Annotated in this window: 55 protein-coding genes and 3 pseudogenes (1 of these 58 cut by a window edge); 47 read left to right on the top strand and 11 right to left on the bottom strand. The window is 51.4% G+C overall.

Annotated features, from left to right (window positions below):
* Window positions 1-100 precede the first annotated feature (100 nt).
* The 11 genes and pseudogenes from NDK47_RS23125 (at window position 101) to NDK47_RS23080 (ending at window position 6,667) form a co-directional block, all read left to right on the top strand.
* Window positions 101-289 carry a hypothetical protein gene (locus NDK47_RS23125; protein ID WP_251872090.1) on the top strand — a complete coding sequence of 63 codons (189 nt, stop codon included), beginning with the start codon at window positions 101-103 and terminating at the stop codon, window positions 287-289.
* Window positions 290-504: 215 nt separating this feature from the next.
* Complete coding sequence (locus NDK47_RS23120) at window positions 505-2,097, top strand: methyl-accepting chemotaxis protein (protein WP_251872089.1); 1,593 nt, start codon at window positions 505-507, stop codon at window positions 2,095-2,097.
* Complete coding sequence (locus tag NDK47_RS23115; protein WP_251872088.1) at window positions 2,094-2,264, top strand: hypothetical protein; 171 nt, start codon at window positions 2,094-2,096, stop codon at window positions 2,262-2,264. The genes NDK47_RS23120 and NDK47_RS23115 overlap by 4 nt, the downstream gene beginning before the upstream one ends.
* A 110-nt stretch (window positions 2,265-2,374) precedes the next feature.
* Window positions 2,375-2,668, top strand: coding sequence for a helix-turn-helix domain-containing protein (locus NDK47_RS23110; protein ID WP_251872087.1), 294 nt, complete (start codon window positions 2,375-2,377; stop codon window positions 2,666-2,668).
* Window positions 2,669-2,878: 210 nt separating this feature from the next.
* Window positions 2,879-3,046 (top strand): annotated as a pseudogene (locus NDK47_RS27880) (hypothetical protein); the annotation flags it as partial.
* 36 nt (window positions 3,047-3,082) lie between these two features.
* Window positions 3,083-3,226 (top strand): IS3 family transposase, encoded by a 144-nt coding sequence (locus tag NDK47_RS23105; RefSeq protein WP_251872086.1) that lies wholly within the window; start codon window positions 3,083-3,085, stop codon window positions 3,224-3,226.
* Window positions 3,183-3,377 (top strand): annotated as a pseudogene (locus NDK47_RS23100) (DUF779 domain-containing protein); the annotation flags it as partial. The gene NDK47_RS23105 and the pseudogene NDK47_RS23100, both read left to right, overlap by 44 nt.
* Before the next feature lie 288 nt (window positions 3,378-3,665).
* Window positions 3,666-5,504 carry a CdiA C-terminal domain-containing protein gene (locus NDK47_RS23095; protein WP_251872085.1) on the top strand — a complete coding sequence of 613 codons (1,839 nt, stop codon included), beginning with the start codon at window positions 3,666-3,668 and terminating at the stop codon, window positions 5,502-5,504.
* Between the two features lie 14 nt (window positions 5,505-5,518).
* On the top strand, window positions 5,519-5,761 hold the full coding sequence (locus NDK47_RS23090; RefSeq protein WP_155609580.1) for a DUF8617 domain-containing protein: 243 nt from the start codon (window positions 5,519-5,521) through the stop codon (window positions 5,759-5,761).
* Between the two features lie 349 nt (window positions 5,762-6,110).
* Window positions 6,111-6,374, top strand: a complete 264-nt coding sequence (locus NDK47_RS23085) for a preprotein translocase subunit TatA (RefSeq protein WP_251872084.1) — start codon at window positions 6,111-6,113, stop codon at window positions 6,372-6,374.
* A complete protein-coding gene (locus NDK47_RS23080) occupies window positions 6,371-6,667 on the top strand; it encodes a hypothetical protein (protein WP_251872083.1) in 297 nt (98 codons plus the stop codon). The genes NDK47_RS23085 and NDK47_RS23080 overlap by 4 nt, the downstream gene beginning before the upstream one ends.
* A 356-nt stretch (window positions 6,668-7,023) precedes the next feature.
* Here NDK47_RS23080 and NDK47_RS23075 read toward each other — a convergent pair.
* Window positions 7,024-8,147, bottom strand: a protein-coding gene (locus NDK47_RS23075; protein WP_251872082.1) for an IS3 family transposase whose coding sequence is annotated in 2 segments (ribosomal slippage) — window positions 7,024-7,898 and window positions 7,898-8,147 — 1,125 coding nt in all. Because the reading frame shifts where the segments join, the coding sequence is not laid out codon by codon here.
* 830 nt (window positions 8,148-8,977) lie between these two features.
* Between NDK47_RS23075 and NDK47_RS23070 the strand changes: the two are divergent.
* The 7 genes and pseudogenes from NDK47_RS23070 to NDK47_RS23040 all read left to right on the top strand — a co-directional run bounded on the left by NDK47_RS23070 (window position 8,978) and on the right by NDK47_RS23040 (window position 13,971).
* A pseudogene (locus NDK47_RS23070) lies at window positions 8,978-9,763 on the top strand (recombinase family protein).
* Window positions 9,764-9,956: 193 nt separating this feature from the next.
* The gene (locus tag NDK47_RS23065; RefSeq protein ID WP_251872081.1) at window positions 9,957-11,195 is read left to right on the top strand and encodes an IS110 family RNA-guided transposase; all 1,239 of its coding nucleotides are present in this window, start codon (window positions 9,957-9,959) and stop codon (window positions 11,193-11,195) included.
* 113 nt (window positions 11,196-11,308) lie between these two features.
* On the top strand, window positions 11,309-11,554 hold the full coding sequence (locus tag NDK47_RS23060; RefSeq protein WP_251872080.1) for a hypothetical protein: 246 nt from the start codon (window positions 11,309-11,311) through the stop codon (window positions 11,552-11,554).
* Between the two features lies 1 nt (window position 11,555).
* Window positions 11,556-11,813, top strand: a complete 258-nt coding sequence (locus NDK47_RS23055) for an Imm32 family immunity protein (RefSeq protein WP_251872079.1) — start codon at window positions 11,556-11,558, stop codon at window positions 11,811-11,813.
* A 564-nt stretch (window positions 11,814-12,377) separates the two neighbouring features.
* Window positions 12,378-12,932: a sigma-70 family RNA polymerase sigma factor gene (locus NDK47_RS23050; protein WP_251872078.1), complete on the top strand. Its 555-nt coding sequence runs from the start codon at window positions 12,378-12,380 to the stop codon at window positions 12,930-12,932.
* A 40-nt stretch (window positions 12,933-12,972) separates the two neighbouring features.
* The gene (locus NDK47_RS23045) at window positions 12,973-13,089 is read left to right on the top strand and encodes a YvrJ family protein (protein WP_251876341.1); all 117 of its coding nucleotides are present in this window, start codon (window positions 12,973-12,975) and stop codon (window positions 13,087-13,089) included.
* Between the two features lie 393 nt (window positions 13,090-13,482).
* A complete protein-coding gene (locus tag NDK47_RS23040; protein ID WP_251872077.1) occupies window positions 13,483-13,971 on the top strand; it encodes a hypothetical protein in 489 nt (162 codons plus the stop codon).
* Between the two features lie 98 nt (window positions 13,972-14,069).
* On the opposite strand, the gene NDK47_RS23035 is transcribed toward NDK47_RS23040, so the two are convergent.
* Window positions 14,070-14,672, bottom strand: coding sequence for an N-acetylmuramoyl-L-alanine amidase (locus NDK47_RS23035; protein ID WP_251872076.1), 603 nt, complete (start codon window positions 14,670-14,672; stop codon window positions 14,070-14,072).
* A 268-nt stretch (window positions 14,673-14,940) separates the two neighbouring features.
* Between NDK47_RS23035 and NDK47_RS23030 the strand changes: the two genes are divergently transcribed.
* From NDK47_RS23030 to NDK47_RS23020, 3 genes are all read left to right on the top strand, one after another.
* Window positions 14,941-15,882, top strand: a complete 942-nt coding sequence (locus NDK47_RS23030; RefSeq protein ID WP_251872075.1) for a DUF2167 domain-containing protein — start codon at window positions 14,941-14,943, stop codon at window positions 15,880-15,882.
* Between the two features lie 232 nt (window positions 15,883-16,114).
* Window positions 16,115-18,397 (top strand): DEAD/DEAH box helicase, encoded by a 2,283-nt coding sequence (locus NDK47_RS23025; protein WP_251872074.1) that lies wholly within the window; start codon window positions 16,115-16,117, stop codon window positions 18,395-18,397.
* Window positions 18,387-19,796, top strand: a complete 1,410-nt coding sequence (locus NDK47_RS23020) for a ribonuclease H-like domain-containing protein (RefSeq protein WP_251872073.1) — start codon at window positions 18,387-18,389, stop codon at window positions 19,794-19,796. Before NDK47_RS23025 ends, NDK47_RS23020 begins: the two co-directional genes overlap by 11 nt.
* A gap of 184 nt (window positions 19,797-19,980) precedes the next feature.
* On the opposite strand, the gene NDK47_RS23015 is transcribed toward NDK47_RS23020, so the two are convergent.
* Window positions 19,981-20,562 (bottom strand): GNAT family N-acetyltransferase, encoded by a 582-nt coding sequence (locus NDK47_RS23015; RefSeq protein WP_251872072.1) that lies wholly within the window; start codon window positions 20,560-20,562, stop codon window positions 19,981-19,983.
* Window positions 20,563-20,662: 100 nt separating this feature from the next.
* On the opposite strand from NDK47_RS23015, the gene pdxR (NDK47_RS23010) reads away from it, so the two are divergent.
* From pdxR (NDK47_RS23010) to NDK47_RS23000, 3 genes are all read left to right on the top strand, one after another.
* Window positions 20,663-22,117: a MocR-like pyridoxine biosynthesis transcription factor PdxR gene (gene pdxR / locus NDK47_RS23010; RefSeq protein ID WP_251872071.1), complete on the top strand. Its 1,455-nt coding sequence runs from the start codon at window positions 20,663-20,665 to the stop codon at window positions 22,115-22,117.
* An 83-nt stretch (window positions 22,118-22,200) separates the two neighbouring features.
* Window positions 22,201-22,779: a TetR/AcrR family transcriptional regulator gene (locus tag NDK47_RS23005; RefSeq protein WP_251872070.1), complete on the top strand. Its 579-nt coding sequence runs from the start codon at window positions 22,201-22,203 to the stop codon at window positions 22,777-22,779.
* Window positions 22,780-22,782: 3 nt separating this feature from the next.
* Entirely contained in the window at window positions 22,783-23,166 is a 384-nt protein-coding gene (locus tag NDK47_RS23000) for a DMT family transporter (protein ID WP_251872069.1), read from the top strand.
* Between the two features lie 21 nt (window positions 23,167-23,187).
* Here the strand turns inward: NDK47_RS23000 and NDK47_RS22995 are convergent, their stop codons facing one another.
* Window positions 23,188-23,478 (bottom strand): hypothetical protein, encoded by a 291-nt coding sequence (locus NDK47_RS22995; protein WP_251872068.1) that lies wholly within the window; start codon window positions 23,476-23,478, stop codon window positions 23,188-23,190.
* 106 nt (window positions 23,479-23,584) lie between these two features.
* On the opposite strand from NDK47_RS22995, the gene NDK47_RS22990 reads away from it, so the two are divergent.
* A complete protein-coding gene (locus tag NDK47_RS22990) occupies window positions 23,585-24,283 on the top strand; it encodes a hypothetical protein (RefSeq protein WP_251872067.1) in 699 nt (232 codons plus the stop codon).
* Window positions 24,284-24,423: 140 nt separating this feature from the next.
* Here the strand turns inward: NDK47_RS22990 and larE are convergent, their stop codons facing one another.
* From larE to NDK47_RS22970, 4 genes are all read right to left on the bottom strand, one after another.
* Window positions 24,424-25,239 carry an ATP-dependent sacrificial sulfur transferase LarE gene (gene larE, locus NDK47_RS22985; protein ID WP_407653339.1) on the bottom strand — a complete coding sequence of 272 codons (816 nt, stop codon included), beginning with the start codon at window positions 25,237-25,239 and terminating at the stop codon, window positions 24,424-24,426.
* The gene (gene larA, locus NDK47_RS22980; protein ID WP_251872066.1) at window positions 25,236-26,516 is read right to left on the bottom strand and encodes a nickel-dependent lactate racemase; all 1,281 of its coding nucleotides are present in this window, start codon (window positions 26,514-26,516) and stop codon (window positions 25,236-25,238) included. Before larA ends, larE begins: the two co-directional genes overlap by 4 nt.
* Before the next feature lie 141 nt (window positions 26,517-26,657).
* Window positions 26,658-27,764: a 2-keto-3-deoxygluconate permease gene (locus NDK47_RS22975; protein WP_251872065.1), complete on the bottom strand. Its 1,107-nt coding sequence runs from the start codon at window positions 27,762-27,764 to the stop codon at window positions 26,658-26,660.
* A gap of 19 nt (window positions 27,765-27,783) precedes the next feature.
* Window positions 27,784-28,926 carry a glycerate kinase gene (locus NDK47_RS22970; protein ID WP_251872064.1) on the bottom strand — a complete coding sequence of 381 codons (1,143 nt, stop codon included), beginning with the start codon at window positions 28,924-28,926 and terminating at the stop codon, window positions 27,784-27,786.
* A 176-nt stretch (window positions 28,927-29,102) separates the two neighbouring features.
* Between NDK47_RS22970 and NDK47_RS22965 the strand changes: the two genes are divergently transcribed.
* Window positions 29,103-30,218: a CdaR family transcriptional regulator gene (locus tag NDK47_RS22965; RefSeq protein ID WP_251872063.1), complete on the top strand. Its 1,116-nt coding sequence runs from the start codon at window positions 29,103-29,105 to the stop codon at window positions 30,216-30,218.
* Between the two features lie 72 nt (window positions 30,219-30,290).
* On the opposite strand, the gene pdxR (NDK47_RS22960) is transcribed toward NDK47_RS22965, so the two are convergent.
* The gene (gene pdxR / locus NDK47_RS22960; protein WP_251872062.1) at window positions 30,291-31,730 is read right to left on the bottom strand and encodes a MocR-like pyridoxine biosynthesis transcription factor PdxR; all 1,440 of its coding nucleotides are present in this window, start codon (window positions 31,728-31,730) and stop codon (window positions 30,291-30,293) included.
* A gap of 53 nt (window positions 31,731-31,783) precedes the next feature.
* Here pdxR (NDK47_RS22960) and NDK47_RS22955 point away from each other — a divergent pair, with 53 nt between their 5' ends.
* The 17 genes from NDK47_RS22955 to NDK47_RS22875 all read left to right on the top strand — a co-directional run bounded on the left by NDK47_RS22955 (window position 31,784) and on the right by NDK47_RS22875 (window position 52,343).
* Window positions 31,784-31,939, top strand: coding sequence for a hypothetical protein (locus NDK47_RS22955; protein ID WP_251872061.1), 156 nt, complete (start codon window positions 31,784-31,786; stop codon window positions 31,937-31,939).
* A 121-nt stretch (window positions 31,940-32,060) separates the two neighbouring features.
* A complete protein-coding gene (locus NDK47_RS22950) occupies window positions 32,061-33,059 on the top strand; it encodes a proline dehydrogenase family protein (RefSeq protein WP_251872060.1) in 999 nt (332 codons plus the stop codon).
* 286 nt (window positions 33,060-33,345) lie between these two features.
* Complete coding sequence (locus tag NDK47_RS22945) at window positions 33,346-34,074, top strand: amino acid ABC transporter ATP-binding protein (protein ID WP_251872059.1); 729 nt, start codon at window positions 33,346-33,348, stop codon at window positions 34,072-34,074.
* Between the two features lie 29 nt (window positions 34,075-34,103).
* Window positions 34,104-34,961 carry a transporter substrate-binding domain-containing protein gene (locus NDK47_RS22940; protein WP_251872058.1) on the top strand — a complete coding sequence of 286 codons (858 nt, stop codon included), beginning with the start codon at window positions 34,104-34,106 and terminating at the stop codon, window positions 34,959-34,961.
* Window positions 34,962-35,046: 85 nt separating this feature from the next.
* Window positions 35,047-35,700, top strand: a complete 654-nt coding sequence (locus tag NDK47_RS22935; RefSeq protein WP_251872057.1) for an amino acid ABC transporter permease — start codon at window positions 35,047-35,049, stop codon at window positions 35,698-35,700.
* Between the two features lie 15 nt (window positions 35,701-35,715).
* Window positions 35,716-36,366: an amino acid ABC transporter permease gene (locus NDK47_RS22930; protein WP_251872056.1), complete on the top strand. Its 651-nt coding sequence runs from the start codon at window positions 35,716-35,718 to the stop codon at window positions 36,364-36,366.
* 78 nt (window positions 36,367-36,444) lie between these two features.
* Window positions 36,445-37,716, top strand: a complete 1,272-nt coding sequence (locus NDK47_RS22925; protein WP_251872055.1) for a sensor histidine kinase — start codon at window positions 36,445-36,447, stop codon at window positions 37,714-37,716.
* Entirely contained in the window at window positions 37,713-38,630 is a 918-nt protein-coding gene (locus NDK47_RS22920) for a response regulator (protein ID WP_251872054.1), read from the top strand. The genes NDK47_RS22925 and NDK47_RS22920 overlap by 4 nt, the downstream gene beginning before the upstream one ends.
* 144 nt (window positions 38,631-38,774) lie before the next feature.
* Complete coding sequence (locus NDK47_RS22915; protein ID WP_251872053.1) at window positions 38,775-41,153, top strand: DUF8725 domain-containing protein; 2,379 nt, start codon at window positions 38,775-38,777, stop codon at window positions 41,151-41,153.
* Complete coding sequence (locus NDK47_RS22910) at window positions 41,150-42,076, top strand: ABC transporter ATP-binding protein (RefSeq protein ID WP_251872052.1); 927 nt, start codon at window positions 41,150-41,152, stop codon at window positions 42,074-42,076. The genes NDK47_RS22915 and NDK47_RS22910 overlap by 4 nt, the downstream gene beginning before the upstream one ends.
* Window positions 42,073-42,957 carry an ABC transporter permease gene (locus NDK47_RS22905; protein WP_251872051.1) on the top strand — a complete coding sequence of 295 codons (885 nt, stop codon included), beginning with the start codon at window positions 42,073-42,075 and terminating at the stop codon, window positions 42,955-42,957. Before NDK47_RS22910 ends, NDK47_RS22905 begins: the two co-directional genes overlap by 4 nt.
* 5 nt (window positions 42,958-42,962) lie before the next feature.
* Window positions 42,963-44,702, top strand: coding sequence for a DUF8809 domain-containing protein (locus tag NDK47_RS22900; protein WP_251872050.1), 1,740 nt, complete (start codon window positions 42,963-42,965; stop codon window positions 44,700-44,702).
* A gap of 90 nt (window positions 44,703-44,792) precedes the next feature.
* On the top strand, window positions 44,793-45,776 hold the full coding sequence (locus NDK47_RS22895) for an AAA family ATPase (protein ID WP_251872049.1): 984 nt from the start codon (window positions 44,793-44,795) through the stop codon (window positions 45,774-45,776).
* A complete protein-coding gene (locus NDK47_RS22890; RefSeq protein WP_251872048.1) occupies window positions 45,773-46,654 on the top strand; it encodes a DUF58 domain-containing protein in 882 nt (293 codons plus the stop codon). Before NDK47_RS22895 ends, NDK47_RS22890 begins: the two co-directional genes overlap by 4 nt.
* Before the next feature lie 15 nt (window positions 46,655-46,669).
* On the top strand, window positions 46,670-48,589 hold the full coding sequence (locus NDK47_RS22885) for a vWA domain-containing protein (RefSeq protein WP_251872047.1): 1,920 nt from the start codon (window positions 46,670-46,672) through the stop codon (window positions 48,587-48,589).
* Window positions 48,579-51,560, top strand: coding sequence for a VWA domain-containing protein (locus NDK47_RS22880; RefSeq protein WP_251872046.1), 2,982 nt, complete (start codon window positions 48,579-48,581; stop codon window positions 51,558-51,560). The genes NDK47_RS22885 and NDK47_RS22880 overlap by 11 nt, the downstream gene beginning before the upstream one ends.
* A 21-nt stretch (window positions 51,561-51,581) precedes the next feature.
* Window positions 51,582-52,343, top strand: coding sequence for a class I SAM-dependent methyltransferase (locus NDK47_RS22875; protein ID WP_251872045.1), 762 nt, complete (start codon window positions 51,582-51,584; stop codon window positions 52,341-52,343).
* Between the two features lie 166 nt (window positions 52,344-52,509).
* On the opposite strand, the gene NDK47_RS22870 is transcribed toward NDK47_RS22875, so the two are convergent.
* Complete coding sequence (locus tag NDK47_RS22870) at window positions 52,510-53,367, bottom strand: DegV family protein (RefSeq protein ID WP_251872044.1); 858 nt, start codon at window positions 53,365-53,367, stop codon at window positions 52,510-52,512.
* 304 nt (window positions 53,368-53,671) lie between these two features.
* Here NDK47_RS22870 and NDK47_RS22865 point away from each other — a divergent pair, with 304 nt between their 5' ends.
* The 4 genes from NDK47_RS22865 (at window position 53,672) to NDK47_RS22850 (ending at window position 56,915) form a co-directional block, all read left to right on the top strand.
* Window positions 53,672-54,073: a hemolysin XhlA family protein gene (locus tag NDK47_RS22865; protein ID WP_251872043.1), complete on the top strand. Its 402-nt coding sequence runs from the start codon at window positions 53,672-53,674 to the stop codon at window positions 54,071-54,073.
* Window positions 54,074-54,186: 113 nt separating this feature from the next.
* Window positions 54,187-54,828: a SurA N-terminal domain-containing protein gene (locus NDK47_RS22860; RefSeq protein ID WP_251872042.1), complete on the top strand. Its 642-nt coding sequence runs from the start codon at window positions 54,187-54,189 to the stop codon at window positions 54,826-54,828.
* 172 nt (window positions 54,829-55,000) lie between these two features.
* Window positions 55,001-56,461 carry an MDR family MFS transporter gene (locus tag NDK47_RS22855; RefSeq protein ID WP_251872041.1) on the top strand — a complete coding sequence of 487 codons (1,461 nt, stop codon included), beginning with the start codon at window positions 55,001-55,003 and terminating at the stop codon, window positions 56,459-56,461.
* Window positions 56,462-56,564: 103 nt separating this feature from the next.
* Window positions 56,565-56,915 (top strand): DUF2512 family protein, encoded by a 351-nt coding sequence (locus NDK47_RS22850; protein WP_251872040.1) that lies wholly within the window; start codon window positions 56,565-56,567, stop codon window positions 56,913-56,915.
* Between the two features lie 47 nt (window positions 56,916-56,962).
* Here NDK47_RS22850 and NDK47_RS22845 read toward each other — a convergent pair whose 3' ends face one another.
* Window positions 56,963-57,503, bottom strand: partial view of an SDR family oxidoreductase gene (locus NDK47_RS22845; protein WP_251872039.1) — the 3' portion only. 329 nt of this gene lie beyond the right edge of the window; only the last 541 of its 870 coding nucleotides appear in the window; the start codon falls outside the window, past its right edge; its stop codon occupies window positions 56,963-56,965.

The raw sequence follows: 57,503 nt of genomic DNA, 5'->3' as shown, positions 1-57,503 counted from the left end.
GGTAAAATAAACCCGAATTGGATGGTGTTTTTGTGTCAAAGTACATGGATAATGAGAGTATGATATCGTAAAAGGAATTTGCGAAAGAAGTGAGGCAGAAATGGCGACATCGATCATTCTGGTGTTTGTTCTGATGGCTGTGGGATTAGTTGCAACGCTAATGGTCGGCTTTGGGAAGAAGGATAAACCATACGGCTCCATGGCTCTGCGGCATTGGAAACGGATGGGGATTTACTACAGTCTGTGTGCAGTGCTTTTGATTGGCATTTTTGTATATTTCTTTACCTGAGTTGGAAACCTGTACTGTTGACTGTGGATCTATGGACAATCACATATGATGTAGGGTAAGCTCGGCAAGGATTATGGCCGGGCTTTTTTTCGTGAATCGAGGGATTGATGTGGTGTATCGAAAAAATATCTCGGTGTAGATTATTTGTTTATGTCTCCAAAGAAGGGGGTATAGAACCGTGTAGAAAATACGGTTTGGAATGGGAGCGAGATAAATTGGAACAAAACAGGAAAAAGCGGTCGATGTCCTTGCGCAGCAGGCTCGTACTTGTCTGCATTTTGTTGTTGGGTATTCCGAGTTTATTGACGGGTTACATTGGGTACGATCGATCCAAAGCAGAACTGGATCAAGTCGGAAAAGAGCGTTTGATAGGTAACGTTCGTATGGTAATAGGAATGATCTCCCTGCTGCAAAAAGAAGTAGAGGCAGGGCACCTGAAGCTGGAAGAGGCCCAGGAAAAGCTGCGTCTGGAGATCTTGGGACCCAAAGGAAGCGACAACAAAAGACCCATTCAGGACAAATATTCCGTCGGGGAAACAGGCTATGCCTGGGCGATGGACCAAAGCGGCAACAGTGTGATGAATCCGATGAACGAAGGTCAAAACCTGAGGGAGGCTGTGTCCGTAGACGGCGTGGAAATCGGCAAGGAATTCATCGAAAAGGGGACCAGCGGCGGCGGATTTGTGACTTACAAATGGGAAATGGCAGGCACGTCAGAGCTGGAAACCAAAATATCGTACGTCGAGCAAGAACCGTACTGGGGCTGGATTGTCGGTGCGGGAGTTTATCTTCCCGAGTTTAATAAAGGGGCAAACACTGTCTTTTATTTCGTATTGGCTATTACGGGAGGCTCACTGCTGGTGGGGGCTGTGATCATCTGGAGGGTGGCCAGCCGGATTACCCGGCCGATCGTAGAGATTGCATCCCATGCGCGGCGCGTATCGTCGGGGGATTTGACGGTCGAGGCGGTGAAGATTGACCGTGTAGATGAAGTTGGGCAGCTTGCTCACGACTTTAATCAGATGACGAGACAACTGCAGGAATTAATACGGGAAGTCCGCATGAATACGCTGTCTGTCGTCTCTACGGCAGAGCAGTTGTCAGCCTCCGCCGAGCAGAGCACGAAGGCAGGCGAGCAGGTAGCCGTCGCGATTCAGGAAGTGGCAGCCGGTTCGCAAAAACAAGCAGAGCAGCTTGACGGTGCTACGGAGGTCGTCACTGAAATGGCGGAGGAAGTGAATCGCATCACCGATGCAGCGCATGCCGTTACGCAAACATCTCAGCAGGCGGCAGTCAGGTCGCAGGATGGAAACCGGGCGATTCAGACCGTGATTGACCAAATGAACTCGATCAATCACACGGTCGAAGATTTGTCCGTGAACATCGAAGGATTGGGGCAACGTTCTACACAGATCGGAGAAATCGTCGAGGTGATTACCGGTATTGCCCAGCAGACCAACCTGCTCTCTTTGAATGCCGCGATTGAAGCAGCGCGTGCCGGAGAGCATGGACGCGGCTTTGCGGTAGTTGCTGATGAAGTGCGGAAGCTGGCGGAACAGTCCTCCGGTTCCGCACAGCAAATCGCAGAATTGATCACAGCGATCCAAACGGAGACAGCGAAGGCTGTGACCTCGATGGAGTCGGCAATTCGCGAGGTGCGGGAAGGAATCCAACTGGTGCATGGCGCCGGTGAGTCATTCGCCCATATTCAGGGCTCCGTCAGCGAAGTGACGGACCAGATTGACAACGTGAACGTCGCTGCTGAAAAAATGAAGGCAGGGATGGACGGCGTGCTGGGCTGGAGATGATCCGGGAGATTAACCAGATCGCCAATGAGACTGCCTCCGGCTCGCAAAATGTTTCGGCGGCGACGGAAGAACAGCTCGCAGCTATGGAGGAAATCTCTTCATCGGCAGAGGCGCTCTCCCAGATGATGGATGAATTGAATGGATTGGTGCAAAAATTTCAGGTCTGATTCCAGTTTCGGAAATACGATGAGAATAAAAGGTGCCTCCCCATGATATGCTCCCCATACGGTAGACAGGTTAAATAATAAAACCTGTTTGCTGTAAGGGGAGCTTTTTCATGCGTAAAATTGGTGCTTCGGAGAAGCTGGCTATTCTTCAAGAAATTGAAAATGGTCAGCTTGGTGTCATGGCTGTAGCCAAAAAATACGGTCTTACCAAAACAACTTTGGCCAAATGGCGACGTCGTTATGAGGTTTACGGTTACGAGGGGGGAGAGATTCGAACCCACAATAACCGTCATTCCCCTGAACTTAAGCTTCAAGCTGTTCAAGATTATCTATCCGGTCAATACTCCCAGTATGAAATCATCTATAAATATAAAATCGCTAGCACCACCCAACTCAAAAACTAGTTGGACAAGTATAATGGTCACAGCAGCTTAAAATCGTATAACGAGGGAGCAAAAGCTATGACCAAGGGCCGGACTACAACATGGCAGGAGCGAATCGAGATTGTTCACTTCTGTCTAGCACAAAAAAATGACTACCTGAAGACAGCGAGCCATTTTCATGTGTCTTATCAACAAATATAGCAGTGGGTCAAGAAATACCAGGAGGGCGGGCAGGATGCCCTGCAGGACCGTCGCGGTCGAAAGAAGGCAACAGAAGAGCTAACCGAAGCAGATCAGCGAAAGCTGGAAATGAAGAAGTTGGCATATGAAAATGAGCGGCTACGAGCGGAGATTGCTTTCTTAAAAAAGTTACAGGAATTTCAAAGGAGGCGAAGCTAAGCGGACAAAGAGCCATCATCTATCGATGATGATGAGGTGGAACAAGCAATTATCCGTATTTTTGAAGAGAATCAGCGCGTTTATGGAGCAAAAATGATTCAAGCAAAACTTCACGAAGAAGGACTGAAGGTTTCCAGAAAGCGGAGGAAGCCCGTTTTATATCGGAGCAGCGCAGTATGAGTACTGGAAGCATACCCATTTGATCATCGATGTGGTTCCGGGGAGAGGAAGCGGCTTTTCTTTGGAAGCCCCGCATGGTGTAAGGTTTCTTACTCGCTCCCGATGTTTTACAGATGAAGATCGTATGGACAGCTTGGATGAAGGAAGATAAGGAAAGAGCAAGGACAGAGTAAAGCTCTGGGAATCCCGAAAAGAAGGGAATTTCCGGGGCTTTTTCTGATGGGCTCGGTTTCACAACACCAATTCTAGATGTCTCCTTCTTTTGTCATGAATGAAGTGGATAAGTAAGGAAAAAGGAAATATTCCAATAAAAGGGAAATGGTGATTTAATGATTAGTGACATGTAAAAAATCCTAGAAGATGATAAGTAGCATGCCTTTTCGTGATCGTTGGGAATCACCATCTAGCGATGAGTAGGTTACAAAGGAGATGTCTTTGATTGAGTGAGGTATTTCGTTTATGGGAGAGAATGAAGGGCTGCGGGGCTCTCATTTTGGTTTTCATATTGTCTCTCGCTGTGATTAGCGATGCAAATGTGGTAGTGGCATCCGGCATCAATGCTAGCGGAATTAACGCAGAGGGAATTCATGCGGAAGGCATTCGTGTAGAAGGGATTAATCCAACAGGGATAAATTCTAGCGAAAACGAGCAAAACGGAGGACTATACCGTGTGACAAAGCTAGGGGCGGCGGCAACCAACAGTAGTCAGGTAGGGAGTACCCCAAGTGTACAAGGAACTGGTCCAGTCGCAGGTTATTCACAGGGTAGTAATATACTCCCAGGTATGAATCAACAAAAAGCCTTCGGAGTATCTGATGCATTCACAAACAGTATGACCTTGAACAAGATCTACCAAGACGGGGGCCTGCACCGTGTATCAAAGCTGGGTGTGATGGCGAATTCTTCAACGAGTTTTGGAAGTATACCACCTAAGCTAGGAGCCTACCCACCAGCAGCGAAACCTCAGGCAAGTACACCTGTACCTTTTCCGAAAGGGAAAGCTCCTTTGCAGGGAGAAGGATATGGCACCCAGTCTTTCTGGACATCAGTAACGAATGCTACAAAAAAACACGGGCTCGAAATGTCGGCTGGAGCGGGGTTGCTTGGATTAGCGGCAGGAGGAGCACTAGCCGCCAAGGCAAGGGGAAGGGCGGGAAGCTCGGGAAGCTCGGGAAGCTTGCAACGGGTCCCACAGTGGCTTATCGCCAGCGGAGGCGCCTTATCGTTTGGAGCCCTTTCAAAAAAGCAATGGTCAGCACATAAAGGAAAGATCGCAGCCGCCTCTCTATCTATCGCTGTACTCGGCGGTGGAAGCGCGTACTTGTATAATGAAAATCAAAAAGCAGCGATGGATGCTGCGCAAGCCAAGGAAAGACATCAGTATTATCTGCTTAGTAAGATAGAGGACTCCGCCACGTACATGAAGGAAAGGTATGGAGACCAGCCGCGGGGTATCTATCGGGATGAGCAGGGCAAATTGCGTCACGCTAATGGTGACATTGCGTGGGATTTCATAGAACAGTATGCCTATAAAAATCCGGCCCTCTTTGAAGAGTTCGTATACCCGACGTATGAACATGGTGAACGCGTCATCTATTGGGGCGGGAAAGTGGCAGAATGGGCAATTGCGAACGGGATGGACGTTCATGAGGCAGAAAAGTTTATTACGTTTGTACCGGCAGAATTAAGGAAAGAAGCCTTTGAGAATGCTTATACGCATGTCAGTGTGAAAGCTTTTCAAGATGGGGGAGAGTTACCTAATTTTGGAGCTATCTTTCCAATTGCCGCAGCAGGTGCGATAAAAAATACGGGTAAGACGATTCCGAATGTGGAAGCGTCTACTGGATCAGGTGTTGTGAATGGAAGTAACAAAAGTCCGTTGCAGGGTGCTAAGGGTACGGGTAAGATTACTGGTTCTCTGAATGGCTTAACAGATGCAGAGAAAAAAGTTGTAAATGATCTGACTGCCCGTGGTAAAAATGTCGAAATTATTCCTAAAGACCCGAATTCTAAAGTTAAAACACCTGATTTTAAAGTTGATGGAGTTAAAACAGAACTCAAGACCTTAGAGAATCCCAATGTTAACACTGGTATAACAAGGATACAAAAGGGATTGAAGCAAGGAGCAGAAACGGTGATAATTGACGCTAGGGACGCAGGATTGACTGTAGACCAAGCAAAGCAGATTATTAACCGTGCATCTGGGACATATCCTAACAGAACAATTCCAGGTAAGGTTGAAATTTGGACGAATGAAGGAACTATCACATATCCTTAAGAGGAGGGGTGTCAATGGCAAGATTACAATGTAAATGCGGTGTAACACTTTCAAACTCAAATGCACCTAATGATGTTGAATTAAGGGTTTATACAGATAAAGAATGGGACGATATTATTAATTTAGGAGATTCAATTGACCCAGTTACAATACCGTTTCCCCAATATGATGTATGGAGATGTACCAATTGTGAGAGAATTTATGTGTTTGATGGCGATACAGTAATAAAAACCTATGTTTTAGAGAATGATGAATAATTTTGGCTCTTGGCTTGCGTGATACACAGTATCTGACGTAGTCTATGCACCGCGCACCGCCTAATTAGTGGGTGGGAGATAACGAAGCCAAGTATCTCGGCTTTTCATGCACTGCGAAGACTAAACCGATTCAGTAAATCATCTAAATAGTGCGGGGAGATACGGTAATCTAATCAAATACATTCGGGAGTTACCGATATTATTTAGGCTGGCTTGTTATTCATGGATTACTCCCGATGTGCCAAATTCAAGATTCAATAACGCCCTATGCTTCTGTATGTCTGGTGTGATTCCTGCCTGTAGAGTGTCTAACCTATAAGGGAAGACAACTTGAAAGGAGAAATCAATCATGATTCATCCAGTTAAGGAATGCATTCAGAAGCTAGGGCTAACACATCGGGCGTTTGTTGTCCTGTATGACATCTCATGGGAAAGGTTTCGTAGTTGCTTGTATGGCTACACCGCTTCCATCCCCTGCGCCATCCTGAATGTCATGGTACAGCATGGCTTTGATGAACAGGAAGCACAGCGGCAGTATCTCTTATGGAGGAAATGGAGCGTTCAGCAAAAGCTAGCCGCCCCCGCCACCACCGAGGGGAGGGTGAATCCATGAAACGACTACCGTTGGATAACGCCCTAACCCTAATGCGACGGGAGAACGTGCTAGGACATGGCTTTGATCTTGATGAACTTACTCAAATCTTCGTTAAGTATGTCATAGACCCGGTGTCACAGGAGCAAGTTGAACTGAGCCTCGCGCATTATCTTGCTAAATCAAAGTACGATGATGTCGTTCATCGGAATCAAGTCTTAGCCAAAGTTGCTCAGTTCCTTAATCAGTATGATTGGCGTCTATCCGACGATCATATAGATTACTACCGTAAATACTTGCCGTTGTTTGGCTAACCTATCCCCCGCCGTTGTGCGGGGTTTCTATTTGCTGTTTTCGTTGGGATATAAAAATGGGGGGCGGGGGAGTTCGAGGCTTTACAATCTCAATCATCTATATCTATTCATGATTCAATGGATTCTTGATTCGTGCTATCCGATGCTATCTATTCTGATACTATAGAGCTATCCTCTGAGCTTCTTCTCGTTCTGTTATTCTATCCTCTATTTCTAGCTTACTCATGTCCTTATTCCTATCTATTCTCTTACCAGTGTCAGCGTTCATTTCAGTCTCACCCCCCGCCCGCTTCGCAGGCGGGGAGTTCACCTGTGTGAAGGGAGGACAACAGAGCGTTTGGATTGTCAACACCAAACTAGACAGATTTCTTAAGTGCAACTTCTTTGTACGTTATAGGACTCAGATAACCTAATGTGGAATGAATCCTTGTTTCGTTAAACCATTTTATATAGATTCCCAGCTCCTTTTTTAACTGAGCTAACGATTCAAACTGACGATTTCTCACGAACTCCGCTTTGATCAGCTTAAAGGTTGCCTCTGCCACTGCATTATCATAGGGGCAGCCTTTCATACTTAGTGAGCGTTTGATATTGAACGTATTGATCACATCATCAATCGTAAGATTTTTAAACTCACTGCCACGATCCGAGTGAAAAAGCTGAATTTGGCGCAGATCTCCTTTTACGCTTGCAAATGCTTGATAGACGAGTGCGGCATCTTTGAATTTTCCGCAGCTGTGACCGATAATCTCCCGATTAAACAAGTCCACAAGCAAGCAAATATAGTGCCACTTGTTTGCGACTCGAACGTAGGTCAAGTCACTCACAACAGCTTCGAGAGGTGCTTCTTTCACAAACTCGCGATTCAGTTCGTTCTGAATTGGCGATTCGTTACATGACGACACATTCGGTTTATACTGTGCAACCGTGTAGACCGAAACCAGAGCGTTTTTCTTCATCAAACGTCCAATGCGCCGTCTGGAAACCGTCAGTCCCTCTTTGTGAAGTTTTGCTTTGATCTTTCTTGCTCCATAAACGCGCTGATTCTCTTCAAAAATACGGATAATTGCTTGTTCCACCTCATCATCGATAGATGATGGCTCTTTACTCTCGTAGTAGTAGGTACTCCGATTGACCTGGAGGATCTTGCACATGGCCAATACGGAATACTTATGAGCGTTTTGCTGGATTACCATTATTTTCGTCCGAAGATCAGCGCCGCTTGCTTTAAAATATCGTTCTCCATCTTCAGTCGTTGATTTTCCTTACGTAGCTGAAGTAGCTCGTTTTGTTCATCTGTACGGTTATCGCTTTCTTTGAAGGAACCGGTGGTTCTACTCTGTTTTACCCAACGATCAAATGCAGATGCACTCAGATCGTATTCTCTCAAAATATCTGCACGTGGTTTGCCGTTCTCATAAAGTTGAACCATTTGCTGCTTGAACTCATCTGTAAATACTCGACGCTCACGTTTAGCCATGACATTCTCTCCGTCCTTTTTCGATTTGTTTCTAATCTACTAGACCTTAAGAGAAGTGTCCAATTCAGTGTAGCCGATTCAGTTCCCCCTCTTGCGAGGGAGAACGACTAGGCTGTGTGAAGTTGAGGTATCCCGAGCCTACGAGACATCTGGCGCACCCAGGTGTAGCTTTACTGCGCGGATAGCCCGAAGCTATCACTCTGTCAAGGTTCCCTGTCCTTTCGGACACTACGACGGAAAATCTGGGGAAGTTGAAGTAAGTCATCACGTCTTACTTTGCCAAAGGCGAATCTTCCGCTTCTAACGCGACTTCGTTCATGTAATAGGAAGAATTACATGACCACATTCGGCTGATGAACGCCGAGGCATTTTTTAACGTGTTCTTCTGCGACCACGGATAGAGCTTCAATATTCAATTCAGTGTCTTGTTAGACCTGTTACTTTCTCTATACGGCTAGACTAGGACAGAGTTAAGGGAACCGCATCAAGTTTCTATAAAATATTCCCGTAGGAGTCACGCCGCCCCTGCGCTCGCGAGGGCGGTTTCTTCTTTTCCTAGACACTGGGGGGGTTCTTAGATTGCCCTGTTCTGATTCCACGAAACGATTAAAAATATATATTCATATTGCTCTTAACCCCCTTTACATGCCTTCCGTGATGTGGTTCTGTATTCCCCACAGCAAGTTGATTTCGCCCTTTGACAACCGCATATTGAAGCCTGTGAACTGCCCCGCCGCCTGCCCTATTTACGTATGCGGAATGCGCGGCGGCAGTAGCTGATTCCAAGGGCGTTACGAAAACTTGAATTATTGAAACGAGGTGATGATTGCATGAAAGATCGTGTAGTTGGTTATGTTCGCGTCTCTACGCAAGGACAGGTGAAGGATGGCTATTCGCTTGCCTATCAATCAGAAGAGATCGAGCGTTATTGCGCCCGCCACAACCTTGAATTGCTGGACATATACAAGGATGAAGGCATTTCAGGGGCGAAGGTGGATGAGGACGAGCTAACCATAGAACGCGAGGGGCTTCAAGAAATGCTATCCGACCTGAAATGGCGGGATGTGAAGCAGATCGTTGTCCTGAACACTAGCCGCCTATGGCGGGCGGACATCGTGAAAGTGCTGATTCAGCGGGAGCTAAAGCGGCATAAAGTCGATGTCAAAGCCGTTGAACGGCCGCAATACAGCATCTATGCTCATGACCCATCGGACTTTCTAGTCAACGGCATGATGGAACTGCTAGACCAATACCAGCGGCTAGAGATTGCCTTAAAGCTAAGCCGAGGGCGGCGCAAGAAGGCTCAGGAAGGTGGCTATGCTGGCGGTAGAGTAGCATATGGCTATTTAGCTGTCAAAGGACAAAAGTCGCTCTCCATCGACCCTGTGCAGGCTGAGACGGTGCGTAGATTGTTTGAGATCAAAAATGATCATCCGTCTTGGTCATTATCTCAAATCGCGGCAGAACTGAATTAGGCGGGCTATAGAACCGTTCAGGGCAAGCTCTTCACGAAGGTGCAGGTGAAGCGAATCCTAGACCGTGAGGACTTCTATCGGGGAATATACCGCTATGGACAAATAGAAGCCAAAGGCTTGCATCAGCCGATTATTATCTAATTTCCCCCATCGTACTTAACTATGGCGTAGCACTATCGTATAGAGCAAGTAGAAGCACCAACAAACAAGGTTAAACCAGAAAAGAATGGATAGGCTTGCGTCCCAATGCGGGTCATGCGAATGACTAACGCTCGAACTGAGGTTGCCGACTTTCTTTTCTATTCTTTAAATTCGTTGATCGAGGTGATGTCTTTTGAACCAACATTATAAACAAAAGCATATTTACGTAGGCGTAGATCTTCATAAGGCTACTCACACTGCCGTGATTGTAAACTGCTGGTATGAGAAGCTGGGCGAAATCCAATTCGAGAACAAGCCCGCCGCCTTCGAGGAACTGCTCACCTATGTAAAGAAGCTCTGCAAAAGAGGCATGACCCCGATCTATGGATTAGAGGACGTGGGTGGCTATGGGCGGTCATTAGCCGTGTTCCTCGTAGAGAATAAGCAGAAGGTGAAAGAAGTCAATTCAGCATTGTCCTTTGCTGAGCGCAAGAGCTACCCAACTACGCAGAAAAGCGATAGCTGGGATGCAGAATGTGTGGCGAAGATACTTGTCAGCAAGCTCGAAATTCTGCCCGATGCGAATCCGCAAGATATCTATTGGACAATCGGGCAACTCGTAGCGAGAAGAAATGCGCTGATTAAAGCGCATACCGCACTCAAGAACCAGCTTCACATGCAGTTGTCCCATCATTATCCGAGCTACAAGAAATTCTTTAGCGATATTGACGGGAAATGTACCTTGGAGTTCTGGCATACCTACCCCGCCCCGCATCATCTGAAAGGCGCGAGTTTGGAGGATTTGCGGGAGATGCTGTTGAAATCCAGTCACAACACCTGTTCGACTAAGAAAGCCGAGGAAATCATGGCATTGGTGGCGGCTGATGGCGAGACTAAGCGGGAGTATCAAGAATCTAGGGATTTCCTGATTCAAAGCCATGTCCGAGACATCCGTTTTAAGAAGGAAGAAGTTCAAAAGGTAGAAGATCAACTATGCCGCATGATGAAGAAACTGGGCTTTCAGCTAGAGACGATGCCAGGCATCGACCTTGTAACGGCATCGGCTTTAGTTGCTGAGATCGGAGACATTCACCGTTTTTCCTGTCCAGATAAGCTGGCTCTTTTTGCGGGGATAGCTCCTGTAAAGTTCAGTTCGGGTGGGAAGGGCAAGGAACAAAAGAGCAAGCAGGGAAACCGCACCTTGCACGGCATCTTCTATAACCTTGCTGTCCAGCAGGTGCAAGTCTCCAAAGGAAGCAAGCTCCCCCGCAATCCTGCTTTCCTAGCTTACTATGAACGAAAACAAGAGGAAGGTAAAACGAAAGGACAAGCGTTAGTCTGCATCATGCGGCGGCTGGTTAACATCATCTACGGCATGATGAAGAACAAGACCCCGTACATCGCCCCGCCCCTCGCTGAACAAGTTGCCTAATGATAGAATGGTGGTAGTTGGAAAATCTGACTGCCACCATCCTTTTAGCGGGATTTAGCTTTACCACATAGGGGACGGGTAAATCTCTCAGTGAGCTTGGGCTTAAAGATGGAATGAAAATAAAGACAAATGATGCCCTAAGTAAAGCGGAACAGTTTCTAGGTTCAGGATATAAGGATATGGGGAATGGACGGTTTGTATCTGCAGATGGAACTAGAGTTGTTAGAATGGGAGATAGTGATATACTTGGAAAACATGGAGGGGGACCACATATGAACTTTGAAACATTAGTTCCGAATCCAAGTAAACCAGGAAAGATGAAAGTGAATAAAAATCTGCATATTTATTTGGAGGATTAACATGGAAATAAAAATTCAAATCCCAACATATTCAAGGGATAATGGTATCGAATTTGTTTGGGAGGACAACTTTATCATCCAAGCAGATAATAATCTAAATTCATTAGTGATTAAAGCAAATAAGGAAGGACTTCAATCATTAGCGAAACACCTCCTTACTTTAGCACAGGATGAAGTGCCTGTTGATACCCATCTGCATTACGATGAATTTAATTCACTAGAAGAGGGCTCGTGTGAAATTGTAATTCAGAAGATATAAAGGCATTGTAATAGTGAGAACCTTGGAGGATTGAACTCTAAGGTTCTTTTAATTAAAGGGCTACCTAGTGTCGAATGAACCCATCCATTAAACAAATAACACATATAACCCACATAATACCTCTATGAAAATTTAATCAATTGGATTGTACGCACACATAAAGTCGAAAAGTATAACCTAAATATCGCAATAGAGTTACATTAAACAGGTCGATTTTGGTTAGATACCACCATCATTGACCTGTTTTTTATTAGCATCGTTTTCTACCTTGCCTATGAAAATATTTAAACCTAGATTCTGCGAACCTTAGAGGTTTATCCTTCTAAGGTTCTTTTTTGTGTTGGTTACGATTCCTTTCAAGTCGAGCCTTTTGCAGCGAAAGCCAACTCCAAAAAGACTCTATAAGGAATTTTTTTTGCAAATGGGAGAAGGGGAAATAGCAAAAAGGTTGTGATTTTCGGGAGAAAAACACCTTTATACTATAATCTCATTATTTACTAAATTTGTAATTTTTGTACAATCAAAACAAGGGGAACCTTCGTTCCCTTCGAGGAGGGAGAAAGAATGAATGAAAACGCAGGTATATTTGAAATTCCTATCGTGAAAGCTTTTGTGAAAAAAAGAAAGAATAGGAATCTAATCTACTCGTTTTTAACCAACCCTTCCCAGGAAACCGAAGTAGCCTTGGACAAAGCCTTTCGAGATTTTTATTTCAATGCGCGATTCCTCTCGTATATCTCCAAAACGCTGCATTTTCACGCCATCAATTTTGATAAGCGAGTCAGAAAACAACAGTGTCTCTCCCTGAATCAGACGGTTGAACACGCAGGCAGCGTCGAACTGATCGAATTGATCCCTGACCCCCGCTCCGTCTGCGCGTTTGAACGGGCACAAGGTGAGCAAATCGAATCCCATCTCGACAATCTTCACTTGGCACAGGCCGTGTCGCAATTGTCCATGAAACAAAAGCAGATCCTCTTTATGTACTACGTCAAAGGCTACAATGATTCAGAAATCGCCAAGGTACTGGGTGTGAGTCAACAAGCCGTTTCTAAAATGCATAAAAAATGCTTGCTGTTCCTAAAACACGCAATGAACGAGGTGAGAGAAAGTGGGTGATTTTGAAACGGTTCAATCATGGGCGTCCTTTATCGGGAACATGGGTTTTCCTATCGCGGTCACTGTCTATCTTTTCGTCAGGTTTGAACGGAAAATTGAGAGGCTGGAAAGAGTGATTGTCAATTTGGCCAACGTGATCAATAAAATGAATAAGTAGGGGAATGCCATGCATGACTTCCGCTATTTGATCCAGAAAGCAAAAATGGACGAAGAGGAACTGGTCACATTGCTCCGGATTTTTGAACCGAAAATCAGAAGTTGTCTGCGATACACGTCCCCATCGAATCAGCAGGACCTGGAACAGGAACTCAAGAAATCGCTTATGTCCATCATCAAAAATTATGACACCGAAATTCAACTCAGTATTTTTGATTTTCTTACGAGTGACAAAAAAAACTCATCCGGATAGTTTAGAGGGGGCGTCACATTTCGTGACGTCTTTTTTTGCGGCATAAGGATTAGGGCGTATCGTGGATAATTACATAATTTGGTAACTGTTTGCTGATCTTTATCGTCTGTTAAGTGACGAAAAGAAAGGCAGGGGATCGAAATGTACAGGAAAAAAGAGATGCTGCTGGCTGGAGTGATCTTTGCCACAATCGTTTTCTTGTCCGGCTGCATGGCGAATCCAATCGAAACCAGCGAGAGTGCCGTTTCCAAAAACAATCAAAAGATCCAGACCGAGCATGCAAAAGACCTTTTGGCTGACACGTACCGGGTGGATGAAGAAGCGAGGAAAATCTTTTACTACTTGAAGAAAGGGCAGCATGAAAAAATCTCGGTTGACTTCCAACTGGTCGATGGCCGCCTTCTATTTAAAGACGTTGCGCAGGGAATGGAGTTTCGTCCCGCGGTTCTGGAGAGTGAGAACCCGCTTGCATTAAATCTCATCCACTACACGGATGAAGAGGGGCGACAGATCGAAGTCTTTTATCAAGTTTACGATTTGGAAAAGCAATTGAGAAACCGTTTTGCATTGCAGTTTAACAAAGTTGAGGACCAATGGAAATTTGTGAGTATCTATGAGGTTGATGAATAAAGGGCGCGAGAAGCGGGGGATGGTCCCCCGCGTGATTCAACATGAAAAAGAAGAAGGGGCGTTCACCCACCCCCTTCTTCTGAATTCTTTTTCCCTGCTTATTCGATGGGCGGCAAGGTGTTTACAAAGCTGTTGATTCCATCCGCGATGGCATACCCGGCGTCTTTTAAAAATTGAGAGCTCTGGAGCTTTTCCTTGTCTGTAGCATGATCGATGAAGCCCACTTCCGCCAGGACTGCCCACGCTTTGTTGTTTGCCGGATCAATGACGTAAATGTTATCGCCGTTTCGTCCGCTGGGCGCCGACTTCACCTTGCGATCGGGCAGGCCCAGGCTGGCGACCATTCTTTTCTGCACGGCAGTCGCCAGATCGCCAGTATACCGGCTCGAATTGTCATGCTTCCAGGTTTCCAATCCGGTTCCGCCGCCAGAGTTGATATGAACGCTGACAAAGATGCTGGCGCCAAAGTTGTTCGAAGCCGTTGTCCGCGCCTTTAGGTCAGCAGCCTTGTCCGTACCCAGGGCGATGTCTGTTTCTCGGCTCATCTGGGTAGTGGCACCTAAAGCTTTGAGGCGATCCCGGACATGTTTGCCGATGACCAGTGTGAGATCTTTTTCCTTCAGCGTACCATTCGTCGCGCCCGGGTCCCAGCCGCCGTGACCAGGGTCGACAAATACTTTGAGATACTTGATGTCTGCCATGAAAACCACTCTCCTTTTTTGGGGGTTAGCTACTAAAGAAGAAGAGTGGATGAAAAAAACAACCTCTCTGAATTTTGGGTCTGGCATTTATGATTTTTAAGCTTCATAGGAGAAATGGCACGGTAAATAAGACTCATAAAAGTTAGTCAAATCTTCTCATTTGGGAAAGATGTATGATTTTCCCTGTATAAAAATGTATGGTACGATGGGGTGGTTATTTTTAAAAACACTTTTCAAAAAGAAGAGTAGAGAGAGAAAGGGATTAGAGATGAAAAGAAAACCGATCCTGTCATTCATTTTGAGCCTGGCCGTGGCACTTGGGGTTGTGAGTGGAGCAGGGGCAGAAACGCAATTGAACTGGGTAGAAGGTGGCAAGACTGTTGATGTAGGCTCTGGCCTGGCTGCTTTGGACTTGGGAGAGGATTTTGTTTTTCTAAACAGAGAAGACACGATCAAACTGCAGAAAGAAATCGGCAATGTCCCAAGTGAAAATGAACTCGGCAGTATTTTTCCTCGAAACGAAAATGAGGAATGGATTGTTGTACTGGAATATGAAGAAGTCGGCTACATCAAGGACGAGGAAAAGAACAAGATTGATGCCGATGCGATTCTGAAAAGCTACAAGGAAGGCACGGAAGCAGCGAACGAAAACAGAGATCCCGAGGATCAGTTGCATGTGCTGGGCTGGGATGTCGCACCGTCTTATGACGAAAAGACCCACATGCTGGAGTGGTCCATGCTTGGTGAGGATGCGCAAAAAAATAAACTGATCAACTACAATGTGCAGATGTTGACTCGGAAAGGATTTGTCTCCTTCCTGCTGATTACGGACCCAGCCAACCTGGCAAATGATAAAAAGACGTTGCAAGAAGCCATTATACCTACCTTTCATGTCAAAGAAGGAAACCGTTACGAGGATTTTGATGCCTCCACAGATAAAGTGGCCGAGTTTGGTTTGACCGGTCTCGTTCTGGGCGGACTGGGCGTCGCCCTGGCGAAGAAAGCGGGCTTGATCGGATTACTGCTGGTCTTCCTGAAAAAAGGATGGATCTTGATTTTGGCCGCGATCGGGGGCTTGTGGAAACTCCTTACCGGGCGGAGAAAGAAGCAACAGGATGAAGCGGCTGATGTGCAAGCGGCAGCCACGGTGGAGGAGTCGTCTCACGATGATGACCAAAAACCGCCGACGAGTCAAAATCCGTCGGTGTAAGTCATCGGCACTTCCGCCAAAACAATCAAGCGGCTGTGAACCATTGTGAAACGGACAGCGCTTCTCAGAGCACGGGGAAAAGTTCCGATCTTTTGAGGAGGCATATGATATCGCGAAAAGAGGCACCGACGGCAAAAGTCGTTTCGGTGCCTTTTTTGCATTCGTTGCGGATACGAAGGATTTACACCCGGAACATATATTCGTAGAATAGAAGGGAAGGTGGTGTAGAGCCGTGAAAAGAAAGCTGAACATAGCGAAAGTCCTGGAACAGCTTCGCCAGGAAAAACGCTTTTCCGATAACATTGTGCGCTGGGAGACGATTCCCCCACGGGAAGCCCGTACGGTGCCGTTTCCGGCCGAGATGGACACCCGCATCCGGGAGACGCTGATGCAGCGGGGAATCCCGGCTCTCTATACGCATCAGGAGACGGCTTTTCGCCATGCGCGGAGCGGGAAGCATATTGTGGCCGTCACGCCGACAGCTTCGGGAAAAAGTATGTGCTACCATCTCCCTGTCCTGCAGACGTTGACGGAGGACCCGGACGCCCGTGCTCTTTACCTGTTTCCGACCAAGGCATTGGCCCAGGACCAGAAAAGCGAGCTGCATGAGCTGATTGGCGAAATGGGACTGTCGATCAAGTCGGATACCTACGATGGCGACACGCCGGCGCAAATCCGGCAAACGATCCGCCAGGCCGGACATATCGTCATCACCAACCCCGATATGCTGCATTCCGCGATCCTGCCGCATCACACCAAATGGGTCTCCTTTTTTGAACATCTGAAATACGTCGTCATTGACGAATTGCATACATACCGCGGTGTCTTCGGCAGCCATGTCGCCAACGTGATTCGCCGCCTGAAGCGCATCTGCGCCTTTTACGGCAGCCGCCCCCAGTTCATCTGCACCTCGGCCACCATCGCCAATCCGCGAGAGCTGGCGGAGATGCTGACAGAGGAGCAGGTTGAGCTGGTGGACAACAACGGGGCGCCGACGGGCAAAAAGCATTTTCTTTTTTACAACCCGCCGGTCGTCAACAAGCAGCTCAATATCAGGCGCAGCGCCACACTGGAGGCCCGCGATATCACAGCCGCGTTTTTGACCCAGGGGATTCAGACGATCCTGTTTGCGCGCAGCCGGGTGCGGGTAGAGATTTTGCTCAAATACCTGCAGGAGCTGATCAAGCGAAAGCTGGGCGAAAAGACAATCCAGGGCTACCGCGGCGGTTATCTGCCCAGTCAGCGCAGGGCGATTGAGAGAGGGTTGCGCCAGGGGGACATCATCGGAGTCGTCAGCACCAATGCCTTGGAGCTGGGCGTCGATATCGGCCAGCTGCAGGTCTGTGTCATCACCGGCTATCCCGGATCAGTCGCCAGCACCTGGCAGCAGGCGGGCCGGGCAGGGCGGCGGCAGGATGAGTCTGTCGTCATCCTCGTCGGCAGCTCAACGCCGCTCGATCAGTACGTGATTATGCATCCGGAATACTTTTTTGAACGCAGTCCGGAGACGGCCCGGATCAATCCGGACAACCTGATCATTCTCGTGGATCACATCAAATGTGCGGCATATGAGCTTCCCTTTGCCAAAGGCGACCGCTTTGGCAGCGCAGAGATTTTGGAGATTCTGGAGTTTTTGACGGAGGAGCAGATTCTTCACCACGCCAAGGGCAAGTGGTTCTGGATGAACGACTCTTTCCCGGCTCACAATATCAGCCTGCGCTCCGCATCACAGGAGAACGTCGTGATCATCGACATCTCCGAGCGCGGCAATGAAAAGGTGATCGGGGAGATGGACCGCTTCAGCTCCATGACCTTGCTGCATGAGGAAGCCATCTATCTGCATCAGGGAGTCCAATACCAGGTGGAGAAGCTGGATTATGAGGAGAAAAAGGCGTACGTCCGGGAAGTGCAGGTCGATTACTACACAGACGCCAATCTGGCGGTGCAGCTGAAGGTGTTGGAGGAAGACCGGCTGCGGCAGGCTGCCCAGACCGAGTTTGCCTATGGTGAGGTAACCGTCAACGCCATGGCGACGATCTTCAAAAAGATCAAGTTCGAGACGCATGAAAACATCGGCTCCGGTCCGATTCATCTGCCGGAGGAGGAGCTGCATACGAATGCGGCGTGGCTCAGCTTTTCGGAGGCGGTGCTGGAGGCTGTGGGAAAAAGTGAAGTCGAGCGGGGACTGGTCGGGCTGGCACACGTCCTGCAGCACGTCGCGCCCTTGTTTGTCATGTGCGACCGGATGGACCTGCATGTGATCCCCCAGCGAAAAGCGGTTCATTCCGGAGCACCCACGATTTTTCTCTATGACCGCTATCCCGGCGGCATCGGCCTGAGTGAGCAGGTGTACAAAGAGATGGACACGATCTTGTCGCGAGCCGAGGAGCTGATTCTCTCCTGCCCTTGTGAATCGGGTTGTCCGTCCTGCGTCGGTGCTGCTGATGACGGTGCAAAGGAACTGGCGCTCTCGCTTTTGCGCGTGGCCCAAGGGGGCAGCATCCATGTCTCTTAAAGCCAAGCTGAACCGCTTCAAAGGGCATTTGACGCGGGAGGCTCCGGATCATGCAGCGTCTGCCACTGGGCAAGCGCCTTTCTCTCGCGCTGAGTCCTCCTCTGCTACAGAAACATCGCCAGCACCCGCGCCTGTACGAGCGTCCTCCGCGCCTCCTTCTCAGCACCTCTCCATTTCTTCCGGGGGTTATTCAGGGGACATTCCCTTTCTGCAAAAGTGGGAGCAGCTGGGGGCCGAGCCTTATGTCCTGGAAGACGAATACGTGATGGTGCGGGAGGTCCGCTACCCGATCTCGCAGCGCCACGGCCGCTACCCTTTTTCCGGCTTGCATGAGGCCATCGAGGCATGGGAGCGGGCTGGTTTGGAGCACCCTTTGTCCACTTCTGGCAGAACGGTGGAGGATCTGCTGTTTTTTGATACAGAGACGACCGGGCTGCATGGCGGTGCCGGAAACACGGTCTTTCTGCTGGGGCATAGCCGGATCGAGGGGGAGCATGTCGTCGTCCGGCAGCATTTTCTGGCCGCACCACAAGCGGAAGCGGCTCTCTACCACTCCTTCCTGGAGGATTCTCGAACCGCTACTCATCTGGTCACGTACAACGGCAAATCATTTGACTGGCCGCAGGTAACGACCCGGCATACGCTTTTGCGCGATCTGGTTCCCCGCCTGCCGACGTTCGGTCACTATGATTTGCTCCACGGGGCTCGCCGCCTGTGGCGAGAGGATTTGGAATCCTGCCGGCTTTCGCTGATTGAGCGGGAGAAGCTGGGTGTCGTAAGGGAAGATGACGTCCCCGGATACCTGGCTCCGATCCGCTATTTTGACTTTTTGACAGACCAGGACCCGGATACGGTAGCTGGTGTTCTCCGGCACAACGAAATCGACGTGCTTTCCTTGATTACACTCTACATCCATCTCTCATCCCTGCTGTTGTCCCGCGAGCGCACGAAAATCTCCGACGAGGAGCGTTTCAAAGTGGGGCAATGGTATGAGTCTTTGGGTGATCTGGAACGCGCAAATCAGTTTTATCAGCTGGTTGCTGCAAGTCAGGGCCCTCTGCATGAAAAAGCACAGATTGCAATGGGGCGCTGCTTTAAAAAGCAGAAGAATTGGCGTCAGGCGCTACAGCTCTGGGAGCGGGTCAACGAGTCTGGCGTTCCCCTCCCCGAGGATGTATGGATCGAGATGGCCAAGCTGTACGAGCATCAGGTAAAAGACTATGATCGGGCATTGCACTGCGCGAAAAGCGGATTTGAAAGCTGGAAGCAAAAAGCCGCCTTGCTGCGCCGCCGCTCCAAAGTAGAGGAAGCGGCGTACCGCAAACGGATCGAGCGGCTGGAACAGAAGGGCAAGCAGTGGACGGAGGAGGCTTTGGATTACGGAGGCGGCCTGGTGTAGCAGGTCAGCGTGATACGGTTACGGTTCGGTAACCAGATAGCAGGATAATGCAAAACCCGCGAAAGCCGTTCGCGGGTTTTGTTCTAATAGAGACAAGCGGGGTGTCAATAGAGACAAGTGGGGTTTCGAAGACCAAGCCAATCGGGGTTCCGAGTGTCGCCAAAACATTCGGCGCAAACAACACTCAGGCTTGCGGTGTCGGCGCTCCGTACTTGGCGCGGTATTCGCGGGCCAGTATGCTCATCAGGATGGAGTCATGGTATTCATGGTTGTAGTAGAGGGCTTCGCGCTGCACGCCTTCCTTCGTGAAGCCTACCTTTTCGTAAGCGCGGATTGCCTGCTGGTTGTAGGAAAAGACATTCAGCTCGATCCGGTGGAGATTCAAAATCCCGAATCCGTAGCCGAGCAGAAGTCGCATCGCTTCGCTGCCCAGTCCCTTGCTTTGGTACTGAGGCTCGTTGATAGCGATGCGGATATTGCAGTTGCGGTTCGTATGATCGATGGATTGAAGCGCGATATCGCCAATCACTTCATCGGTTTCACGCAAGGCGATCAGCAGCAGCAGACTGGATGAATCCTGCGATTTGGCATCGATGTAGCGGTGAATTTGTTCACGGGTAAAGCTGTTTTGGGTTCCCGTCAGGCGACGCGCTTCGGGATGGAACAGCGTGCGGAAGTACAGGTCTGTATCGGCCAATTCGATCGGCCGCAGATAGACGCGCTCTCCTTCGAGAAATCGGACCGGTCTGTTTACAGGTGTATGCATGGCAAATGCCTCCTTTTGATTACGTATAGGATACCGGAAAAGTGTATACTCAAAAATAGACAGATTTGAAAAAAATAAAAGGACAGATGGAGTAGTGGGCATGTTATATACACCGCAAATCGACTATTCAAGCAGAGAGCCGCATTATCTGCAAATCTACGAGCAGATCAAGCAGCAGATCATTTCGGGAACGTTTTCCGAACAGGTCAAGCTCCCTTCCATCCGCAAACTCGCAGATAGCCTGGGACTCAGCACCACACCGGTTGAAACAGCGTATCAGCAGCTTCTCGCAGAGGGGTTTATCGCCAGCAAACCAAAGAGCGGCTATTACGTTCAATCTCTGGCAGAGACCGATGGGGGCAATCACGGAGATCCTGCAACCAGAGACTTGACCGTGGCACGCCTGGAGCATCGGGACAACGCCACGTATCCGTACGATTTTCACCTCTCGAAAAATGATTTCTCCCTGTTTCCCTTTTCCCTGTGGCGCAGGCTGTTTCATCGGGTGCTCTGCTATGAACAGCGGCATCGTCTCTTTTACGGGGACCCGCAGGGAGAGCCTGGACTTCGCCAAGAGCTGGCCAGCTATCTGCGGCAGCTCAGGGGTGTCGTCTGTTCACCGGAGCAGATTGTGATCGGAGCGGATCAGTACGGCCTGCTGTCGCTGCTGACTCAATTGCTTCGGGGGCGGGTTACCCGTGTGGGGACTGAAAATCCCGGGTATCCGATGATGGCTTCGACGTTTCGCCGCAACGGATATGAGGTTGTGCCGATTTCCCTCGAAGCGGATGGTCTCAGCATCGAACAAGTGGAGAAAAGCGATGTCCAGCTTGTCTGTGTCACCCCGTCACACCAATACCCGTGCGGGATGATCATGCCCATCGCAAAGCGTTTGCGTCTGTTGGATTGGGCGATGCGGACAGACAGCTACATCATCGAGGATGACTACGATGGCGAGTTCCGCTATCACGGGCGTCCTGTTCCCTCTTTGCAGGGATTGAAGCCAGATGCCAACGTGATCTACATGGGCGGATTTTCACAAGTATTGGCCCCGGCCTTTTGTGTCTACTACATGGTTTTGCCAGAATCATTGCTGGAATCGTATGATTTGCTTTTAAGGGACCTGCTGCTGGAACAGCCGTCTTCCCCCTTGCACCAGCACACACTGCAGCTTTTTATGCAAGAAGGCCATTTTGAGCGGCATGTGCGACGGATGCGCAATACCTACCGCAAGAAACATGACGCAGTAGTCCTGGCTGTACAGAAGCATATGGGAGAGAAGGCGGAGCTGATCGGTGAAAACGCCGGTTTTCATCTGGTGCTGCGAGTAAAGCACCCGCAGGGGGAGTGCGAGCTGACCAGACGGGCCAAACAGGCGGGCATCAAACTAAGCTCCATGGCGTATACATGGATGACACCGCGGGATGAAAAGGCGCAAGCGGAGTTTATCTTGGGATTTGCCGGCATAGACCTGGACAAAATCGAGCCAGGAATCAAAAAGCTGGCGGAAGTCTGGTGGGGCGAGATGGATTTTTCTTCAAACCTTGACGGATGATTTGGCGGAGAGTACACTCAGAGTAGTTAGGAAAATGTAAAAAATATTATATTTTCCTAAATTCACAACGGGAGGTATCCGCTTTGCAGGACAGGATCATACAGGTGGCCGCTCGGGAAATCCAAACAAAAGGCCTGAAATTCACGATGGCGGAATTGGCCCGGCAAGCGGGTGTCAGCACAAAAACATTATACGGGTATTATACATCCAAAGAACAATTAATCGAAGAGATCATCGTGCAGACGTTAAAAGAGATGCAGGAGAAAGAAAAGGAGATCATGGGACAAGAGGAGATCGATCTGGCTGAAAAGCTAAGGCAAGTACTGGTCCATGTCCCCAACGGATTTGGCAATACCCACCCGCTGTTATGGCAGGAGTTGAAGCGATACTATCCGGAACAATGGAAGCTGGTCGAAGATTGTCTGGAGGAAGGCTGGGACAATGTCCGGAGCTTGTTGGAAAAAGGGATGGAGCAGGGACAGTTTGAACGGGTGTCGATCCCCGTTTTTCTTCAAATGTATATAGCCGCCATCAAGCAGTTGATGGATCGGCAATTCGTCGCAGCAATCAATATGACCGTATCCGATGCGCTTGATGCCATGGTAGAGATTCTGCTCCATGGCATTGTCCGACGTCACACGGCAACCAACGAGGAGGAATAAATCATGAGCTGGGTGTATCTGTTGGTCGCGATTGGATTAGAGGTAGCGGCCACTACCTGTATGAAACTGTCCGAGGGCCTGACCAAGCCCGTACCCTCGGTCATGATGTTCGTTTTGTATATCATCAGCTTTTCGTCACTCAGCTTGGCACTCAAGCAGCTTGAGGTAGGGACGGCCTATGCGATTTGGTCGGGCCTTGGGACAGCGGCGATTGCCGTCATTGGTGTCTATCTGTTTAAGGAATCCTTTTCCGCCCAAAAAGTAATTGCCATTTTGCTGATCATCGCAGGCTGTGTCATGCTGAATTTGAACAGTGACAGCCATCAAAGCAGCGGCCCGGCCAAACAAAGCGTCGATCACTTGAGCGGCAGCGGAGAATCGAGGTAAAGCTCGCCTGTTTCCCCGCTCTCAGATTTCATCCGGCTTTACGTATTTCTTTACAACCCGGAAAAAACCGATCGCACACATCACAATAATGGCAGCCCATGTCAGCAAAAAGCCGATCCCCAGGCTGATATCTACATCGACAAACCCATTTTGCCGCGCAACCACCAGGATGTAGACCAAGGGACTAGCCAGAACCAGATACAAGACCAAAAAGGAAAAGAGCTTTGCTGTCGTTTTCTTCTGAATGGTAAGAAAGACAAAAATATGGGAAACCAGCAAGAGGATAAACGTGATAGCTGTCAACAGCTTCATAGAGAGGGCCTCCTCTATCTATTTTTTTCTCGTATGCGGAACTCCTCGTGTACTACCATAGCGAAAAAGAGTCGTTCTATCAAGCGAAAGGAAGGGGGGAAGCTGGTTGAATTATAGCGGTGATACGCGGCTTCTCGTAAATGTGCTTGGATACGGCACCATGCTACTCGGGCTGGTCCTAATCTGGTTTCGCACACAAAAAGAACAGGAGCCAGGGCTTTCTCTCAAGCTGTTTGGCTATACGTTCCTGGCGATGTTCCGTTTTTCGATAAATCAGTTGGCGCTTCCGCTGGGGCTGGTTATTGCGATTTTTCTGTTGAAGCGCACGCAAATAAACAAACTGGCGAAGCAGCGTGCTGTCTGGCTGGGGGCTATCCTTTTTCTCGTTGGATTGTTGCCGATGGCGGATTGGGTGGAAAATGCGCTCCATCCCCGTACTCAGATGTCCACTTATCTGAATGAGGATTTGACGGGCAAAGGCTTTAATTTGCACGTTGCCAGCCCTGATCAACAACTCTTTTATTCAGTGAATGAGAAAGATGTCAGGGGGCGACTGATTTACGAAGCACTTCGGCAGTCTGTATACCAAAAAGGGGTTCCGCTGGACATACGAAGTGAAGAAGAGTACGAAATGCAATTGTTTCAGGATACCGATCAGGCAAAAGAAGGCTTCCGCAAGCTGGATTTTCTGGTCGCCTCAGACGGTTCGTATGTGAAGCTTCGCTACGAGGGGAGGACCTATGCCTTTGTCACCACTCCGGAATTCCAGCGTCTCATTCGAGAAGTTTTCGCGGAGAAGGAGTAGAGGGATATTCCCTGACTCCTGCCCGGATGTACGCCCAAAAACAGAAATAAAAAGCCTGTACACGACGCTCGAAAGTTTGCGTGCCGTGCACAGGCTTTTATGTTTATCCACGTGATGATTCGCAGCCTACTACGATTTCTTCAACTGCTCAACCCAACCAATACCTGATTCATGCTGCCGCTTTTATAGCCAAGCAAGTCAAGCGTCACGTACGTATAGCCAAAGGAACGAAGCTTCTCGACGATATCTTGATGATGCTGGAGCACGAGCGGCATCTCTTTTGGCTCTACCTCGATCCGGGCGATTTCCCCGTGTGTCCGCACACGTACCTGTCCCAGACCAAGACGCTTCAGATAGCTCTCCGACTGATCGATCTTTGTCAGCTTTTCCATCGTGATGTGCTCGCCGTAAGCGATGCGGGAGGAGAGGCAGGCAAAGGAAGGCTTGTTCCAGGTGGACAGGCCAAGCTCGCGAGACAGCGCGCGGATTTCTTCCTTGTACAATCCTGCTTCCTGCAGCGGGGCCCGGACGCCCATCTCCTGGGCAGCCCGGGTTCCTGGCCGGTGTTCACTCATGTCATCGGCAATCAGTCCGTACACGACGTTTTGGTAGCCTTGGTCCTTCATGATCGGAAGCAGATGCTCAAATAAGCTCTTTTTACAAAAATAGCAGCGATTCTGGGTGTTCTCCGCATAACCGGGGATGGCCAGCTCTGACGTCTCGATCACTCGATGATGGACGTTCAGCTCCTCGGCCAGCCTTTTCGCTTCCAAAAGCTCTGACGACGGATATGTCTCCGAGTCGGCAGTAACAGCGAGCACACGGTCTGTTCCGAGGACCTCTACTGCCACTTTCAGCAGAAACGTGCTGTCCACCCCGCCGGAGAAAGCGACTACGACGCGATCCAGGTCTTTGATAATCGTACGGAGTGTATCCAGCTTTTGATCAACTATCATGGCGTGTTCCCTTCGTCTTCTTCCACGTAAGGAATGGTCAGCGGTCCGAGAGGCAGGACAGCTACGCTCATCTCTTCCCCGTACTTCGCTTTCAATTCTTCCAATGTTTTTTCGATGTCATGAGTCGGAATCAGTTTAGCCAGCTTTACATCCTCATCGGACAGCATGGAATAGACATGGACGTCTGCCCAGACCTGGATGACGGCTTGTTTTTGGACCTGCCACTGGTCGAAAATCTTGAACGACGGATCATTGATCATATCCAGGATTTCTTGCGGCGTCTCCCTCATTTTCAAAATGTCGGCGTAGTTTCCGTGGTTCGGAAGGCCATCCGAGCATTCAGACGCGCAGATGATGGTGCCGCCTTTTTTTACGATTTTATGAGCAGCACTCATGCCTTTTACCGCTTGATACAGGTTTTGGTCGAGCGGATATCCCGAGTTGGAGGTGATCACAACGTCGAAGCGGTGGTCACAGCGGATCATCGCGTGCTCCTTGGCATAGGCGCATCCGCGGTCATGCGCTTCATACAGCTCGCCGGCAAATACAGCCGTGATATCTTTATCGCGATTCAGGGTTACGTTCAGCATGAAGTCCGGCTTGCACATGCCGTTAATTTCCCGGGTCATGTCCTGTACGGGGTTGTTCACCATATTGCCCCAGGTAGACAGGGGATCGCCGATCATACGGGCATTGTGGAAGGTCTGGATCGTTTCGATGCCGGCGATACCGGGCATGATCCCTTTGGGACCGCCGGAGAAGCCTGCGAAGAAGTGCGGTTCGATAAAGCCGGTCACGATTTTGAAATCGGCTTCCACATATTCTTTATTCAGATAGACATCACAACCGAAGCGGCTTTCGCCGACCTTGACCAGCTCATCCATTTCATGGCAGTGGTGGTTGATCACGCGGACGTTGTCTACAACCCACTCACCGAGCATTTGCACGAATTCTTCTCTCGTCTGGTCGCGGTGTGTACCCGTACCGTTGATCACGACGAAGTTTTCCACGGGCACGTGGGACAGCTCCTTGATCAGCCACGGAACCAGCTTGTGGTTCGGAGTTGGCCGTGTGATGTCGCTGATCACAATCGCCACTTTGTCTGTACTTTTTACCAGATCACGCAGAGGAGCAGAGCCGATTGGATTGCGGAGTGCTTCGATGACGGCTTCTTCATCATTTTCCAGTGCAGGGAGGTTTTTCGGCTCCAGGATCAGGGAGTTATCCGGAATTTCTACATCCAAACCGTGCTTTCCATAGAGTAATGTTGTTTTCATCGTTCTCTCCTTTTATCTGATTGAGTTCATGCCACTGACCGAAACAGCAGGGAGCATGTCGTTTGATGAAGACGAAACTCTCCTGCCCCTGACTTTTGTGTCAGGGGCAGCATCTCCAGGCACATCAGCCTGTTCACTCTCTTAAGTGTTGACTGTATGGTTCATTTCATGGCTTTCCAGTTTGCCGTTGATGCCGCGCTTCTTCTGCCAGTTATCGACGAGAATGACGGCGATCGGGCAGAGGATGGCTGTGCTCAGCGTCGAAATCGAGATTTGCGCTGTCGCGATGTTAACAATGTCTTGATATGCTTGTGCATCGGCAGCGGACATCATGCCGGAGCCGGCAGCAACCGTTGCCGCTGCAGCGATGGCAGCCGGTGTGCCTACTGCGTTACCGGCAGTAGAGGCTTCGGCCATCGGAGCGATTTGACTTTTTTCACGGAATACTTTGAACACCAGCATGCCGGTACCGCCGGTCAAAAACGTCGTCATGAATCCGAGAGCCAGTCCGCCCAGCAGTACCTCAGGCTTCAGGAAGGTCGCGAAGTCCATGCCTGCGCCCAGAGAGAATGCGAAGAACGGTACAGGGAGAAGCTCACCTGATTTCAAGAACTCGCGAATTTCCGGATCGAGGTTGCCGAGCAGCATACCGATACCGATTGGCAAGAGAACAGCGATAAAGGCGATAATCGGGAAGTTTGCTCCCAGCATACCCAGAGCCATCAGGGTAAAGAAAGGACCGTCATTCAGGGACAGCACAGCTACGGCACCGACGTCAGAGCGGTTTCCGTACTGAGAGGTGAGGGCGGCGTACATCCCGCCGTTTCCGTTTGTCATCGCAGCGATGATCGTCATCGCCGAAAGACCGAGGAACCCGTTCATCATGTCACCGGACAGCTTGCCCCACATAAAACCAATAATAACACCCGTAAAATATTTGCTGGCCGTGAGCAAAACGCCTTTTTTCAGGGCAGTTCCGCCGACACGCAGATTCATCTGGCTTCCGCAACAGAACAGGAATAATGCAATCAAGATAATCGAGCTGTTTTTAAAGAGAGCTTCGGCGAAGCCGCCAATTCGCAAGAACTCGTAGTTGCCATCTTTGGTTGCAGCAACACCCAGAGACTTCAGAAAATCCATGATGAAGGAAATATGCATTTGGTCAATCGTGTTGAGCAAAGCGCCGAGCAGCAAAGGAACAACCATTAACCCGCCTGGAACTTTCTCGATGGTGCGTTTGATTTGCATGAAAAACCCCCCTATTCCATTATTTTTGATGGGCACGTGCCAGATAGGTGCGGAACACTTGCTCCGCTGCTTGCTCCAACAGCTCCGGTGCCCGTTTCATCGCGTCTTCCAAGGACATCGGCGCGTTGATAATGCTATGAATGCTATGAATGCCGAATTGATAAAGTGTATCGATGCCGCGCCCGATAGAACCAGCGAGGACGAAAACAGGGACGCCGCGTAGCTGGGCTTCTTGCGCTACCCCCATCGGAGTTTTGCCAGAGGCTGTTTGAAAATCAATTTGTCCTTCCCCGGTAATGACCAGATCAGCATCGTCGAGGTGTTTGCCAAGCTCAGTGTACTCGATCACAATGTCGATGCCGCGTCTCATGCGTGCCGGAAAGAACGCTTGAAATGCACCGCCAAGTCCGCCTGCAGCTCCTGCTCCTGCCATATCGTGAAGCCTGATCCCCGTTTTGGCTTCGACCAGATCAGCCCATAAACCGAGCGAGCGATCCAATCTTTCCACCATCTCAGGTGTCGCCCCTTTTTGCGGACCAAACACGTGGGAAGCCCCGTGCGGACCAACGAAAGGATTCTGGACGTCAGAAGCGATCAGAAATTCTGCTTCGAGAATACGAGAGTCAAATTCGCTGTCGTCGATTGTGACGATCTGTTCCAGTACGCCGCCACCGAAGCCGACCGGGTTGCCTTCAGAATCGAGCAGCTTCATGCCGAGGGCTTGCAGCATGCCAATTCCGCCATCATTGGTTGCGCTTCCACCAATGCCGAGGATAAATCGGCGGCAGCCGTCGTCCAAAGCTTGCTTGATCAGCTCACCGGTACCGTAAGTGGTGGTGATTAATGGATTTCTTTTTTCGGCCGGAACCAGATACAAACCGGATGCACTCGCCATTTCAATGACGCAGGTGACTTGGTCTCCGAGAATGCCGTACGCGGCCTCAACAGGAGTGTGAAGCGGACCGGTTACGGTTACTTCGACCTTGCGCCCTTTAGTGGCAGCAACCAAGCTTTCCATGGTTCCTTCTCCGCCATCGGCAACGGGGACGAGAACGGTTGTTGCCTCAGGGAGTACTTTTTTGATGCCTGATTCTACGGCAGTGGCAACGTCAAACGCAGACAGGCTTCCTTTAAAAGAATCGGGTGCAATCACAACCTTCACTCTGACATACCACTCCTTTGATTAAGCGCTTTCAAAACTTGTTTTTCATTATATAGAGTCTGCGGTTCTTAAATCATCGGTTACCATCCATAAAAATTCAATGGAAATGTTCGCATAATTTTGTTTATTGTATATAACAACTGGATAATTTACAGATGGCGGGGTAAGATTCATATATGCTGACCTATGAGATTGCCAAACAGATTGTTCGCGAAACCATGAACCGTTTGAATCGAAATATTAACATTATGGATCACACCGGAACCATTATGGCTTCGGGAGACCCTTCGCGCGTTGGCGAGGTTCATGAAGGGGCGGCTGATGTCATCCGCACGGGCCATCCCCTGATGATTACGGAGGACAACCAACAGAAATATAAAGGAGTGCGACCGGGCATTAATTTGCCCATCGTCTTTCAAGACAAGATTATTGGAGTCATCGGGATTACGGGTGATCCAGAAGAAATTCTGGAGTTCGGTGAGCTTGTCAAAATGATAACGGAGATGATGATCAACCAGTCTTTCCTGGCTTCCCAGCTCGAATGGAAGCAAAGAATGAAAGAGATGATCTTCGAGGAATTGATCAGAAGAGAGCCCAATATCGAGTCAGCCGTGCAGCGATTAACGCTTTTAAAAATGAAATTGCGGGCCCCCTACCAGGTCGCTCTGATCGAATTGCGGGAACTGCCCAAGCAAGGACAAGAGCTGATCCAAAAAGTGGAAGATCTTCTGAATGACAAGCAGCTGTTAGTCGGCTTTCGCAGCGTGAACCGCATGTTTATTCTGGCGACCGGTCTGGAGGAGCAGCTGGTCCGGGGAAAGCTTGGAGAAGTGGAGAACTATTTGCGGCAAAAAGGGATCGCATTCAAAATTGGCATGGGGTCCCAAGTGACGGAGACGGGAAAAATCGGCATGTCGCTGGAGGAAGCGAAGCTGGCCCTGCTGCTGGGAGAGGGCGAGCAAGGGTTGATCTCCTATCTGGATGTGGAGACCAAGGCCCTGATTAATCGCATGGACCCGCAGGTGAAGCAAAAGTTTGTCGATCGCATTTTTGCCAATACACCGCAGACCTCGATTGAGACACTGGAAGCCTTTTTTGACAGCAACCTGAACATCGGCGAAGCGGCCAAGCTGCTCTTTATTCACCGCAACACCCTGATCTACCGGCTGGCAAAAATCAAAGAGCGGACAGGCTACGATCCGCAGATTTTCCACGATGCCGTCTCTCTGCAGCTGGCGGTGTGGATGTATCAAAACCAGGGAAGGAGCGAAGGGGAAGGACCGGGAGAATAGTCTATATAATGGAAGGTTTTGTAAAGCGGAGGCTGCTGATTTTGTCGGGCAGCCTCTTTTCTGTGAACAACCCTAACCGAGAACCTCATGTAATCGCCCAATCCCTGCCGCGATGTCAGCCTCGTCTACATTGCCGTATCCGATGATCACTTTGTCCTGATGCCTGCCTTTTACCATGGTGTGTTCCTCGACCGGATACACGTTGACCCCGGCGGCCGCCAGAGAGGACAGTTTTTCTTCCGTAAACGCGATACCTGGAAAGGAAGCTGCGATATGCAGGCCTGTCGATGCTCCCCAAATCTTTACCCGATGGGGAAATGCCGTCTGCAGAGCGCCGAGCAGTACCTGCCTTCTGCGCTTGTACACCTTTTTTACACGGTTGATGTATTTGTCGAGATGTCCTCCCTCAATAAAGCGGCCCAATGCCAGTTGTTCGATGGCTGGCGTGTGCAAATCCGTGAACCATTTGGCCGCCTGATATTTTTCCACCAAGTCGGGTGGCAGCACCAGATACCCCAGACGCAGGGAGGGGGAGAGAATCTTGCTGAAAGAGCCGATGTAGATGACGCGCTCTCCACTCAGGCCCTGCAGCGAATGAACAGGCGGACTGTCGTAGCGGAATTCGCTGTCGTAATCGTCCTCCACGATGTAGCAATCCTGCTGCGAGGCATAGCGGATCAACTGAATGCGCCGCTGGATGGGAAGCGTACCGCCGAGCGGGAACTGGTGGGAGGGGGTAACCAGCACAAATTCCGGACGGGCGTCCGCAGGGAGACCGTCGGTTTTCAGTCCGTATTCGTCGACTGGAACAGGGATCAGCTTGGCTCCGGTCGAGGCAAAAATCGTCTGGATATCACGGGTAATCGGGTCCTCCAGCACCACCGCAGAATCAGGCTTGAGCAAGACCTTGGCGATCAACACAAAAGCCTGCGTGGCTCCTGATGTGATAACGATTTGCTCAGGCGCACATTGGACGCCGCGCGTCCGGTAGAGATAACGGCTCAATACTTGGCGCAGCTCCGCCCGTCCCTCGGGACGTCCATAACCAAAGGCAGCGAGCGGGGCTTCCCGGCAGACCTGCTGCAGGAGCTTTCCCCAGAGTGCGCGGGGGAAGTGGTCGAGACAAGGGACACCGGAGCGAAAATCGATGAGAGCCGGGGCGGATTCTACAGTGGCTGGGTCAGCGGGATGGAGGCGCGTTGCCTCTGTATCTTTCAACAGAGCATGCTTGTCCAGGTCATTTTCCCCGCGCGAGAGAGGAGCAGGATCAATTCCCGCGGCAACATAGTGTCCCGAGCCGGGGCGGCTTTCCAGAAACCCTTCGGCCAGCAACTGCTCGTAGGCTTCCAGCACGACATTGCGGGAGAGGTGCAGCTCCGCAGCAAGCCTTCGAGTAGAAGGCAGCGGGTCTCCGCCGAGCAGCTCTCCCTTTAAAATTTTGTTGCGAATTTCAGCGTAAATCTGCCGAAAAAGCGGCATCGGCTGACTGCGGTCTATTGTGATCCAGAGCAAAGGAAGTCCTCCTTTGGGAAAGTGGTTGTAGCGATTTTTAAGCAAGCAGACACATGTTTTGCCAAAGTCAGATTACCATGAAAAGCGAAACCTTGCGTCCGGCGAAGGGGTATTTCGAAGAAAATAACAAAGAGGATGTAGCGGAACGAGAAAAAATGGGATACGACATGATGAAAGAAGAAATGAGTTCGGTTGCCAATAACGGCTAACAGCCTCGGCTGTCGGCAAGCCCCTTTTTCCTGAACTGGTACTGTCCATCGATAGCAAAAGTGGATCTCATCGAAACCAATTCTCCATGTTATCTTGGGGAAAAAGATGGGGAGGCGCCACATGGACAGAAAAGAGTTTGCCGAAGGAACAAAAACAGAGAGCCAGAGCAATGAACAGCAGGCATCAGTTGTGCTGCGGACGATTGCCCGCGATCTGAAGCTGAAAGAGTTCGTGATGAACACACCCTGGCTTTATCAGCTCCTGCTTGCGGCAGCAAAGCGATATATCGCGGGTGAATCCAGGGGCGATGCGCTCGATCGGGCTGCGGGGCTGCAAGCAGCGGGCTATGCGATTTCCCTGGAGTACATCGGAGAAAACACGGCTGATCTTACGGAGTGCCGCAAAGCAACGGATGAATTTCTCGCTTTGATCAGGGAGAGCAGCCAGAGGGGCCTGCCCGTACATATCTGCTTTGATCTTTCGCACATCGGGCTTATGATCGACGAGGAACTGGCCCTTTCGCATGCGGAAGAGCTGGCCGCCGCAGCGCGGGAAAACGGTCAGATCTTGATGATCAGTATGGAGGAATCGGCCAAAACCGAAGCCATTTACCGTCTGTATGAAAGATTGGCGAGCCGTCATGAGCATGTAGGGATTACGGTGCAGGCCCATCTGCACCGGACATGGGATGATCTGCCCAGGCTTCTCGACTTGCCGGGCAGAATCAGGCTGGTCAAGGGCGCGTTCAGGGAAGAACCGCAGGTTGCCTTGCCCCGTTCAAAAGAGCTGCAGACAAGGTATCTTGAACTGACCGAGAAGATCGTGCAGGCCGGCCATCCGCTCTCTATCGCTACACATGACCAGCAAATCGTTCAGGCTGTCAGGGAGCAGGGGTTTCTCTCGGAGAGTCAGGTAGAATTGGAAATGCTCTGCGGCGTATGCGAAGAGGAAGCACGCATGATCAGGGACGAGGGGGTTCCTTTGCGGCTGTACGTAACCTACGGCACGGAGTGGTATCTTTACCTCTGTCACCGGATTGCCGAGCATCCGCCTCAGCTCTACCGTGCGCTGGCTGATATGCTGGAGCCGGACCGGGTGGGAATGGAAGTGTATCGGTAAACAAACATGTAGCCGGTTCTTTGCTTTGCGCTGTGTGCGCGGGTGAATAGCATGGAATGGAATGGCATAATAAAGCAGGGCCCTTCGTATACGTAGACGAGGGGCCCTGTTCGTTTTACTGTCTCCAAGCAAGTCGTCACAGCGAAATAAAAGGTTTTTTTTGGTAAATAAACATCATTATTAGAAAATTGTAAAGAGAGATAATATTTTCTCGGTCTTTTTGAGTAGTTTTGGGTAGAGCGTCCTTACGATACAAACATAGAAAAGAGAGCAAGGGGGAATCTGGTTGATTCGTTTTCATCAAGTGAATAAGCATTATGGCAACTTTCATGTCCTCAAGGATATCAACCTGCATATCAACCAGGGAGAAGTCGTCGTGGTCATTGGTCCGTCGGGCTCAGGCAAGAGTACGATGGTTCGCTGCATCAACAGATTGGAAACGGTTACAAGCGGAGAGCTGGTTGTCGACAACGTACAAGTGAACGACAAAAGCACCGATATAAACAAATTGCGCCGCAACATCGGCATGGTCTTCCAGCACTTCAATCTTTATCCGCATAAAACCGTATTGGAAAACATCACGCTCGCTCCCATCAAAGTGCTCGGCATTTCCCAAAAAGAAGCCGAGGAAACAGCGCTGTACTATTTGGAGAAAGTAGGGATTCCGGAAAAGGCCGACAAGTACCCGACCCAACTTTCCGGAGGACAGCAGCAGCGTGTCGCCATCGCGCGAGGGCTGGCGATGAAGCCGAAAATCATGCTCTTTGATGAGCCGACTTCGGCGCTTGATCCAGAAACGATTGGAGAAGTGCTGGACGTCATGAAGAAGCTGGCTCAAGAAGGCATGACCATGGTCGTAGTGACGCATGAAATGGGCTTTGCCCGTGAAGTGGCCGATCGCATCGTTTTCATGGACCAGGGCAGGATCTTGGAAGAGTCAACACCTAAGCAGTTCTTTGCCAATCCGGGCGAAGAGCGTGCGAGATTATTCTTAAGCCGTATTTTGAACCACTAAAATCCAAGAAAGAGAAAAGGGGAATTCAGATGAAAGCAAATCGCGTATGGAAGAAAGTCACCGGAATGGGATTGGTTCTGATGCTCAGCGCAGCAGCATTGGCAGGCTGTGGGGGCGGCAAAACCTCAGATGGGGCAGCACCAGGGGGACAATCTACGGGAGCAGGCGGCACAGGGACACTGGCAAAAATCAAAGAAAGAGACAAGTTCGTCGTCGGCGTCAAGTATGACTTGAACCTGTTTGGACTAAAAGACCCGAACACGGGAAACGTAGAAGGCTTTGATATTGATATCGCCAAGGCCATCGCCAAAAAGGCGCTTGGTGATGAAAATAAAATTGAACTGAAGGAAGTCACGTCCAAGACGCGGATCCCGATGCTGAAAAACGGCGAAATTGATGCCATTGTGGCAACGATGACGATTACAGAAGAACGCAAAAAAGAAGTAGACTTCTCCGATGTGTACTTCCTGGCAGGTGGGGCCTTGCTTGTAAAAAAAGATAGCAATATCAATAGTGTCAAAGACCTGGTAAAAGGCACGAAGGTTCTGACAGCCAAAGGCTCTACTTATTCGAAGAGCATTCGCGAAAAAGCACCAGATTCAGAAGTTCTTGAATTTGAAAACTATGCGGAAGCCTTCACCGCTCTCAAAGCTGGTCAAGGCGATGCGCTGACGACCGATAACGCTCTTCTGTACGGGATGGCAAAACAAGATCCAAACTACCGGGTAACCGATGAAATCTTTACCGAAGAGCCATACGGAATCGCGATCAGCAAAGGCGATGCAGAATTCGTAACGTTTGTAAATGATGTGTTGAAAGAACTGAAAGAAAACGGCGAATACGACAAGATTTACGAGAAATGGATTGGCGAAAAGCCGAAAAAATAATGCTGTTCGACTCCATGACGGATGAGCGGTTTTAGCTACCGCTCATTCCCTTATTTTCTTACGCCGAAGGGGGTTCGCAACAGAAATGATTGATTTTTCCATTTTGTTCAGCCATTGGGACATGTATCTGGAAGGATTTGGGAATACCATAAAAGCGAGCTTGCTTGCTCTTGTTGGCAGCCTTATTTTGGGAACGATCTTTGCTATCTTCCGAATTTCTCCGATTCGTCCACTCAACTGGATAGGCGCCGCATACGTAGAATTTGTCCGCAATATTCCGTTGATCCTCGTTGTCTTTCTCTTTTTCGTGGGACTGCCGGCCATTGGAATCAGGCTAAACCCCTTTGTTGCGGGAACCATGGGTCTTACCGTCTATACCGCTGCTTTTATTGCAGAGACGATTCGCGCCGGGATACAGGCTGTTCCGAGGGGACAAACAGAAGCCGCACGCTCCTCTGGCCTGACTTATTTGCAAACGATGCGTTACGTCATTCTGCCGCAGGCGATTAAAGTGGTAATTCCGCCAATGGGGAACCAGTTTATCAACCTGGTGAAAAACTCTTCTGTGCTGGGGGTTATTGCTGGTCTAGACCTGATGTATTTTGGTGACCTGATCGCAGCAGATACTTTCGTGACGTTTGATGTGTATATTTTCGTGGGCCTTTTCTATTTAATTCTAACGCTTCCGTTAAGCTCGTTCGTAGGCTATTTGGAACGACGCTTGGCGAAGGGCCGCTAACAAGGAGGGGACACCATGGATTTTCTCGGGGCTTATACGCCAAGTCATTTGACCTTCCTCCTAGAAGGTTTCTGGATTACCTTGCAGGTGGCATTCCTGTCGATTGTGTTCAGCTTTGTGATTGCGATCATCGTCGGAGTTCTGCGGTACGCCCGCATCCCGGTCGTTTCCCGGGTGCTTGCCGTACTGGTGGAGTTGATTCGTAATCTGCCGCTTTTGCTCATCATCTTCTTTACGTATTTTGCCCTCCCTGAAATTGGGATCAAGCTGGATAAATATTATGCGGCCATTCTGGCATTGGTCATTTTCGAGGCGGCCATGCTCTCCGAGATTGTCCGCAGCGGGTTGACGTCAGTGGAAAAAGGACAAATTGAAGCTGCTCGTTCGTCTGGACTTAATTACGTACAAACGCTTTGGCACATCATCTTGCCACAGGCGCTTCGACGCATGGTTCCGCCCATCGTCAGTCAATTTATTTCGTTGTTGAAGGATACATCCTTGGCTGTCATCATCGCTCTTCCAGAGCTGATGAACCATGCGCAAATCATCAATGGCCGAAATGTCAATTATGTGATTCCGACGTTTTTGCTTGTGGCCGTTATGTATTTTGTGGTCAACTACGCCCTGTCAATTATTGCCAAGCGTTTGGAAAACAAACCAGCCTAGATTTTTGCACCTGTGCAGATCTCCGATTCTTTATACAATTAGGAATAGGAGATCTTTTGTTTTCAGAAAGGGGCAATTATGCGCGAGCGTCTGTTGATACTTTGCATTATTATGCTGGCAACCGCTTTTTTTGGAGAAATGAAGGTAAATCCCTTTGGAGGGTCTTTTCGCTTTTCTCTCGGGATCGCCGCTTTCTTCTTCGGATTAATCTGGTTTCAGTCTGTACCCGTACTGCTGACTGGATTTTTGACCGGGACGTTCATTCTCGGCTTTCGAGTGGCTCTTGATGTACTGGTAGATTATCGGACGGTGGCAGACAGTTTTTTCGTTCATCTTCCTTCTGCTTTTTATTACTTCAGTTTTTCGCTGCTCATCCATCTTATCCGAGCGAGAAAGTACTTGGAATTTCCGTTATTACTAGGTTTAGTTGGGGCTTCCGTAGATTTTCTTTCCAATGTCGTAGAATTGCAAGTGCGGCAAATGATAAGTGATACGCCGCTGCTCACTTTAGAAAGTGCTTTCATCCTTCTCTTCTTCGGCGCTCTGCGCAGCTTTTTTGTGGTGGGCTTATACAATAGTGTCTCCATTCGACAGGTCCGAGCCGTTGCCGAGGTGCGTCAACAGGAGCTGGACAGGCTGCGCATGATTAATACAGAGCTGTATGAAGAGGCGTTTTACTTGCGCAAATCGATGACGGAGCTCGAAGAAATCACGAGGGAAAGCTACCAGTTGTACACGCGCCTGCGAGAGTCCGAACACGAAGAATCACCGACTGCTCTGACCATTGCCGAACATGTGCATGAAGTGAAAAAAGACTCGCAACGGATGCTCGCCGGATTATCCAATCTCATGAATCAGGAAGGCTTGTCGCCGCAACTTCCGATAGCGGAGTTGTGTGGACTGGTGATTCGGGCAAACCAGAAATATGCTGCTATGCTGGGCAAGGAAATTCACTTTCATTTCAACTGTCATGTGAAATTGTCGACGAGTCAAATTTATGCATTGCTTTCTGTGTTGAACAACCTGGTAGCCAATGCGGTAGAGGCCATCAGCAAAAAAGGCAGTGTTGAACTGATTGTCGGTCTGGTAGGTCGCAATGTTGTGTTTCACGTACTGGATAGCGGGCCCGGGATTTCCCATGAGGAAAGGGAATGGGTGTTCCAGCCTGGATATACGACGAAATACGATGCGCAGGGAAATTCATCGACGGGGATCGGGCTTACTCATGCCAGAGGAATTGTCCAAAGCCTGCAAGGCACTTTGCGTATCGTGCATGATCGGGATGCCACGACGCATTTTAAAGTGCAAATTCCAACCGATCAATTGCTGAGAAAGGAGGTCGACTCGTGATCCGATTTTTTTTGATTGAGGACGATGCGGTTGTGAGAAGGATGCTCGAGCGAATCATTCAGGATAGCGGTCTGGGGGAGATCGTGGGTCAGGCGAGTGACGGGAACCAAGTGTCTATCGATCAGCTGTATGGGGTAGACGTGATCTTAATCGACCTGTTGATGCCAGAGCTGGATGGTATTCAGACCATCAAAAAGCTGCAAGCGGAAGGCTTTGCAGGAAAATTCATCATGGTGTCACAGGTAGAAAATAAAGAAATGATTGGGGAAGCGTATTTACAAGGGATCGATACCTTTATTCAAAAGCCGATTAACCGCCTGGAAGTCATGTCTGTACTCAAACGTGTATCCGACTATTTGACGGTGGAAGCATCGCTTTTATCGATTCGTAAATCCCTGCAAATCTTGGATGTCAAAGGAAAACAGGAACCGTCCGAGAGCGGCATGAAAAAGTCCTTTTCGGAACAGGATAGTTTGGTGCAACGAGGACAGCAGCTTTTGCTCCAGCTCGGGATTGCAAGCGAGGCGGGGGCCCCTGACCTGCTTTTGATCATCCAGTGGCTCGCGCAAGAAGAGCGCAGGGGAGATCAATTGCGCGATATTCAGCTTAAGGAATTGTATTCGCAGATTTTGCTGAAGCTGCACGGTACTTTGGACGAGCAGACGATGGGAAAAGAAGTGCGCGCCATGGAGCAGCGGATCAGGCGCATGGTGCTGCAAGCATTTAGCCATTTGTCATCGCTTGGTTTAACCGATTATGCCAATCCTACCTTTGAGCACTTCGCCCCGCGGCTGTTTGATTTTCAAGAGGTCCGTCAACGCATGCAAGAGCTGGAGGCAGGCGAAAAGACGACCAAGTGCCGCATCAGCGTGAGAAAGTTCTTGTCTGTCTTTTTTATGGAAGTAAAAGCGTAAGAAATTAGTGGCTTCCCATCCACCTCGGATCGGGAAGCTATTATTTTTCCTCATTTTGAATCAACCTGTAGCCTTTCCCCCCTTTTATACGTCATAACCCTTAGCAAGCTGGATCAGCTTAAGTCGTCGGTGGAGGTAGAAGAAATGAATGTGACGAAGTCCAAGCAATGGCTCTTCGCCTTTTTAAGTTGCCTGCTGATATTCACGGGTTTACCGGGCCAATGGTTGCCTGCGGTTCAGGCAGAGACGCCTGTGCAGTTGGCGGTAACAGGGGGGATCGGCGGGGAATACAAAGATCGGGGATTGGTCCCGATCCAGGTGACAGTCACCAATAGCGGCGCGGATATAGAGGGAAATCTGGTCGTCTCGGCTGGCGACAGGGGAGACCAATATACCACGGCCTATTACCAGCCTATTTCGATCGCCAAGGGTGCGACCAAACAAATCACGATTTCCGTGCCGGGAAACCTGATCGGTCCCAATACCTACGTTTCTATGATGAAAGGAAATACGGTGATCGCCAAGTCCCCAATTGGCGGGAGAAGATACAGCGGTGATACCTTGTTTGTGGGAGTTCTGGCGGCTCATCCGGATACCGCCAACTTTCTCGGGGCGCTGTCAAAATCCGCCTTTTCCAATCCGGTTCGCGTCCTGCCCTTGCAGGCAGAGCAAATGCCACTGGCCAGCTCGCAGCTGCAAATGATCGATATCCTTTTGCTCAACAACTTCGCCCTGGACAGCTTGAACGCGCAGCAGGTACAGGCGATTCGCGACTGGACAACCGCTGGCGGCATGCTGATGCTGTCGGGCGGGGCTCACTTTGGAAAAACAGCAGGTGAGCTGAAAGACCTTTCGCCTGTAGAAGTGACAGGGGTCACGTCGCTTCCGACATTGAAGGCCCTAACGGTAGACAAAAACAATGCACCGGTACTGGAAAAACCGCTTACGGTAAGCACCGGTACCGTAAAAAGCGGGAGTGTCTTGTACAGTGAAGCAGGCGTCCCGCTGATCGCCAGCCGTTCGGTAGGCGAGGGAAAAGTGCTGTACATTGCCTATGATTTAGCCGAGGAACCGGTTGCAAGCTGGAGCGGAAACAGCCGTTTTTGGGCGGATGTAATGAACAAAGGCTTCGGGTCTTCCATCAATAACGCATACCGTGATCCTATGGACCGGATGTGGTCCCTGGAGAACGCAGCCGACCGGATTCCTGCGCTGAAAATGCCGGATATCAAATGGCTGGCCCTCTTTTTCGGCGTGTATGCGCTCATCGCGGGACCCATTTTGTTCTTCCTGCTTCGCCGCAAGCGGAAGCAGAGCCTGATGTGGGGAGCCGTCCCCGCGCTTGCCATCGTGACGGGAATCGGCATTTTCCTGGTGGGCGCCATGCAGCGCGGAACGACGCCATTGCTCCATCAAGTGAGTTTTGTCCAGCTGCTCGGCGATGGCAAGGCCAATGCGAAGGCGGTAGCCGCCATGTTTGTTCCCCGCAGCAGCGATTACGAGGTTTCTGTCAAAGGAAACGGCCGGGTTTGGCCGCTCTTCTCTCGAAGCACAGATAGGACGGAACCGACAGCCTGGGTATGGGCACAGCCTGACCAGACGCAAATCCAATTCAAGGACGTGGAATTTTGGTCGATGCGAAAGCTGGGGACCGAGCAGTTCCTCTCTGATGTCGGCAGCCTGGAATCTGATCTTCGCTATGTAGAAGGAGCACTCAAAGGGACAGTGACCAATAAAACGGTCTATACGCTTCGGGATGTCACCGTCGCATCCGACACGCAGACGCAGAAATTCCCCGAGCTGGCACCGGGACAAACCATCGATGTTGATTTGAAATTTGATCCGACCCTGCAGACGCGCCCCGCTCGAAACCGGAGCCGCGGCTATCAGTTCCTGCCTGCGCAATACCAGTCCAACCCCGGTTACGAAAGCACCAGAGAAGAGTACATGGTGGATATTATGGAGGAGAGTCGGCGCAGCTCTGGCAAGGGAAATGCACCGGTGCAGCTGGTGGGCTGGGTCGATCAGCCTGTCGTCGAGATCGATGTGAACGAAAAAGGGTTCAAGCCCTACAGTATCGCGCTGATGGCCTCGCCTCTCACGATCAAGCCGTCACCGGAAGGCTACGCCTACTATCCGGCTGACGAGTTTCCCGCGATTCGGGTAGGAAGCAGTGTAGGCGTGGATGACGTCGGCGATGGCTTTATAGTGCGCGGATCGGGGGATGTGACCTTCGACTTTGATATCAAACCGAAGGAAAAGAACCTGCAAATTAAAAATATTTACCTATACACCTGGTCAGAAGATAACACGACGTTTGACAAAGAGGTGTTCAACTGGAAAACAGGAGCGTTTGAAGCGTACGACAATGCATTTGCCAACAACACGATGACCAGTGACAAAACGCCGACATACCTCTCTTCGGAGGGAGTGCTGCGAATCAAGTTTTCGCACAGCTTTAATGATCACCGCCACTTGGGCACGCCGGTGATCAGCGTGGAAGGAAAGGTGAGCCGTCCGTGATCCAGATTGATCAATTACGCAAACGCTATGGAAAAATGGAAGCGCTGAAAGGAATCTCCCTGGAGATTGGCAAAGGAACGGTTTTTGGATTTGTCGGCCCCAACGGAGCAGGAAAATCCACCACCATGTCCATCCTGGCCACCCTGCTGGAGCCATCCAGCGGCAGTGCGTACGTGGGCGGTTACGAGGTGACCAAGCATCCCCGCGAGGTGCGGAAGCTGATTGGGTATATGCCCGACTTTTTCGGCGTGTACGACAATTTGACCGCCGAAGAGTATTTGGACTTTTACGGCGCCAACTACGACATCCCGCCGCACGAGCGCCGGCAGATCATCCCGCAGCTTTTGGAGCTGGTCAATCTCAGTCACAAGCGCGATGCCTATGTCGATTCGCTCTCCCGGGGAATGAAGCAGCGTCTTGGATTAGCCCGTTGTCTGGTGCACAATCCTGAGGTGCTGATTCTCGATGAGCCGGCCTCGGGCCTCGACCCAAGAGCGCGGATCGAGCTTCGGGAGATTTTGAAGGAACTGCGGGACATGGGAAAAACGATTATCATCAGTTCTCATATCCTGCCCGAGCTGGCGGAGATGTGTGACGTGATCGGTGTGATTGAGGAAGGCAGCCTGATTGCTTTTGGAAAAGTCGAAGAAATTTACGCCAAAATGCAGGAAAAACGGGTGCTTCGCATTCGCCTCCTGGATCGTCTGGAGGAAGCGGTCACGTATTTGAAGGAACAACCCGCAGTTGCAAATGTGACGCGGGAGGGCAATTGGCTGGTTACGGGTTTTTCCGGGGATGACCAAGGGCAGGTTGAACTGCTTCACAATCTCGCCGTAGCCGGTTTTCCTGTCGCTGCCTTCAACGAAGCCGAAGGAGATCTGGAAGAAATCTTTTTGGAAATCACCAAGGGGGTGGGCTCATGAACATCTTGCAGCGACTGCGCAACCCCGTTTTGTTGAACGAATTGAAACTGCGCATGCGGACCAAGCGCTCGCCTTGGGTGATTACTCTGTATTTGCTCGTCCTGGGAACAGTGGCGCTCACCTTTATATTTCTGCTGACGGGAGCGGGAAGCTACTATGATCCCAACCAGACGCGCGGTTTGTTCATGATGCTGTCCCTGCTGCAGCTGGCGATGATCTGCTTCGTCGTGCCAGGCTTGACCGCCGGAGTGATCTCCGGGGAGCGGGAAAGACAGACGCTGTCCATCCTGCTGACGACCAACATCAGTGCGACCAAGCTGATTCTGGGCAAATGGCTGGCTTCTCTCAGTTTCATGACTTTTCTTGTTTTTGCCACGATCCCTCTGTACGCCATCATCTTTCTGTACGGCGGCGTTTCCCCTGTGCAGTTGCTGCAGGTATTCGGTTTTTATGTCGTAACCATGCTGGGTCTGGGGAGCGTGGGTGTGCTTTTATCCACGCTGATCAAACGGACCGGGATTGCGACGGTAGTCAGCTATGCACTCGTGTTCGGCTACTCTGCAGGGACCAGTGTGCTGGCTGAGGTGATCCGGGAGATGATTCGCTACCAATGGAGGGTGAAGAATATCACCAACGGGATCTTTCCGATCTGGCCCGATCTGTTGCACAGCCTGAACCCGCTGTTTGCGATGCTGGGTATCTTCGGGGAAGGGCCGTTCCGCGGCCTTCGGGGAAGCGGGAGCACCAACTATACGATCCTGCCTTTAGACCCGTATGTGATTTACTGCTTGTTTTTTGCAGCAATTACCTTGATTTGCTTGAGTTTGTCTATTTATTTGATTAAACCGGTGAAATCGCGCAGAAGAAAAACGGCTGCCTAGGAGTGATGAGCGTGTTTGGTCCACAACGCAAGGATCATGTGGAAACATTGCTGAAGCCTATCCAAAAGAGGCTCTTGGTGCAGAAGAGCGTTCACTGGCTGACGACAGGTGCCTTGTGGGGGCTGGGAGGAAGTCTGGCGATTCTCCTCCTGGCTCGTCTTTTTCCCATCCCGTCTTACCCGTTGCTGGTGCTGCTGGCTCTGCTTGCCGGTGTTGCGCTGGGCGCGTATCGTTTGTGGGCGGCCAGACCGGGCGAACTGGAATCGGCCCGGTTCGCGGACCAGCACGGATTGGCAGAGCGGGTCGTGACGGCTTTGGAACATCGGGACAGCAGCTCGCCGCTTGCCGCGGTTCAACGGGAAGATACGGTGAACAGGCTGCGGCAGTCCTTGCCCCGTATTTTGGAGCAGGTGGAAATTTGGCCGCTGGTGCGCAGACAGGTGTACCTGTTGGGAGGCGCTTTCGCTATGAGTCTCGTGCTGTGGCTCTGGCCCAATCCCCAGGATCTCCGCCTCGAACAGATGGCCCAGGAGAAGCAGGCTCAGGCAGAGGCCCAGGAAGTCCTGGCTGCGCTGCAAGAGGAAGCAAAGGCCAAGGAAGGTCTCAGTGATGCACAGAAAAAGCAGATCGAAGAAATGGCTGAGCAAGCCAAAAAAGCGCTGGCAGAGGCGAAAAGCCCGACAGAGCGGCTGCAGGCCCTGAAAGCGGCGGAGAAAAAGCTGGAAAAGTGGAAGCAAACCCAGGAGCGAAATGCAGCCAGTCTCCAACGGCTGCAACAGGCAATGGGCCAGCAGCAGGGGATGCAGCAAGTGGCCCAAGCGCTGAGCAGCGGAGATCGTCAGGCGATGGTCGACGCCCTGCAGGCAGCGGCTAAGGCCGTGGCAGCGATGAAAAGCGAAGAGCAGGAGGCGCTTGCGAAGGCTTTGGAAAAAGCGGCGGAGCAGTTGGCAAAAGATGCGCAGGCAGCAGGAGAGCAGGATTTGGCGAAAGCGGCTGAACAGATCAAACAGGCAGCCGAACAACTGGCCCAGGGAAATGTCCAGCAAGCCTTCGCTCCGTTGGAAACGGCAATGGCGCAAGCTCTTCAGCAGATGATAGAGGCGAATACAGGTGCTCTGTTGGCCACGCAGGCAATGGCGGCGATGCAGCAGTCACAGATGATGCTCGCCAGCGCGGCTGGTGCAGGAACCGCTGGTGGAGCGGCAGGAGCTGCTGGAACGGGTTCGGCGTCGGCTTCTGCAGGCGGTGCCCAGGGAAACAATGCAGGTTCATCTGCCCCCGGTGATGGCACAGGCGGCCAAGGAAATTCGCCGGGAGCCCAGGGAAGTGAAGGAAACGGCTCTGGTGATGGCAACGGAAGCGGGAACGGCAACGGCAACGGGAACGGTAGCGGCAACGGAAACGGAAACGGCAGTGGAAATGGCAACGGCAATGGCAACGGAAACGGGAACGGCTCAGGAAAAGGGCCAGGAGCGGGGCTCGGCTCAGGAAGTCACGAGCTGGTAACTGTTCCTTCTGCCCGCATTGAGGGCGAGGGGCCGACTGATACCGTAGGCGGACCGCTTGGAGCCGGAGCCTCTCAGTCGCGCCAGACAAATGCGCCGGTGACGTCGGGCGGCGCACTTCCCTACGAAGAAGTGTATGGGCAGTACGCACAGTTTGCCCGGGAAAGCATGGAGAAAGGCTCGATCCCCAGCGAGTACCAGGACGTCGTAAAAGAGTACTTCAGCAGCATTGAGCCGTAATGGGATGTGCAGCGGGCAATATCCATGTACGGCATGCCGATACGGTTGGAAGCAGTTGAACAGCAAGTCCAAGTGAGGAGACGTGAACACATGACACAGCAAGCATGGGAAGAATGCCTCCAACGAGTGGAAAAAGTACGGGAGGAAATCGGAAAGGTCCTGGTTGGTCAGCGGGATGTGGTGGACCAGCTTTTGTGGGCGGTTTTCGCTGGAGGGCATGCTCTTTTGGAAGGAGTGCCGGGTTTGGGAAAAACCTTGCTGGTCAAGACGCTTTCCCAGGCGTTTGAGCTTTCCTTTCAGCGCATTCAGTTTACGCCGGACCTGATGCCGACGGATATTACCGGAACCAATATTTTGCGTGTAGACGAGACGGGACAGCAGTCCTTTCAGTTTCAAAAAGGGCCGATTTTTGCCCACGTCGTCCTGGCTGACGAAATCAACCGGGCGACACCGAAAACGCAGAGTGCGCTTTTGGAGGCCATGCAGGAGCGAACGGTTTCCGCTGGCGGCGTAACCCGCACACTGCCCGATCCTTTTTTTGTCCTCGCGACGCAGAATCCGCTCGAGCAGGAGGGGACCTATCCGCTTCCAGAAGCGCAGATGGACCGCTTTTTGCTGAAAATCGAAGTGCCCTTTCCGACAGAGGACGAATTGAAGGAAATCGTACTCCGAACCACAGCGGGACAGATCTCCGCCGTGGAAAAGGTGGCTTCCGCCGCAGAAATCGCCGACATCCAGCAAGCGGCCAGAGACATCCTGGTAGCTGATTCTGTGCTGGGCTATGCGGTCAAGCTTCTGCTGGCAACCCATCCAGGCGAAGGCGCAAATGAGTCGGTCAACCGCTACGTCCGCACGGGTGCAGGTCCCCGCGGGGTACAGGCGATGGTATCGCTCGCCAAGGTGAGAGCCTTGCTGGGGGGCCGCTTCAATCTCTCCTATGACGATATCGACGCCGTGGCACTGCCTGCTCTGCGGCATCGTCTCGGTCTCAACTTCGAGGGAGAGGCCAACGGGATACGTCCCGACAGGATCATCCAGGAGATATTGGTCGGACTGAAGGATGAGCGGGCATGAGCAAGCCACTGTTAGACCCGGGCTGGCTTAGCCAGCTTGAGCGGATGCAGATATTGAGCAGGCGGCTGGCAAGCGGGACACAGGCGGGAAAACGCCGATCCAGACAGACGGGAAGCTCGCTGGAGTTTGCCGATTACCGGGTGTATGCCCCGGGCGATGACTTGCGCCAGCTCGACTGGAATGCCTATGCCAGATCGGGCAAGCTGTTTGTCAAAAAATTTCTCGATGAGCAGGAGCTTCACGTCACGCTCTACATCGATTGCAGCAAATCAATGGGCTACGGAGAACCGACCAAGCTGGAGCGTGCCGTGCAGTTGGCTGCGGCACTCGGCTACATCTCCCTGTGCCATCTCGATTACGTTTCTGTATACGCATTTGATCGGGAGATTGTCGCTTCTCTGCGCAATTTGCAGGGGAAAAACAAAGCGGCCCAGCTTTTCCAATTTCTCTCCTCGCTGTCCGTCGGAGGCGCCGGAGATCTGGAACAAGCGATGCGCTCGCCGGGAGCCATTCACGGCAAGCCGGGTGTATCGCTCGTTCTGTCTGACTTTTTGTTTGAGTCTGGCTATGAAGAAGGAATCGCCTATTTGCAGGCGACCCGTCAGGACGTGGCGCTGGTCCAGCTTCTGTCCCGAGAAGAACGCGACCCGGCTTATCAGGGTGAGCTGCGGCTGATTGACAGCGAAACGACTCAAGGAAAAGAAATCTCCGTCACGCACGGACTGATGGACCAGTACCGCAAAGCTGTTCGGGATTACCAAGAGGAATTAGCGCAGTTCGCCTACAAAAGGGGAATCGCGGTGCTTGATGTTGAAACCGAAAGGCCGTTGGAGGAAGTCGTCTTTCGGGTATTCCGGCAGGCGGGAATGATTCGCTAGGAAGGAGGGGCATAGATGCAGTGGATGGCTTTAGGCAATCTCGGTTTTTTCCTGATCGTCCCGGCAATCGTCGCTCTCTATCTTCTCAAGCGAAAGGTGGAGGACATCGAGGTTCCCAGCACACTGCTGTGGCAGCGGACACTCCAGAGCTGGGAAGCTGTTCGTCCGTGGGAAAAGCTGCAGCGCAATCTGCTTTTGCTCCTGCAATTGCTGGCGGCGCTCCTGCTGGTGCTCGCCCTGATTCGCCCGGCCATTCCCGTGGCGGGGGCGATAGCTGAGCACTCGATTCTGGTTGTGGACACATCAGGCAGCATGTTGACGCGAGAGTCCGGGCCGGACGGCGAGAAAACCCGTTTTCAGCGGGCAATCACGGAAGTCCGCAGCATCGTGGAAGAGCTGGGCAGCGGACAGGCAGTAACATTGATAGAAGCGGGACGCGAACCGAAAATTTGGCTGTCGCGCAGCACAGACAAGCAGGCCATTCTGGAGACCCTGGATTCGCTGGCTCCCCGCCCGGGAACGGCTGACCAGCGTGCGGCGCTCTCCCTCGCCGGGGCCATAGCAGCTACCGAAGAGGGAAGCGGAGTGATGTGGTTCGGGGATGGCGGGAGCGAAGGACAAGAGCAGGGCGGCCCTGTTTCGATATCCGGTCCTTTCCGTTTTTACCAGATGGGTCAGACCAAAGAAAACGTCGCAATCGGTGCCTTCGTGACCCAGGCAGGCGCCGGGAATACGGAAGGGCTGCTGCGGATTGACAATCACGGCTCCCAGTCTCAGAAAGGCACGATCTCCATTTTTGGACTGGATCAGGAGCTGGTGGACGTCGGCACATTCTCTGTAGAGGGAGGCTCCTCCCAGACCGTCACCTTTGAGCGCTTGCCATCTAAGCCGGCATACAGGGCCGTGATTGAAGCAGAAGAGGACGGGCTTGCGGAGGATAATGAAAGCTGGAGTGTGCCGTATGCCTCCGGAAAAGGCCGGGCTGTGCTGGTCAGTCCGCAGAGCAATCGCTTTCTGCACCAGGCCCTGCAGACGGTCGGCCATGTGGAAGTGGAGACAGAAACAGCCTTGCCTACGGCCAAAAGCGGTGCGGCTGACCTGTGGATATTTGACGGAGTCGTACCCGAAAAGCTGCCGGAAGGGAATATTCTCCTGATCGCGCCCAATCAAAAGACGGACTGGCTTCCGTACCAAGGCGTAGCAGAAGTGACCGGCAAACCGGAAGCCACCCAGGCAGATGATCCTGTGATGAAGCATGTTGATTTGCGGGACGTGCATGTGGTGAAAACTGCCGTCTGGGGAGCGGTACCCGGCCTGCGGGCGTTGGCAAAAGCCGGAGAGACAGATCTGATTGCAGCGGGCACCGTATCGGGCAGGAAAGTGCTTGTGATCGGCTTCGACCTGCATGATTCTGATCTGCCGCTGCGCCCTGCGTTCCCGATCCTGATGCAAAATGCCGTCTCCTGGCTCTCTTCGGCCCAAGCAGTGCCGATCGGCCCGGCATTGCCAGGCGAGGCACTCTCGATTTCGCTGACTCCGGGGGCGTCAAAACGGGTGCTCACCCTGCCCGATGGAAAAACGGAGGTGCTGGATGTCAAGGGTACGACTTGGCTCTACCAAGTACCGGAACAAACAGGCCTGTGCCGCTTGACGGAGGAAACAGGAGGGCAGGGCTCTGCCACTGTCAGATACTTTGCGGTTCAGATGAGCGATGCAGAGTCTTTGATCACGCCGCGCCCGCTAAGTGTGGCTGGCGGCCGAGGCCGCAGCTCATCCGAAGAGATGGGGGGCAACGAGGAGAGTCAGTCAAAAGAGGGAAGCACTGCGGGCAGAAGCCTGCCTTTGAACGGGGCAAGAGAACTGACCTACTGGATTGCGGCGCTGGCGCTTCTGGCCGTGTTTGTGGAATGGAGGGTGTATCGACGTGGGTATTGACGTACAACAACCATGGCTCCTGCTCTTGCTCCTTCCCGCCATCTACGTGGTCGTTCACTGGTGGCGCGGACAAAAGCAGATGCCTGTCAGCCGGAAAAGCGTCATTGCCGCGATTCGGACAGCCGTCTTTTGTCTCCTGATCCTCGCTTTGGCCGGCATCCAGCTTCTCTACCCGGTGCGAGCGGAGACGGTTGTATTCGTGTATGACAGCTCCGCATCGATCAAAGATGAACAACCTTTTCTCCGTTTTCTGCGGGATGCGGTGGCGGGCAAACAGAAAGAGGATCAATACGGCGTCGTTGCCGCAGCGGCAAATGCGGCAGTGGACCAACCCCTGACGATGAATGGGCAGGTGCAGGGGGTGAGCGTTGAGGTAAACCGGCACGCCACCAATCTTGCGGAAGGAATCCGTCTCGCACAGGCGATGATTCCCAGCAACGCTCGCGGCAAAATCGTTCTGGTCACAGACGGTCTTCCCAATCAGGGGGATACCGCTCGTGAAATCAAACTGGCGACGGAGAGAGGAATCGCCGTGGAGAGCGTCCTCTTCGAACAGCCGCAGGGCGACGAGGTGGTCCTCTCCTCTGTGCAGGTGCCTGACCAGCTTTACACCGGTGAGGAATACACGATCAAGGTGGACGTGGAAAGCACAGTGGCGACCCGTGCGACACTCCGTCTGTACGAAGGAAATCGCGAGGTGGGCACCCAGACTGTGCAGGTGGAGAAAGGAAAGAATCGCTATCTCTTTTCGGAGAAAGCGATGAATGAGGGCTTTCACCGCTATCGCGTAGAAATCGAAGCAGTGCGCGATACCGTTCAGGCTAATAACCAGGCATTCGCGTATACCCAAGTGACCGGCACACCATCCGTCTTGGTTGTAGAAGGACATCCGGGAGCGGCGAAAAATCTGGTCAACGCGCTTCAGGCCGGTCATATCCGGGTAGAGAACAAGGATGTGGCGCTTCTGCCGAAAGAGCTGGAAGGCTATAAGCAGTTCGCGTCCATCGTCCTGGCTGACCTCTCGGCAACAGAGATGAGCGAGGCGGATATGGAGCGGATCAGAACAGCTGTCCGTGATCTGGGTGTCGGTTTGATCATGACAGGCGGACCGGATGGCTTTGGCATGGGAGGCTGGTTCCAGACGCCGATTGAAGAGGCGCTCCCCGTGCATATGGATTTGCGCAGCAAGGAAGAACTGCCAACACTGGGGTTGATCCTGGTCATCGACAAATCAGGCAGCATGTCCGGCGATTCGTATGGGCTGGACAAGATGGAATTGGCGAAAGAAGCAGCCATTCGGGCAACGGCCATGCTCAATCGGCAAGACGAAATCGGCGTGATTGCCTTTGACGGCACCCCCTGGGAAGTGGTTCCCCCGCAAAATGTGAGCGATGTGAAAGCCATCCAGGGTCAAATCGGCAGTATTTTCGCGGATGGGGGCACGGATATCTTTCCCGCCTTGCAAATGGCCGCAGAGCGAATCAAGACGATGAAAACAAAGCGCAAGCACGTCATCTTGTTGACCGACGGACAATCAGGACGGGAGGATAACTACCAAGGCCTGCTCGAGCAGATGATCGGTGAAAATGTGACGGTCTCGACTGTCGCTGTCGGGGATGACTCGGATACGGAATTGTTGGAGGATATCGCCAAGTGGGGAAAAGGGCGTTATTACTTCGCTACCGACGGCGCTTCCATCCCGCAGATTTTCAGTAAAGAGACAGCGCTGGCCAGCCGGACATTCATCGTGGAAAAGCCGCAGGTACCCGAGTGGACCGGCACCGGAGACTGGACCGGTTTGCGCCAGCCTTTGCCGATGCTTCGCGCCTATGTGGCAACGACAATCAAGCAGACGGCCGAGCCTCTTTTGATGAGTCAGGATGCAGACCCGATTCTCAGCCGCTGGCAGTATGGCCTGGGCCGGGCAGTCGCCTGGACGAGTGATTTGGAAGGAAAATGGGCGCCGGACTGGATCGCATGGCCGGGGAATAGCCGACTTTGGACAGATATCATCGGCTGGACGCTGCCGCAGATTTCGCCGGGGCGTTGGCAAGTGGAAACGAAGCTGGACGGTTCGGAGGGGAAAGTCAGCGTCTCCCTGCCGAAAGGGGAGAAGCTGCCGCAGGAGCTGGAGGCTGTCGTGGTAAACCGGGAGATGAAAAGGGAAGTTGTCCGGTTGAAGCCGGTTGCGCCCGGGATGCTGGAGGGCCGCTTTTCAGCCTCAGAGCCAGGCAGCTACCTGATTCAGGTGACAGAAAAAGCAAACGGACAGATCATCGCGGGTCAGACAGCGGGACTTAGCGTATCGTATTCACCTGAGTTTGGCTTGCCGCAGGACGGAGCTGCCCAGATGGAGGAGTGGCTTGCCGCTGGCGGCGGGACCAAAATTGCCGACGCCAAAGAGGTCTTTACCGGCAAACTCCCGGCCAAATGGGAGACGCAGCCGATTGGAGAATGGCTGCTGATGCTGGCAGCGTGTTTATGGCCGCTGGATGTTGCCGCAAGACGCTTGCAGCTCCCGGAGCAGTGGTGGGCGCGGTTGAGCGGTTTACTGCGCAGAAGAAAGACGGGTGCTGTCGGTACGGAAAAAACAGAGAGGGCGGAAGTATTTGCCCGCCTGGGAGAAAAACGCGATCAACGCTTTCAGCATGATCCCCAGGCACGGCCCGGTGAAAGTGACGGGCAATCCGTTCAAAGCCGGCCACAGGCTGAGCGCAGCGGGCAAGCGTTGCCACAGTCAAAGGGCCAAGGCAAGCGCGGCGCACAAGCAGTTCGACCGTCCAAAGACGAAGGCGAGCACGGAGCACAAGCGGTTCCACAAGGCAAAACCCAGGCGGATCAGCGAAAAGCCGCTGCGTCCCCGACAGGGAAGACAGGCGCCTCCCATCAGACAGGCAGCACGTCTGGCGATGGGCAGCAGGATGAGACGATAAACAGACTGTTGGCGGCCAAAAAAAGAAAACAGAGATAAATGGGAAAAAAGGAGAAAAAAATGGATCGGCAAAAATGGTTGGAATGGTTGTCGAAAGAGACAGAGGTTCCCTTTGAGGGCTGGGACTTTTCCTATGTCGGGAGAACGGGACGTTTGCAAGAAGCGCCGTTGAGCTGGAATTACGCCAGTCTGGTCACGCGGAAACTGCCAAAGATAACGACCCTGCTAGACATGGGAACAGGGGGAGGAGAATTTCTCTCCCTGCTGGGACCGCTCCCCCGGCAGACGTATGCGACAGAAGGCTACCAGCCCAATGTAGCTGTTGCCAGGAACAGGCTGGAACCATTAGGGATCACGGTAGTGGAAGCAGATGGGGAAGACACCCTGCCGTTTCCTGACGAAACCTTTGATTTGATCATCAACCGGCACGAATCATTTGATCCACACGAGCTGTATCGCATCGCCAAAAGTGGGGCCACTTTTCTGACACAACAGGTCGGTGGAGAAAACGATGTGCTCCTCAATCGCTTGCTGGGAGCGGCGATTCCGCAGGACTACCTGCATTGGCGGGCTGACTATGCGGTCCGTCAACTGGAAGAGGCTGGCTTTGTCATCGCCCAATCTCGTGAGGAGACGGTACCTTCCCGCTTTTACGACATCGGGGCCGTGGTTTATTATCTGCGCGCCATTCCTTGGCAAATCCCGGACTTTGCTCCGGAGGTGTATGCGGACGGCTTATGGCAGATGCATCAACAGATTGAAAAAGACGGGTACATCGACATCCCCAGCCATCGCTTTTTGATCGAAGCGGTTCGCAGGTAAATGCTTTGCTTTGAGCTTATACGAATTTTTGATGGAGGGAGCCACTCCCGGCTCTCGGCACACGTTGCAGTGCTGCTTGGCGATCGAACCACATGCGGCCCAATAGAAAGGGCACCGACTCCATTCGAGCGGTGCCTTTCTATTGGAGAAGCGGCCCGAACCGATACTACGATTCGGTCTCCTCGTTGGTCCAGGTGAGGGCAATCGTGCCTTGCCCGCCGTGAACACCCAGCACAGGGCTAAGCGGGTATACCAATACTTCCAGATCCCCGTATTTGCTTTTGATCGTTTCTTTCAGTTCCAATGCTTTGTCGATCACATTCCCGTGCAGGATTTCCACCTGAACAACCCGGTGCAGGGACCGTGCCCGATCCAGTTGTTCAAAGATCCGGCGAAAGGCCTTGTTTTCTGTTCTCACCTTTTCAAATAATTCCACTACGCCGTTTTTGATCGTGAAGATCGGCCGAATCTGCAGCAGTGTACCGAGGATGAGCTGTGCATTCGTCAGGCGACCGCCTTTGTGGAGCTGGGACAGCTTGCCAATCACGATGTAGTTCTCATTTCTGCTCGCCTCGCGTCTCAGCGTCTCTGCAATCTCGCGGTAGTCCACGCCTTTTTCGGCCAGCTCAAAGCCTTTGCAAAGCAGGGTCGTAATCGGATAGGAAACGATCTGAGAATCGACCACTTCGACGGGAAAGGCCGTCTGCGCGGCAGCTGTTTTGCTCGTCTGATAGGTGCCGCTAAGCTGGCTGGACAGGTGAACCGCGATGGCGCAATCATATTCCTTCGCCAGTGTCTCATAGAGCTGCACAAATTTTCCGATCGCGGGCTGCGACGTTTTGGGCACCGTTTTTGACTGTTCGATTTTTTCATACAATTCTTCCGAAGTGAGTTCCACTCCATCTTCATAGGCACCGTCATCAAAGATAACGTCCAGAGGCACGATGTGAATGCCGTATTTCTCACGTAAATCCTCGGGTATATAAGCCGTGCTGTCTGTAATCCAGGCAATTCGCTGTTTCAAAAAAATAGGCCCCCTTTTTGCTCACTAGCACTATCATACTAGAAACGCAGCAGGGCCAAACAGCTATTTTATGAGAATTCAGCGACAAGCTTTCTGGTAAATCAAGTCAGGTGCAGGATACCGGTATCGGACTGTTTGGGTGCAGCGTCCGCTCACACCGGATCATCCTGACTGTCCCTGAGGCATCGGAAAACGAGAATCGGAGTTTCAAAAGCGTCCGAAAAATAGCGGAAGCATGTCAATGGTACAAGCAAGTCCTTCCAGCAAACATATAAAGAAAGTAGAGGACGGGGAGGTGGGGGCATTGACACCAGAGCAACCAGAGATATGGGAACCATTGCGGCAGATGAACCGACGATTGGATAATTTTGAAGAACGAATCGACAAGCTAGAAGTGCAGATGAGCGTAGCAACAAAGTGGCTGGAGCGGATCGAGCATCGCTTGGAGCGGATGGAAGAAGCACGTGCAGAATTATTAAAAGCGATGACCAAATTGCAGACGGAGCTGGAGCTGAAAAGAGGCACGACCGATAAAGAGATCATCCTGCAAATGCTGGATAACGACAAACACGACAGGGAGAAGCTGACACATCTCATAGCGGGAGACAAAGGCAGAAAACAGGAGAGATTTTTGCAGATATGGGCTGTTCTGGGCCCTGTAATTGCCTCCGTTCTTTCCTCCCTTTTCACCAAGTATTTTTTGTGAAATTTTGGATTTTCAGTATTGTGGAAGGCTTGTGAAAAACCATTCCATCTTTCTTCCATACTCGCTGTCTATTATAATGAACAAGGGATTCGATAAGAAAGAGAGGATTTCAAATGAAGAAGTTCGATATTTCCATGCTGTCCATTTCGATTCTGTTACTGGCGCTCGTCATCTTGGGGGTAGCGACGATGAAGCCGGATGATCCTGTGCTCGCCACAACAGGATCAACGAATGTCACAAAATCCCAACTCTACGAGCAGATGAAGCAAAGCTACGGGAAAAAGGTTTTGGATACGATGGTCAGCCGCAATCTGGTCGTGGAAGAAGCGAAGGCACAGGGTGTCCTCGTGGAAGAGGCAGAAGTCGACAAGGAACTCAACAATCTAAGAGAGAAGCTGGGCTCTGAGGAAGTCTTTCAGCAAACCTTGAAGAAACAGGGGCTCACCGAGGAAGGCTTCCGTGGCACGATCAGAACGCTTCTTCTGCGGGACAAGCTGTTTGAGAAGGCCTACCCGGTAACCGACCAGGAGATTCAAGATTACTACGAGAAAAATAAAAGCGATTTTGGCAATCCCGCACCAGCTTTGGAGCAGGTAAAACCGGAAATCGTCGAAGAGCTCAATGCAAAGAAACGGAAGAAATACATGGATGAGTGGCTGATTGGACTGGAGAAAAAGTTCAATGTGAAGTTTCTCGACTTGAATCTGGCGCCAGATTATTATGTAGAGAATGCAGAAGCGCCAAAAAGCAAATAATGATTCGGCTTTTGAATCAAACCTGTTCCGGTTACAGTCGGCACAGGTTTTTTTCATGGAGGAAGGGGATATTGACATTTATTGCGCATGCTCGTACCATAGAGCAATTCAAGCATGCCGTATCCCTGCCTTTCTGGAACGGCTGGACGGGTGTAAAGGAGCACGAATGGAAATGAAACCAGTTACGCATAAACGAAATGTCACCATTGGCGTGATGATCGCCACCTTTTTGGCAGCGATCGAGGGGACGATAGTCAGTACGGCGATGCCAACGATCGTCAGTGATCTCGGCGGTATGCATTTGATCAGTTGGGTCGTCTCGATCTATTTGCTTACCTCGGCGGTAACGACGCCGATCTTCGGCAAGCTGGCCGATCTATATGGGCGCAAAATTGTTTTTACCGTGGGAGCCCTTATCTTTTTGGCAGGCTCGGCCCTCTCCGGTTTGGCCCAGACCATGGAGCAGCTCATCTGGTTCCGGGCCTTTCAGGGGTTGGGAGCGGGTTCGATTATAACCGTTACGTATACGATTGTCGGTGATATCTATCCTTTTGAGGAAAGGGGAAAGGTTCAGGGATGGATGAGCGGGATCTGGGGGATCTCGGGAATCCTGGGGCCGTTGACCGGCGGGCTGCTTGTCGACTATGTGTCATGGCACTGGATTTTTTATATGAACATCCCGTTTGGCATTATTTCCGTCGCTTTGATTTGGTTCTATCTGCATGAGAACATCGAGAAAGTGAAAAAGCATATTGACTATGCCGGTGCTGCGGTATTTACCATCAGCGTCTCCGCATTGCTCTACGCGCTGTTGAGCGGGGGGACGGAGCATCCGTGGGGCTCTCCTTTGATTATCGGGCTGCTCGTGTTTTCCGGGTTGGGGATTCTCTTCTTCCTCTATCTGGAGAAACGCTCGCCGGAGCCGATGGTTCCGCTCGGTCTGTTTGCGATGCGGACGATGAGCATCGTCAATGTGGCTGGCTTTTTGCTGGCCGCGGTGCTGGTAGCTGTGTCCTTTTACCTGCCGCTCTGGATTCAAGGGGTTTACGGACAAGGGGCAACCGGTTCAGGTCTGACGCTGATCCCTATGTCTGTCGGCTGGCCGATTGGAGCCGCATTGAGCGGACGGTTGCTGTCGCGAATCGGAATTCGGACGACCTCGCTGATCGGTGTGACCCTGCTGATTGTCGCGACCGGGTGGCTGGCCACGATTCACCCCGAAACGCCGCATGCCATGCTGTACGGAATCACGCTTTTGGTGGGGCTAGGATTTGGGTTTGCTTTCACTTCTTTTACCGGCGCTGTGTTGAGTGTGCCGTGGAATCTGCGCGGTGTAGCAGTTTCTACGAACTCCTTTATCCGCACGCTGGGCCAAACGATCGGGATTGCGCTGTTCGGAACCCTGTTGAATTCGGCCGTAAAACAGGCGCAGAGCTTAGAGAATATTGACGTCAATAAAATACTGAATCCGCATGAAGCGGCCAAGCTTCCGGCTGAGCTGCTGGGGACAGTGCGAGAATTGCTTGCCGGCGGACTTCACCAGATATTTGTAATCCTTGCCGTTTTGGCTGCGATCAGCTGGATCGTGACGTGGGCCTATCCCAAAGAGACCATGCAGGAAGCAGCCAACTGATTCGCGGAGAGAAGGCAAGGAAAAGGTTGCAGCCTCCTGTCTGAGTAGGTAATCGTGTACCCGGGCATACTGTGGACACCTGAAAGAAGGAGGAAACGTGCCTGTGGACGGATTGCTGGTCAAGCTGATTGTAACTCCGCTGGCGGTCATCGTAGCGGATGCCTTGTTTCCCGAGGTCAACTACGCCAATCTCTACCAATCGATCGGGGTTGGATTGGTGATTGCTGTAGCCGGATATTTACTGGAGCTGCTGCTGCTGCGTCCGGGTATGCTCTGGTTGGCTACGGCGGTAGATATGATCGCGGGTTTTCTCATCGTCTGGCTGAGCGGGATGCTCTTTTCACACGCAAGCATTGCACCGATCGGCGCCGGCTTTGTCGCGATCCTGCTGGGGGTGGCTGAATACCTGCAGCATATCTGGCTGCTAAAGAGCGGCCGAGCTGAGAAAATCTAGGCTTTGTACATAGGAGCATGCCTTTCCAGGTATCAAAAAAAGCCGTCTCATGAACGAGGCGGCTTCATGCGTTTCGTCACGGCGGCTTCAAACCAGCGCCAGGGGAGCCATTGCTTGGCCAAGATCGAGAGCTTGACATCGCGTCCGACGGGGTAGCGGAGCGAGGGACGGGGATCAAGCGCAGCCCGTACGATGACATTGACGACTTCATCCGGGGGAGGGGCAGACGAAGCAATTTTATGAATGATGACTGTGAGTGCCTTCATCTGCGCAAAATAGGGGGAAGACGGGCGTGATACAACTTTTTCCATGCCTTTGTCCCAAATGCTCGTCCGGTAAGATCCGGGCTCAATCAGCACGACGTGAACACCGTGAGGGAGCATTTCCATGCGGAGTGATTCACTAAATCCTTCCACTGCGTGTTTGGAGGAGACGTAGGGGGCCAGGCCGGGAAAGCCGATTCTTCCGCTGATGCTGCTGATATTGATGATCGTACCCGACCGGCGGGAGCGCATGTGGGGAAGGACCGCCTGTGTAACGGCAATCAGGCCGAAGACATTTACCTCAAACTGCTCTCGCCATTCGCCG

It is taken from the genome of Brevibacillus ruminantium, assembly GCF_023746555.1.
Classification (GTDB): Bacteria; Bacillota; Bacilli; order Brevibacillales; family Brevibacillaceae; genus Brevibacillus; species Brevibacillus ruminantium.
The sequence above is the reverse complement of the archived record's forward strand: the minus strand, read 5'-3'. Positions and strand labels throughout refer to the sequence as shown.

Excerpts from the sequence above, each read along its gene's own strand:
- NDK47_RS22965 (WP_251872063.1), top strand. The coding sequence starts at position 29,103 with ATGCTGACCTATGAGATTGCCAAACAGATTGTTCGCGAAACCATGAAC.
- NDK47_RS23050 (WP_251872078.1), top strand. The coding sequence starts at position 12,378 with ATGAATGAAAACGCAGGTATATTTGAAATTCCTATCGTGAAAGCTTTT.
- NDK47_RS23085 (WP_251872084.1), top strand. The coding sequence starts at position 6,111 with ATGATTCATCCAGTTAAGGAATGCATTCAGAAGCTAGGGCTAACACAT.
- NDK47_RS23060 (WP_251872080.1), top strand. The coding sequence starts at position 11,309 with ATGAAAATAAAGACAAATGATGCCCTAAGTAAAGCGGAACAGTTTCTA.
- NDK47_RS22995 (WP_251872068.1), bottom strand. The coding sequence starts at position 23,478 with ATGAAGCTGTTGACAGCTATCACGTTTATCCTCTTGCTGGTTTCCCAT.
- NDK47_RS22955 (WP_251872061.1), top strand. The coding sequence starts at position 31,784 with ATGTTTTGCCAAAGTCAGATTACCATGAAAAGCGAAACCTTGCGTCCG.
- NDK47_RS22935 (WP_251872057.1), top strand. The coding sequence starts at position 35,047 with ATGATTGATTTTTCCATTTTGTTCAGCCATTGGGACATGTATCTGGAA.
- NDK47_RS23020 (WP_251872073.1), top strand. The coding sequence starts at position 18,387 with ATGTCTCTTAAAGCCAAGCTGAACCGCTTCAAAGGGCATTTGACGCGG.
- NDK47_RS22895 (WP_251872049.1), top strand. The coding sequence starts at position 44,793 with ATGACACAGCAAGCATGGGAAGAATGCCTCCAACGAGTGGAAAAAGTA.
- NDK47_RS22875 (WP_251872045.1), top strand. The coding sequence starts at position 51,582 with ATGGATCGGCAAAAATGGTTGGAATGGTTGTCGAAAGAGACAGAGGTT.
- NDK47_RS22855 (WP_251872041.1), top strand. The coding sequence starts at position 55,001 with ATGAAACCAGTTACGCATAAACGAAATGTCACCATTGGCGTGATGATC.
- NDK47_RS23000 (WP_251872069.1), top strand. The coding sequence starts at position 22,783 with ATGAGCTGGGTGTATCTGTTGGTCGCGATTGGATTAGAGGTAGCGGCC.
- NDK47_RS23030 (WP_251872075.1), top strand. The coding sequence starts at position 14,941 with ATGAAAAGAAAACCGATCCTGTCATTCATTTTGAGCCTGGCCGTGGCA.
- NDK47_RS22975 (WP_251872065.1), bottom strand. The coding sequence starts at position 27,764 with ATGCAAATCAAACGCACCATCGAGAAAGTTCCAGGCGGGTTAATGGTT.
- NDK47_RS23045 (WP_251876341.1), top strand. The coding sequence starts at position 12,973 with ATGGGTTTTCCTATCGCGGTCACTGTCTATCTTTTCGTCAGGTTTGAA.
- larA (WP_251872066.1), bottom strand. The coding sequence starts at position 26,516 with ATGAAAACAACATTACTCTATGGAAAGCACGGTTTGGATGTAGAAATT.
- NDK47_RS22950 (WP_251872060.1), top strand. The coding sequence starts at position 32,061 with ATGGACAGAAAAGAGTTTGCCGAAGGAACAAAAACAGAGAGCCAGAGC.
- NDK47_RS22890 (WP_251872048.1), top strand. The coding sequence starts at position 45,773 with ATGAGCAAGCCACTGTTAGACCCGGGCTGGCTTAGCCAGCTTGAGCGG.
- NDK47_RS22925 (WP_251872055.1), top strand. The coding sequence starts at position 36,445 with ATGCGCGAGCGTCTGTTGATACTTTGCATTATTATGCTGGCAACCGCT.
- NDK47_RS22940 (WP_251872058.1), top strand. The coding sequence starts at position 34,104 with ATGAAAGCAAATCGCGTATGGAAGAAAGTCACCGGAATGGGATTGGTT.
- NDK47_RS22905 (WP_251872051.1), top strand. The coding sequence starts at position 42,073 with ATGAACATCTTGCAGCGACTGCGCAACCCCGTTTTGTTGAACGAATTG.
- NDK47_RS22860 (WP_251872042.1), top strand. The coding sequence starts at position 54,187 with ATGAAGAAGTTCGATATTTCCATGCTGTCCATTTCGATTCTGTTACTG.
- NDK47_RS22900 (WP_251872050.1), top strand. The coding sequence starts at position 42,963 with ATGAGCGTGTTTGGTCCACAACGCAAGGATCATGTGGAAACATTGCTG.
- NDK47_RS23125 (WP_251872090.1), top strand. The coding sequence starts at position 101 with ATGGCGACATCGATCATTCTGGTGTTTGTTCTGATGGCTGTGGGATTA.
- larE (WP_407653339.1), bottom strand. The coding sequence starts at position 25,239 with ATGATAGTTGATCAAAAGCTGGATACACTCCGTACGATTATCAAAGAC.
- NDK47_RS22930 (WP_251872056.1), top strand. The coding sequence starts at position 35,716 with ATGGATTTTCTCGGGGCTTATACGCCAAGTCATTTGACCTTCCTCCTA.
- NDK47_RS23115 (WP_251872088.1), top strand. The coding sequence starts at position 2,094 with ATGATCCGGGAGATTAACCAGATCGCCAATGAGACTGCCTCCGGCTCG.
- NDK47_RS22885 (WP_251872047.1), top strand. The coding sequence starts at position 46,670 with ATGCAGTGGATGGCTTTAGGCAATCTCGGTTTTTTCCTGATCGTCCCG.
- NDK47_RS22915 (WP_251872053.1), top strand. The coding sequence starts at position 38,775 with ATGAATGTGACGAAGTCCAAGCAATGGCTCTTCGCCTTTTTAAGTTGC.
- pdxR (WP_251872071.1), top strand. The coding sequence starts at position 20,663 with ATGTTATATACACCGCAAATCGACTATTCAAGCAGAGAGCCGCATTAT.
- NDK47_RS23055 (WP_251872079.1), top strand. The coding sequence starts at position 11,556 with ATGGAAATAAAAATTCAAATCCCAACATATTCAAGGGATAATGGTATC.
- NDK47_RS23035 (WP_251872076.1), bottom strand. The coding sequence starts at position 14,672 with ATGGCAGACATCAAGTATCTCAAAGTATTTGTCGACCCTGGTCACGGC.
- NDK47_RS23090 (WP_155609580.1), top strand. The coding sequence starts at position 5,519 with ATGGCAAGATTACAATGTAAATGCGGTGTAACACTTTCAAACTCAAAT.
- NDK47_RS23040 (WP_251872077.1), top strand. The coding sequence starts at position 13,483 with ATGTACAGGAAAAAAGAGATGCTGCTGGCTGGAGTGATCTTTGCCACA.
- NDK47_RS23080 (WP_251872083.1), top strand. The coding sequence starts at position 6,371 with ATGAAACGACTACCGTTGGATAACGCCCTAACCCTAATGCGACGGGAG.
- NDK47_RS23015 (WP_251872072.1), bottom strand. The coding sequence starts at position 20,562 with ATGCATACACCTGTAAACAGACCGGTCCGATTTCTCGAAGGAGAGCGC.
- NDK47_RS23110 (WP_251872087.1), top strand. The coding sequence starts at position 2,375 with ATGCGTAAAATTGGTGCTTCGGAGAAGCTGGCTATTCTTCAAGAAATT.